The sequence below is a fragment of the Paraclostridium sp. MRS3W1 genome (assembly GCF_032465715.1).
Classification (GTDB): Bacteria; Bacillota; Clostridia; order Peptostreptococcales; family Peptostreptococcaceae; genus Paraclostridium; species Paraclostridium dentum.
Map to the genome: position 1 here is coordinate 1 of NZ_JAWDJM010000124.1, position 49,555 is coordinate 49,555.

General features: G+C 28.9%; 42 protein-coding genes and 1 pseudogene. 3 read left to right on the forward strand and 40 right to left on the reverse strand.

Going from position 1 to position 49,555, the window contains the following annotated elements; all coding sequences use genetic code 11:
• The 17 genes from RWY47_RS10010 to RWY47_RS10090 form a co-directional block, all read right to left on the reverse strand.
• Positions 1 to 202: acyl-CoA thioesterase (locus RWY47_RS10010; protein ID WP_316030314.1), on the reverse strand; the 202-nt coding region annotated here is incomplete at its 3' end.
• Positions 195 to 689 carry a hypothetical protein gene (locus RWY47_RS10015; RefSeq protein WP_150844640.1) on the reverse strand — a complete coding sequence of 165 codons (495 nt, stop codon included), beginning with the start codon at positions 687 to 689 and terminating at the stop codon, positions 195 to 197. The genes RWY47_RS10015 and RWY47_RS10010, both read right to left, overlap by 8 nt.
• 17 nt (positions 690 to 706) lie before the next feature.
• On the reverse strand, positions 707 to 1,438 hold the full coding sequence (locus RWY47_RS10020) for an enoyl-CoA hydratase/isomerase family protein (RefSeq protein WP_199874209.1): 732 nt from the start codon (positions 1,436 to 1,438) through the stop codon (positions 707 to 709).
• A gap of 19 nt (positions 1,439 to 1,457) precedes the next feature.
• The gene (locus RWY47_RS10025; protein ID WP_150886336.1) at positions 1,458 to 1,769 is read right to left on the reverse strand and encodes a phosphopantetheine-binding protein; all 312 of its coding nucleotides are present in this window, start codon (positions 1,767 to 1,769) and stop codon (positions 1,458 to 1,460) included.
• A gap of 389 nt (positions 1,770 to 2,158) precedes the next feature.
• Entirely contained in the window at positions 2,159 to 4,528 is a 2,370-nt protein-coding gene (locus RWY47_RS10030; protein ID WP_224170467.1) for a glycoside hydrolase family 31 protein, read from the reverse strand.
• Positions 4,529 to 4,585: 57 nt separating this feature from the next.
• Positions 4,586 to 7,588, reverse strand: a complete 3,003-nt coding sequence (locus tag RWY47_RS10035) for an endo-beta-N-acetylglucosaminidase (protein WP_150842181.1) — start codon at positions 7,586 to 7,588, stop codon at positions 4,586 to 4,588.
• Positions 7,589 to 7,618: 30 nt separating this feature from the next.
• Complete coding sequence (locus RWY47_RS10040; RefSeq protein ID WP_224170466.1) at positions 7,619 to 8,500, reverse strand: ROK family protein; 882 nt, start codon at positions 8,498 to 8,500, stop codon at positions 7,619 to 7,621.
• Positions 8,501 to 8,661: 161 nt separating this feature from the next.
• Complete coding sequence (locus tag RWY47_RS10045; protein WP_224170465.1) at positions 8,662 to 10,035, reverse strand: glycoside hydrolase family 1 protein; 1,374 nt, start codon at positions 10,033 to 10,035, stop codon at positions 8,662 to 8,664.
• A gap of 18 nt (positions 10,036 to 10,053) precedes the next feature.
• Entirely contained in the window at positions 10,054 to 11,328 is a 1,275-nt protein-coding gene (locus tag RWY47_RS10050) for a glycoside hydrolase family 125 protein (protein WP_224170464.1), read from the reverse strand.
• A gap of 72 nt (positions 11,329 to 11,400) precedes the next feature.
• Entirely contained in the window at positions 11,401 to 12,861 is a 1,461-nt protein-coding gene (locus RWY47_RS10055; protein ID WP_142730472.1) for an ABC transporter substrate-binding protein, read from the reverse strand.
• A gap of 32 nt (positions 12,862 to 12,893) precedes the next feature.
• Positions 12,894 to 13,844, reverse strand: a complete 951-nt coding sequence (locus tag RWY47_RS10060; protein ID WP_021429863.1) for a carbohydrate ABC transporter permease — start codon at positions 13,842 to 13,844, stop codon at positions 12,894 to 12,896.
• Between the two features lie 22 nt (positions 13,845 to 13,866).
• Positions 13,867 to 14,796: an ABC transporter permease gene (locus RWY47_RS10065; RefSeq protein ID WP_021432109.1), complete on the reverse strand. Its 930-nt coding sequence runs from the start codon at positions 14,794 to 14,796 to the stop codon at positions 13,867 to 13,869.
• A 169-nt stretch (positions 14,797 to 14,965) separates the two neighbouring features.
• Positions 14,966 to 16,447, reverse strand: a complete 1,482-nt coding sequence (locus RWY47_RS10070; protein WP_025162051.1) for a response regulator transcription factor — start codon at positions 16,445 to 16,447, stop codon at positions 14,966 to 14,968.
• Complete coding sequence (locus tag RWY47_RS10075; RefSeq protein ID WP_142730473.1) at positions 16,440 to 18,143, reverse strand: sensor histidine kinase; 1,704 nt, start codon at positions 18,141 to 18,143, stop codon at positions 16,440 to 16,442. The genes RWY47_RS10070 and RWY47_RS10075 overlap by 8 nt, the downstream gene beginning before the upstream one ends.
• A 24-nt stretch (positions 18,144 to 18,167) precedes the next feature.
• Positions 18,168 to 18,773, reverse strand: coding sequence for a YesL family protein (locus RWY47_RS10080; RefSeq protein ID WP_021429792.1), 606 nt, complete (start codon positions 18,771 to 18,773; stop codon positions 18,168 to 18,170).
• 72 nt (positions 18,774 to 18,845) lie between these two features.
• A complete protein-coding gene (locus RWY47_RS10085; RefSeq protein ID WP_142730474.1) occupies positions 18,846 to 21,551 on the reverse strand; it encodes an alpha-mannosidase in 2,706 nt (901 codons plus the stop codon).
• Positions 21,552 to 21,723: 172 nt separating this feature from the next.
• Positions 21,724 to 24,855 (reverse strand): alpha-mannosidase, encoded by a 3,132-nt coding sequence (locus RWY47_RS10090; RefSeq protein WP_316030315.1) that lies wholly within the window; start codon positions 24,853 to 24,855, stop codon positions 21,724 to 21,726.
• Between the two features lie 303 nt (positions 24,856 to 25,158).
• Here RWY47_RS10090 and RWY47_RS10095 point away from each other — a divergent pair, with 303 nt between their 5' ends.
• Positions 25,159 to 25,707, forward strand: coding sequence for a hypothetical protein (locus RWY47_RS10095; protein ID WP_224170463.1), 549 nt, complete (start codon positions 25,159 to 25,161; stop codon positions 25,705 to 25,707).
• A 32-nt stretch (positions 25,708 to 25,739) separates the two neighbouring features.
• On the opposite strand, the gene RWY47_RS10100 is transcribed toward RWY47_RS10095, so the two are convergent.
• The gene (locus RWY47_RS10100; protein WP_224170462.1) at positions 25,740 to 26,534 is read right to left on the reverse strand and encodes a MerR family DNA-binding transcriptional regulator; all 795 of its coding nucleotides are present in this window, start codon (positions 26,532 to 26,534) and stop codon (positions 25,740 to 25,742) included.
• Between the two features lie 131 nt (positions 26,535 to 26,665).
• On the opposite strand from RWY47_RS10100, the gene RWY47_RS10105 reads away from it, so the two are divergent.
• Positions 26,666 to 27,298, forward strand: coding sequence for a GNAT family N-acetyltransferase (locus RWY47_RS10105; RefSeq protein ID WP_021429818.1), 633 nt, complete (start codon positions 26,666 to 26,668; stop codon positions 27,296 to 27,298).
• A gap of 32 nt (positions 27,299 to 27,330) precedes the next feature.
• On the opposite strand, the gene RWY47_RS10110 is transcribed toward RWY47_RS10105, so the two are convergent.
• The 20 genes and pseudogenes from RWY47_RS10110 to gpr form a co-directional block, all read right to left on the reverse strand.
• Entirely contained in the window at positions 27,331 to 28,017 is a 687-nt protein-coding gene (locus tag RWY47_RS10110; RefSeq protein WP_021429871.1) for an MgtC/SapB family protein, read from the reverse strand.
• Positions 28,018 to 28,100: 83 nt separating this feature from the next.
• Positions 28,101 to 28,526: a DUF3021 domain-containing protein gene (locus tag RWY47_RS10115; RefSeq protein WP_021429920.1), complete on the reverse strand. Its 426-nt coding sequence runs from the start codon at positions 28,524 to 28,526 to the stop codon at positions 28,101 to 28,103.
• A 1-nt stretch (position 28,527) separates the two neighbouring features.
• Positions 28,528 to 28,977 (reverse strand): LytTR family DNA-binding domain-containing protein, encoded by a 450-nt coding sequence (locus RWY47_RS10120; protein WP_224170461.1) that lies wholly within the window; start codon positions 28,975 to 28,977, stop codon positions 28,528 to 28,530.
• A gap of 167 nt (positions 28,978 to 29,144) precedes the next feature.
• Positions 29,145 to 30,158, reverse strand: a complete 1,014-nt coding sequence (locus RWY47_RS10125) for a TDT family transporter (RefSeq protein WP_021429938.1) — start codon at positions 30,156 to 30,158, stop codon at positions 29,145 to 29,147.
• Between the two features lie 314 nt (positions 30,159 to 30,472).
• Positions 30,473 to 30,694: a YdbC family protein gene (locus RWY47_RS10130; RefSeq protein ID WP_021429829.1), complete on the reverse strand. Its 222-nt coding sequence runs from the start codon at positions 30,692 to 30,694 to the stop codon at positions 30,473 to 30,475.
• Positions 30,695 to 30,709: 15 nt separating this feature from the next.
• Entirely contained in the window at positions 30,710 to 30,949 is a 240-nt protein-coding gene (locus RWY47_RS10135) for a DUF1653 domain-containing protein (RefSeq protein WP_046822116.1), read from the reverse strand.
• A 56-nt stretch (positions 30,950 to 31,005) separates the two neighbouring features.
• Positions 31,006 to 31,713 carry a YjjG family noncanonical pyrimidine nucleotidase gene (locus RWY47_RS10140; protein WP_224170460.1) on the reverse strand — a complete coding sequence of 236 codons (708 nt, stop codon included), beginning with the start codon at positions 31,711 to 31,713 and terminating at the stop codon, positions 31,006 to 31,008.
• A 127-nt stretch (positions 31,714 to 31,840) separates the two neighbouring features.
• Positions 31,841 to 32,314, reverse strand: coding sequence for a hypothetical protein (locus tag RWY47_RS10145; RefSeq protein ID WP_224170459.1), 474 nt, complete (start codon positions 32,312 to 32,314; stop codon positions 31,841 to 31,843).
• 281 nt (positions 32,315 to 32,595) lie between these two features.
• Positions 32,596 to 33,864 (reverse strand): annotated as a pseudogene (locus tag RWY47_RS10150) (dicarboxylate/amino acid:cation symporter).
• 191 nt (positions 33,865 to 34,055) lie between these two features.
• Positions 34,056 to 35,246, reverse strand: a complete 1,191-nt coding sequence (locus RWY47_RS10155) for a dicarboxylate/amino acid:cation symporter (RefSeq protein ID WP_035114549.1) — start codon at positions 35,244 to 35,246, stop codon at positions 34,056 to 34,058.
• A 156-nt stretch (positions 35,247 to 35,402) separates the two neighbouring features.
• Positions 35,403 to 36,554 (reverse strand): molecular chaperone DnaJ, encoded by a 1,152-nt coding sequence (gene dnaJ, locus RWY47_RS10160; protein WP_142730484.1) that lies wholly within the window; start codon positions 36,552 to 36,554, stop codon positions 35,403 to 35,405.
• Between the two features lie 104 nt (positions 36,555 to 36,658).
• A complete protein-coding gene (dnaK, locus tag RWY47_RS10165) occupies positions 36,659 to 38,497 on the reverse strand; it encodes a molecular chaperone DnaK (protein WP_142730485.1) in 1,839 nt (612 codons plus the stop codon).
• Between the two features lie 66 nt (positions 38,498 to 38,563).
• Complete coding sequence (grpE, locus tag RWY47_RS10170) at positions 38,564 to 39,118, reverse strand: nucleotide exchange factor GrpE (protein WP_142730486.1); 555 nt, start codon at positions 39,116 to 39,118, stop codon at positions 38,564 to 38,566.
• A 15-nt stretch (positions 39,119 to 39,133) separates the two neighbouring features.
• Positions 39,134 to 40,153 carry a heat-inducible transcriptional repressor HrcA gene (hrcA, locus tag RWY47_RS10175; protein WP_021429927.1) on the reverse strand — a complete coding sequence of 340 codons (1,020 nt, stop codon included), beginning with the start codon at positions 40,151 to 40,153 and terminating at the stop codon, positions 39,134 to 39,136.
• Positions 40,154 to 40,256: 103 nt separating this feature from the next.
• Positions 40,257 to 41,387, reverse strand: a complete 1,131-nt coding sequence (gene hemW / locus RWY47_RS10180) for a radical SAM family heme chaperone HemW (protein ID WP_142730487.1) — start codon at positions 41,385 to 41,387, stop codon at positions 40,257 to 40,259.
• 194 nt (positions 41,388 to 41,581) lie between these two features.
• Entirely contained in the window at positions 41,582 to 42,913 is a 1,332-nt protein-coding gene (locus tag RWY47_RS10185) for an APC family permease (RefSeq protein ID WP_142730488.1), read from the reverse strand.
• Between the two features lie 259 nt (positions 42,914 to 43,172).
• A complete protein-coding gene (lepA, locus tag RWY47_RS10190) occupies positions 43,173 to 44,978 on the reverse strand; it encodes a translation elongation factor 4 (RefSeq protein ID WP_021429845.1) in 1,806 nt (601 codons plus the stop codon).
• Between the two features lie 133 nt (positions 44,979 to 45,111).
• Complete coding sequence (locus RWY47_RS10195; protein ID WP_021429890.1) at positions 45,112 to 45,369, reverse strand: hypothetical protein; 258 nt, start codon at positions 45,367 to 45,369, stop codon at positions 45,112 to 45,114.
• Between the two features lie 9 nt (positions 45,370 to 45,378).
• Positions 45,379 to 46,350, reverse strand: a complete 972-nt coding sequence (spoIIP, locus tag RWY47_RS10200) for a stage II sporulation protein P (protein ID WP_021429843.1) — start codon at positions 46,348 to 46,350, stop codon at positions 45,379 to 45,381.
• Between the two features lie 12 nt (positions 46,351 to 46,362).
• Positions 46,363 to 47,319 carry a GPR endopeptidase gene (gpr, locus tag RWY47_RS10205; RefSeq protein WP_021429798.1) on the reverse strand — a complete coding sequence of 319 codons (957 nt, stop codon included), beginning with the start codon at positions 47,317 to 47,319 and terminating at the stop codon, positions 46,363 to 46,365.
• 275 nt (positions 47,320 to 47,594) lie between these two features.
• On the opposite strand from gpr, the gene rpsT reads away from it, so the two are divergent.
• A complete protein-coding gene (rpsT, locus tag RWY47_RS10210; protein ID WP_224170455.1) occupies positions 47,595 to 47,861 on the forward strand; it encodes a 30S ribosomal protein S20 in 267 nt (88 codons plus the stop codon).
• A 370-nt stretch (positions 47,862 to 48,231) separates the two neighbouring features.
• Here the strand turns inward: rpsT and holA are convergent, their stop codons facing one another.
• Together holA and RWY47_RS10220 are read right to left on the reverse strand one after the other, a co-directional pair.
• Complete coding sequence (gene holA, locus RWY47_RS10215) at positions 48,232 to 49,263, reverse strand: DNA polymerase III subunit delta (protein WP_025162064.1); 1,032 nt, start codon at positions 49,261 to 49,263, stop codon at positions 48,232 to 48,234.
• A partial coding sequence (locus RWY47_RS10220; protein WP_316030316.1) for a ComEC/Rec2 family competence protein occupies positions 49,217 to 49,555 on the reverse strand: 339 nt, incomplete at its 5' end. The genes holA and RWY47_RS10220, both read right to left, overlap by 47 nt.

The window sequence follows — 49,555 nt, forward strand, 5'->3', positions numbered from 1 at the left end:
ATATGTCTCTAATATACTTTATATGTGCTTCAATAACAACAGGATATATTCTCTCACTCATCATAAACTCTAGATATCCATGATCTTTAAAAAAATTCCACCTTGCAGACTCTAAATAGTTTAAATAAACTGCATTATTCACATGATTGAAGGAGTCAAGTTCATATCCTTGAACTTCAAAATCATGTTTATGTTTAAGCATTTTCCTCCACCCCCTTCTTACTGTCAATCATTGCATTTTTTATCATTAGTTTTTCTCTAGATTTCATGTAAGGTGTATGAGGAATCGCACCTGCAAAGAGATAATATACATTAGTAAATTTATTTTTTCCTTTTATATAGATAGTGTGCTCTAGCATAATAGTCTCTTCATTCTCTATAAAATTGCTCGTAATCTTCCCTTCAAATCTTCCTATTATCTCTGCCTCAATATATTTGTTTTTTTCAACTTTCCTTGATATAAAACTATAACTAAAAGGAAAAAAACCAAATTTTAATGTGCTAATAGTCCCTACATCAAATTTGTTATTTTTATAAATAAGCTCAACAAAAGGCTTCTGTGTAATCCAATTTGAAAATTTTTGCTGATTATATATTTGTAAAAATAATGAGTCTAATAATATATCCTTTTTCCTAACTAAAATTTTTCTCTGTAAAACATAGTAGCCGTCCTTTATTCTAAAAAGCATGTTACACCTCATTAAAATTAATGATTATCAAATTTAGTTTGAACTAGCTTTGAAAAGTACTTGCTTTCATCATTTAAAGCATTTTTATCTATAAGTGCCTGTTTCTTCACTAAACTACATATATTTCTTACTTGCTCTATACTTCTATCATTAGTTAGATAATTTATAATACTAATAGCTTCATCTAATGCTTCCCCTTTAGCTACTACTTTATCAACTAGCCCAATCATATTTGCCTCTTCTGAGTCAATAATTACACTTGATAATATCAACTTTAACGCTTCCTTTTTCCCAACTATTTTAGGTAATCTTAGACATCCTCCTAAACCAGGCATGAATCCGTTTTCCGATTCAGGAAAACTAAATTTAGAATTTTTACTACATACTCTATAATCACAGCTCATTGCAATTTCAACGCCTGCCCCAAAGCATATCCCTTTTATTACCGCCACTGTGATTAATGGTAATGTTTCAATATAATTAAGAATTTCTTTCCCTCTATTTAGACTATCTTCTAATAAATTTACGTTTTTTGAATTATTTTTTATATTATTTAGATTTGCTCCAGAAGAAAAATGTCTTCCTTCACCCATTATTACTAATCCCTTTAGTTGAGGATTTTGGTTTATAAATATTTTAAATCTATCCAAGTCAAGAAAGATAGCATCATCTATTGTGTTGTATGTACCATTATTCAAAGTTAAATATGCAATATCATCAATAACCTTTGTATAGGTTATTGATGTCATAATTATAGCATCCATCACATTATACCTTAGCAATTTCTACTATTTTATCTTCTTTTAAGTACACATTTTCACATGTATCTATAACTTCTAATACTGTTTTTGCTGGATGTTTTAATAAATACTTCCCTATTGTTTGCATTTGAATATTTAAATCATATTTAGATTTCATTATTTCAATTAATTCTACAAACATAAGTGAGTCTCCATCTAAATCATCCATAACAAGTGTATTATCACTTATCTCTTCTTTCTCAACTTCACATTCTTCAGAAAGGTAATCATAAACCATATTTCGTATATTATTTTTTATTTCTGCAGTTAATTGTTTCATATAATATCCCCCTTATTATACTCTCATTATTATAAATATAGGTCTTAGAGAGTTAGATTTATTTAAATGAGATAATATCATAAAATGTATTATTTTGTATTTTTTAGGAATAACATGTCTTTATTCCAGAATATATAGTAGAAAATTATAAATACTAAATCAATATTTTCCAAATTTTTTAGCTATTGTTTAAATACTATATAACTAGTATCATTATTTAAAATATCAGCTGTCAATCCGTTGGCAATATCATAATTTCCCCTGTAAAATTTCAAAATTTAAACCCGACTAAATAGTCTATTTCTCATATCTATCTAATCGGGTTTAATTCAATAGACACTCTTTTTTAGTGTCCAATATATAATTTTTTATAGTTACCTCTTTATTTGTTATATTATTTTTATGCTAAAGTCTAAATTTTTAACCTTTATAATAGTATTTTCATTTAAAATTTTAAAATCTATACTTTTATCTCCTTGATATACATTTTCCGCTTTTACTCCATTAAATATAAGTTTTAAACTTTTATAAGTATTTTCGTACCCATTATTTAAAACTGAACTTTTAAATTCTATATTCTCACCTGAATTTATACAAAACTCATATAAGTTATATTCTCCATCTTTATATTTGAAATCTTCACCATTATCTTGATAGTGAGTATACTTGAAATTACTTTCGTATGGATATATATCTAAAGTGAGTTCATCAATTTCCTTTTCTCCTATATAGTTTATCCTTGGATAATTTGGTATTATAGAGCCTTCCTTGATATATATAGGACACACATCTAAAGGAGTTTCTTTTATTATATATTGCCCTCCTTTAAATTTATTTTTATTCCAATAATCAACCCAATTGCTTCCTTTAGGTAAGTATACCATTCTAGCTTTTTTACCTTGTTCTAAAATTGGAGCTACCATAATTTTTTCACCAAACATGAATTGGTCGTTTATTTCATATGTATCAATATCATTTTGATAATGAAGTAACAATGGTCTTATAATAGGAAGTCCCTTGTCTTCACACTCTTTAAATAAATCATAGATATATGGAATTAATTTATATCTTAATTTTATATATTTTTTATTTATCTCTTCTGTAGTCTTATCAAATGCCCAAGGCTCTTGATCTCTAGAGTATATAGTTGTGTGATTTCTAAATAATGGTGTAAATGTTCCAACTTGTACCCATCTACTTAAAAGTTCTGGAGTAGTGTCATATCCAAATCCACCTACATCTGTTCCACAAAACGCCATACCACTAATCCCTAAATTCATAAGCATAGGTACGCTCATCCTTAAATGTTCCCATGTACTTTGATTATCTCCAGTCCATGCAGTTGAGTACTTTTGTGTACCTGCATAACATGCTCTAGTAACTACAAATGGTCTTTTATTCGTACTTTTTCTGATTCCTTCATAAGTAGCTTTATCCATCATATGCCCATACACATTATGAACTTCTTTATGTTCTACAATTTCTCCATCATTGTTAAACTTTAAATCTAAAGGTAATTCAACCCCTAAATTTGCAGGCTCATTCATATCATTCCAAATTCCTGCAACCCCTATATCTGTTAAAATCTTTTGATTTTCTGCCCACCAATTTCTAACTTCTTTATTTATAAAATCTGGGAAAACAGAGTGTCCTGGCCAAACCCATCCCGTATGTACAATTCCATCTTTATTTGTTGCAAAATATCCTTTTTTAAGTCCTTCATTAAAAATGTTATAATCTTTATCAACTTTTACTCCTGGGTCTATAATTGTAACTAGCTTAAATCCATCTTCATTTAGTTTTTTTATCATTCTCTTAGGATCTGGGAATTTTTTATCATCCCATGTAAATACTCTAAATCCATTCATATACTCTATATCTAAATATATGCAATCACATGGAATTTCTTTTTCTCTAAATTTTTTTGAAATTTCCATAACATTTTCTTCTGGACAATAGGCCCATCTACATTGCTGATATCCTAACGTCCACATTTGAGGAAGCGGTGTAGTTCCAGTTAAGTAAGTATATCCTTTTAATACATTTTTTACCGATGGTCCATATATAAAGTAGTAATCTATATTTCCCTCTATAGCTGCGAAATAGTAATATTTTGAATTTTCCTTACCTAAATCAAAATGAGTTTCAAATGTATTATCAAAGAAAATACCAAAAGCATTTTCTTTTTTAAGATTTATAAAAAATGGTATAGATTTATATAGTTTTTCGTAAGTTTCTCCATGTGGGCTTGGATCATCTGTATTCCAATTTAAATAATGGCAATTCCTTTTATTTAAGTGCCCTGTTTTTTCTCCAAATCCATAAAAATACATATCATCTTCTAGCTTCTTTGGTATAAACACTTTAAAGTCCATATGCTCATTAGGCTTATGTCCTTCTTGAATTGCTATATCTAATCTTCCTGCACAGTTTTTTATAAATGGCTCTCTTTTACCTCTATAATCCTCACATAGTAACTCTCCAAGGTTATTATATATATCTATCTTAAATTCATCATATATGTTTACAGTTAGTTCACTTGTCTTGATTTGTATGTAGTCATTTATCTCAACCACTTCAAAATCACAATTTCCAAATTTTAAATTTTCTACAGCATATGAAGTTTGCTTTTTTCTAAATATCGGTGCGAAAAAATTTATTATATTAGAGTTTACTATACTTACCTTTGTTTCTATTTTTTCATATTGTATATTTATAATATTGTTTTTTATATTGTAATCTAATATTTTCCCAAACATTTTTTCTCCTTTATATTCTACAAGCTGATGTATTTTACATCAGCTTGTAGTTTCATTTTATGTATTTTTTATTTCATTAAAAGCGTCTTCTAAATCATTTTGTACATTTAATATTTCTTCTTTATCAACTTCAACTATTTCTATAATTTGTTTTGCCCTATATAGTATTTTTTCAAAATTTTCATCAGTTGTTCCTAAATCTTTATATAAAGATTCTAATTCATTGACTTTATTAATAAAGTTAGCTAAAGCTTCTTTATTATCTATAACAGTTATTTTATTAGTATCTAACCCCAAAGCTTCTATTTCATAAATCCTAGTTGCTCCACCAGACCCTTGCTCAGATTTATTTATATTAACTTTTATGTACCTAGCTAATTCATAATTTAAGTCATCATTAGATATTGAACTTGAGTTATTTGAAACATCTTTTACTTTTCTCCAAATTTGACCATCATTACTAACTTCTATATTATACTGAGATGTATTCATACTTTTAGCCTCTCCACCTGCTTCAGCATGACTAATTCTTAATTGTTTTATAATATTTTCTTTCCCTAAATCTACTTGTATATAGTTTCCGCTTTCTCCAAGTGCACACCATTTACTATTTAATTTACCATCAAAAGCAAACTTAGCATCTTCATTTTCATTAGTTTTTGCATTTGCAATTGCTTCTTTGTTTAAAGCTAAATTCTTTAATCCATCTTTAGCTTGGCTGCTTACAACTATATAATCATCTTTTTTATTTACAGTATCTCCCGCTGGATTTGATACTATCTGTGTCACAGAGTACACTCCTGGTTTATCAAACTTTATACTAACTTCATTTCCTGTTACTTCTTCATTTTTATTCAGACCTTCTATTTTCCATTTAACAGTTTCTCCTGCTAAAGATTTATCTTTAAAATTCACAGACTGCCCAGGTAAAACTATCGGTGAGCTAACTTCAAAGTCAGCTTTTGGAGCTTCTAGATCTGGCCATTTCACAGTAATTTTAGCTTCATTTTTTTCTTCACTTTTAAACAAATTACTTATAGGCTTAACTATAAAATTAGTTTTAGAGTCTAATTGAAGGTCTCTCTCAATATCTTTTACATAAAAAGCATTGGTTGGTGTAGCCCCTACCAGTTCTCTATGCCCATCACTATTCTCTAAATATATTTCATAATGGCTAATATTCTTTTCTGATTTATCCCAAGTTAGCCTTGCATTACCATAATAATTATCTATTACTTTAAAATCTTCAACTTTTAAATTTTTTATCTTGGACACTTTGTCTTTAGTATTTTTGTTATTTACAGATATCTGCCCTAAATTTAAATTGTATGAACTAGACGATTCTTTTCCTTCTATAATTAAAGAAATTTCTTTTATTTTTAACTTTTTAAATTGACTTAGAGATGCTTTTGCATCTATCCATTCCCCACTTTGTTTAGATTCTAAGTTAATTATTTTATTCTCACCATTATCTAGTTCAAATTCTAATATAATATTAGAATTTCCTCCACTTTCTTTGTACTTTATACTAACCTCACTGTTATTAGTTAGCTCTAAATCAGTTGCAAATAATTTGACCTTCGTTGTTCCTCCATTTGCTAAACTTCCATTTATACCTATCGAATTGCCTCCATAATAAGCATTTTTATAATCAATATTAGCCGTTAAATTATTTTTATTATTATCAATTATCCACCTGTATGTAGGAAGTATATCCATCATTCCTCTATGATTCCAATCCTTTTCTGATACTTGTACTCCATCTACATTGAAAAATTCACCATTCCCCATAGAGAAGTTAGTTACAAATGGTAACTGCGTTATTGGGCTTTTCTCAACTATGTTATTAGAAATACCTTTCCAGTCTTCACTACTCTGACTTCTTGGATCTCCTTTTTCATTAACCCAAAACCTACTTTCTTTTTGTAAAAATTCATCTACTGTTTTTGATGAATCATAAGTCCAAGATGGACAGTATAATCCTAAAGAGGTGTTAGCTTCTTGATTTTTAGGGAATAAGTAATTCCATTTTATAGGCGTATTATATCCATTAGCTTGAACATCAACACCTGCATACAAATCGTATTTATCTCTTCCCATTTTTTTTGCTAAATCTCCAGACTCTTTAAGCTCATTCCCTGTTACATTATATATAAGTCTATTATCATCATTATTTGGATCTACTACTGAATATCTATCCTCAGTCCACCAAAAATTTAAAAACATACTATCAGATAACTCTTTTCCCTTTTCACCTAAAAAGTTTTTATTATATTGATTTAATCTATTTTGCCAAAATACTCTACCATCATCAATCATAGAGTCATACCACACGATTTCCATATTTTTTGGCTTTATCTTTTGTAAATATTCTAAGAACTCTTTCATTAAATCTGCAAGTTCTGGATTTATATAATCTGATCCTCTATTTCCAGTTTCTTGATTTATAAACCATCCATCAAAATTATAATATTGTGCTACCTCTACTAATTTATGTGCCATTGGAAAATTTCCATCTTTATCTTTAACTAAAAATTCATGCATCCATTCGAATTTCCCTCCATAATCTTCTGGAGGAAAAAATACAGTACCTAAAACCGGAACCCCATTTGTATGTGCTGAATCTATTATATCTGCACTCGGTGGAACTATTAGTCCTTCACCTGCTGACCCTCCCCAGGCCACTAATGTATCAATATATTGCCAATAGCTAAAATTGTATCCTTCAAATTCAGTTTTACCTTGAGATGGAGTAGAGCTGGTTGTTTTATTTGCTATAGCTAATGATATAACCTTGGCTTCATCATCTTGTGAATTTTTAACAACATCTCCTTTTGTCCTTGCTTGTAGTGGAACTGTTCCAATGTTAAACTTAGCATCTTTGTCATTATTTGGACTCCATGCTAAAAGTTCTTTTGGATACCAATATGATGAAAATGGCTGCCCTGTCTCTTCTTGAATTTTCTGATCTGATTCAAGAAGCGCATGTCCTATTATAGGTGTTGCCCCAAATAAACTTAACGCTACAATAGTTGATGTAATAGTCTTTTTATATTTCATGTAGATCCCCTTCTATTTATAAAATATTTACTACCTATTTAAATATTTATAAAGTGCTCCTATTTTACCTGAGTCATTTTGAAATTTACAAACATCAATATCTACCATATCAATCACTTCTGGATTTAATAATTCTAAGTTTTTTTTAACATTTTCTATTAAATCTGACCTCACACTTACTCCTCCTCCAATTAAAATCTTCTCTGGAGCAAAACTGTAAGCAATGTTGTAAATTCCTACAGCTAAACTAAAGTAAAACTCTTCTATTTCCTTTTGAATTTCTAAATCTCCACTTTCAGCTAGCTCAAATACTTTTTTCCCATCTAAATTTAATTTTTTTAGTTTATTAACTCTATCAATCAAATTATAGGTAGATCCGACTCTACTAAATGTTTTATAGTTCAAACTTTGAAGTTCTGACTTTCTGTGTTCTAATATATTTATTCCAAACTCTCCAGCCATACCTCTATGTCCTCTATATAGTTGGTTGTTTATAAACACACCTCCACCAATTCCAGTTCCTATCGTTATGCATACAAAGTTTTTATTATCCATAGCATTACCTTTATACTTTTCAGCCATAGCAACACAATTAACATCATTGTCGTATACACATTCAAGTCCTGTATGCTTCTTTATATATTTGTTTAAATACATATCTTGTAAATCAAATACAGATCCCATGAAATGTATATATCCATCATCATCTATTCCCCCAGGTACACTCATAGCAACTCCATCAATTTCATTTTCTAATTGATAATTTTTTATAATATCAACTAAAAGTTCCAAAGTTTTTCCTTCTCCTTGATGAGGTGTAGGAACTAAATTAGAATCTAACATTTCACCATCTTTATTCATCAAACTGTATTTAATATTAGTTCCACCTATATCAAAAACAACATACTTCATCCTCAAATCCCCCTCCACAAGAAATAATGCATTTTTAAATTTTCCCATTATTAATTTTCAAAGTAGTATTATTGGCTATTGACGAAACACTCAAAGTGCGCCTTTTGCACTTCGTGTGAAGGAAATAGACAATAATACTACGATAAGTCTATATGTAAAATTTAAAATCCATTATTCTCAATTAATTTTTTAAACCAATAAGCACTCTTCTTAGGAGTTCTTTTATATTCATCATTTATATTAACTTCCACAAATCCATATCTATTTTTATATGAGTTTAACCAAGACCAGTTGTCCATAAATGTCCATAAATGATATCCTTTAACATTACATCCTTCTTCAATAGCCTTATGGACATATTTTAAGTGCTCTTTTATAAACTCAATACGATAGTCATCATTTATTTGTCCATCTATTTTAAACTTTTCTTCACCTTCTACCCCCATGCCATTTTCAGATATATAAAAAGGTATATTATTGTAATTGTCTCTTATGTTAATAGCTAAATCATAAATACCTTTTTCATAGATTTCCCATCCTCTATGAGGATTAATTTTTTTACCTGGCATATCATAGAAATCGAAAAAGCTCTCTGGTGTTAAGACATCTCCTTTTGAACTTTCCTTTGCCTTCACTCTTCTAGGCTGATAATAATTAACACCTAATAAATCCACAGTGTTATTTTTTATAATTTCTAAATCCTCATTTTTATAAACAGGAATTAAATCATGACTTTTTAAAAATTCTACTAACTCATTAGGAAACTCTCCATGTACAGATGTATCTAAAAACGATCTATTTAATATTAGATCTGCAATATTAGATGCGTTTAAATCTTCTTTTGAATTGCTTCTAGGGTATGAAGGCGTTAAATTTATTATTATCCCTATTTGACCTTCTAGGTTTAATTTTTTATACTCCATAATAGCTAAAGCACTCGATAGCATTATATTGTATCCAACTTGTACAGCTCTCTTAAAATCCACTACAGCTGGATAGTGGTATTCACCTAGGTATCCACATTCTACAGGTACTATCGGCTCATTATGAGTAAACCAATTTTTAACCCTATCTCCAAATAATTCAAAACATAGCTTTGCAAAATTTTGATATCTATTTACAACATCACGATTTTCCCATCCTCCTAGTTCTTGTAAATACATCGGCATATCAAAATGAAATAAATTTATAAAAGGTTCTATCTCATTTTCTAAAAGAGTGTTAATTACATCATTGTAAAAATCTACAGCTATTTCATTTATACTTCCATCTGATTTTATAAGTCTAGACCAGCTTATTGAAAATCTAAATGAATTGTGTCCTAACTCTTTCATTAATTTTATATCTTCTTTATATTTATAATAAAATTGGCTAGTATTGCTTGGCCCTATTTCATTATGAAATTTCTCTGGTGCTATCTCAAACCAATAGTCCCATATATTTTTTTCTTTTCCTTCAATATCAAATGCACCTTCCATCTGAGTTGCAGAAGAAGCACTCCCCCACCAAAAATCCTTTGGAAATATATAATCCATAGTAGCCCTCCATATAAATTATTTTTTTACTTTTATCCCACAGTAATCTAGAACTAACTCACAAAACATCATATTGGCCCAAGAGAACCAATTTCTAGTAAACATATTTGGGTCATTTGGATTGAACCCTTCGTGCATTAAGTAAGTCCCTGCATCAGTATTTTTCATTATTTCTATTAATTCTCTTTTTTTATTTTCATCATCTGTAGTTAATCCTTGCATTGCAAGAGATATATGCCATATATATCCTTCTGGAGTATGTGGACTTCCAACTCCACTAGCATATTTTCCTATATGAAACTCTGAATTTTCAGTGCTAAGTATAAATTTTCTTGTATTTATGTACCTTTCATCATTTAAGTCAGCATATCCTAAATAAGGTATTGCTAATAAACTTGGTAAATTTGCATCATCCATTAAATTATAATTTCCTAACCCATCAACTTCATAAGCGTAGATTTCTCCACATCTTGGGTGATTATAAACTGCATATTTTTCTATTCCTTCATTTATTTCATTTCTTAACATCTCAGCTTTTTTAGCTAATACATCATCATTTATTATATTCGTCGCTATTTCGTTTATATAGCCTAATACCACTACTGCAAACATATTAGATGGAACTAAATAACTATATGTACAAGCATCATCACTTGGTCTAAATCCGCACCAAGTCATTCCAGTTTGTTTGTGAACTGGTCCTTTTCCACTTCTTGCTAGGGTATCTAGTTGTCTACAATCTAATCTCTCAAATAAATACGGTGATTTTTCTTCGTGGTTTTGCTCAACTTTCCATAATTCTATTATTGAGTTTGCAGCCTTTACAAATGTTTCATTAAACTGAGAAGTTCTACCTGTATTTTTATATAATAAGTAACTCAACTGTATAGGAAAACATAAAGAATCTATTTCATACTTTCTTTCCCAAACTTCTGGTTTCATATCTGTTAAATCAGTTTGATGACCCGCCTTATTTGCACTTTCATTAAATGCATTTGCATATGGGTCTATTAATATATATCTAAATTGTCTTTCTACTAATCCCTCTATCATGTCTGCTATTTCTTTATCTTCATTAGCTAAAACTAAATATGGTCTAATTTGACAAACAGAATCTCTAAGCCACATAGCCGGTATATCCCCAGTTAGTACATATGTAGTATCATCTTCCATTCTCTTAACAGTAGTGTTTATAGTGTTTAAGATACACTTTTCAAACATCTCTGCTATTTTTTTATCATCTTTAAATTTTTCCTTCACTGTTATTATTAGCTTATCTATTGAACTGTACATAATTTCCTCCCATAATTTACATAAGAGGCTACCATATTGATAGCCTCTTAATATAATTTAAATATAATTTTATTATTTTTTATCTGCCATCCATTTATCATATTGAGCTTGTATGTTTTCCATAACTTTATCTATTCCCGCTGCATCTAACTTTTTATTTAACTCATTTAAATACTTATCTGTATCTACAGATCCTGTAAATAATGGCGATTTAAATTCTTGAACTATGTTTGATATATTAGCTACTTCATTGCTTATCTCTGTAGTATCTACATAGAATCCTAATGTTGGAGAAGCAACTGCTGACTTATTAAACTCTTCATATTGCTCTATTCTATCTTTTGGATCAGTATCAAATGATTTAGTTATAAGTACATTTCCTAAAGCCCAAGATGGCATATTGTATCCCTTAGCTTCTTCAGTTTTAGTTATAGTCTTATCTTCATTTGTTTTATAATGTACACCCTCTATACCTCTATCTATTAAGTTTCTTAAATACTCATCTGTATTTAATAAGTTTAAGAACTTAAGAGCCTCATCTGGATGTTGAGATGTTGCAGATATTGACATTACAGATCCAGTAACTGAGTTATTTATAGTTAAAGGATCATGCATTGGTGTATATCCAATTTCGTATCCTGCATTAGATGACCACATTTCCTTAGCTCCTGGTGCATATTGTTCTTTTCTTACGAACCAGTTTTGAACACTCATCTCATGTGGATCAGTATCTGTTGCTGCTTGAGAATGTATGTATCCTTTTTTATAGAAATCTCTTAGTGTATTTAAAGTTTTCTTTACATCTTCTTGTTCATATAGATTTACTATTTTTTTCGTATCTCCTTCTAAAGATATTGCAAATGGTAAGTTATCACCTAATAATAAGTCATACGGCATGTATGGCATGAAGTTTGCTCCTGCCGCCATTGGCATTTTTAAGTCTGAGTTCTTAGCCTTAACCTTTTCTAATACTGGACCTAAATCTTCTAGAGTTTTAACATTTGACATGTCTACTCCAGCTTTCTTAGCCATTTCAACATTATATGCCCATCCCATTTGTTGTCCAACTTCTTTATTTGCAGGTATTCCATATAGTTTTCCGTTTATAGATGCCCCTTCTAAGAATAATGGGTTTATAGCTTCTTTTAATTCTTTAGCATTTTTATCTAACATTTCATCTGTTATTTCTAAATACGCTCCCTTTTGTGCATTTATTGCATAATCACTTGCAAATGCTAAATCATATGGCTCCCCTGATGAAGTTATAACTTGCATTTTTTGGCCATAATCTCCCCAGTCTACCATTCTTAAATCTATAGTTACACCTATCTTTTCCTTTGTGTATTTATTAACTTCTTCCATAACCTTAGCTTGATCTGGTTGTGGAGTCCCTATCATATACCATACTAATTCTGTGTTTCCATTTGAATCTTTTGATGCACCCTTATCATCATTTGAACTACTACATCCCGTAAGAATTGTTGCCCCTAAAGTCGCCGCTAAAAATAGGCTCGATACCTTTTTAAATTTCATTTTACTTCCTCCCCAATTTTATTAGTAAGTTATTATTCTTTTACTCCTCCAACTGTTAATCCACTTATAAAGTATTTTTGGAAGAACGGATAGCTACATGCTATTGGCAATGTAGATATAACTACCATAGCCATTCTAACTGATTCTTGTGGTAAGTTTTGCATTACTTCTCCACTTAACATTGCATTTTGTCTTATAAACTCTAAGTTCTTTTCTATTTTCATAAGCATATGTTGAAGTGGTATTAAATTTTGATGATCTATATATAACATCGCGTTAAACCAATCGTTCCAATATGCTAATGTACTAAATAACGCAATCGTTGCGATACCTGGTAATGCCAAAGGTATAACCATTTTTATAAATATTTTAAATTCACTTGCTCCATCTATTCTTGCAGATTCTATTATAGATTCTGGAACAGACCTTTGGAAAAATGTCTTCATAACTATTATGTTAAATGCATTAAATGCTAGTGGTAATATTAATGCCCATATAGTATTTTTAAGACCTAATACCTGAGTCATTACTATGTATGAAGGAACCATCCCTCCACCAAATAACATTGTGAAAAACACTAAAAATGTGAATTGTTTTCTATATTTAAAGTTTTGTCTAGATATTGCATAAGCATAAGTTGATACCATACTTACATTTATTATTGTTCCTACAACAGTTACTACTATAGTAACTAAGTAAGAATGCATTAACTGTTTACCTGATGTAAGTAAATATTTATAAGCATCTAAGCTCCACTCTTCTGGGAATATTGAATATCCATTTTGTAATAATGATTGTTCTGATGTTAAAGATATTATTATTACAAATACAAACGGGAATACACATGCTATAGCCATTATAGCTAGTATAATATTTGAAATTATATTAGTAATTCCTGTAAACCCTTCATTATATGCTTTCTTCTTTTTCTTCCCTAAAAGATTAGGCTTTTTTTCTTGTTCTTTAGATACTACACTTTCCACGATTGCCTATCTCCTTTCTTTTTTAGAATAAACCATATTCTGGATCTACCTTCTTAACTAGCTTATTAGTTGTCATTATTAATATAAATCCAACTGCTGCTTGATATAAACCAGCTGCTGTACTCATACCAATGTTCCCCATATTCATAAGACCTTTGTATATATATGTGTCTATAACATCTGTTACTGGATATAATACAGCTGAGTTTCTCGGTATATTGTAGAATAATCCGAAATCTGAGTTAAATATTCTACCTATAGCCATTATCGTAAGTATAATCATAAGTGGTACTATTAGAGGTATTGTTATATTCTTTATTTGTTGCCATTTACTAGCTCCATCTATAGTAGCAGCTTCATAGTATGTTCTATCTATTCCTACTATTGCAGCTAAGTAAACTATACTTCCATATCCTACACCCTTCCATATATTCATAAATATTAGTATGAAAGGCCAATGTTTCGGTTCACTATACCAAGCTACTGGTTCTGCCCCAAATGTAGATAGAATAGAGTTAACCATACCTTTATCTGTACTTAAGAAACTAAATACAAAGTAACTTACAATTACCCAAGATAAGAAATGTGGGAATAACATCCCTGTTTGATATACTTTAGCTAATTTTTTATTAGCTATTTCACTTAATGTTATAGCAACAAATACAGCAAATATAAGTCCTAACACTATAAACACCAAGTTATACAAAATAGTATTTCGTGTTATACGAAATGCATCTCCACTTGTAAATAAAAATTTAAAGTTATCAAATCCAACCCATTCACTATTTATTAAACTTTGTACAAATCCGCCTGGGTGCATTTTATAATTTTTAAACGCTAATACTGTCCCAAACATAGGCAAGTATGAGAATACTAGTAACCATATAGTTCCTGGCAATACCATCAACAACCAAGCTCTATTTTTCCATAAATCTTTCATGAATTTCTTCATCAGCGTCACCCCTTTTCCTAATTATATTTTATCATTAGGAAAAGCCTTTCTAAAGTTTACTATCTTTAGATTCGCTACACTTTCCTTAGTTTGTGGATACGTTTTCCTATTTTTATCAAAATACACTTCCCGTTGCGTAAAAAAATGCCTCTTAATTAGAGGCATATCTTTATAAGTTTATTTTTCTCCATTCACTAGGTGTAATTCCAACTATATCTTTAAACTTTCTATAAAAATAATTCTTATTTGCATAACCTACTAGTTCTCCAATTTCTGCAGCTTTTAAACTTGTTTCTACTAGTAAATTTTTTGCTTTATTAACCCTAAAATTATTCAGATAATCTGAAAACAATATACCTGTTTCTTTTTGAAATAATTGTCCTAAATATATAGAATTTATATTATAAGTTTCACTTATTTCCTTTAAGTTTAAATCTTTGCTATAATTTTTTTCTATGTTTCTTAAGAGCTTTAATATTATAGGGCTTATACTATCATCCGTTTCTTCTAATTTTGACTGTCTATGCTTAATCATATTATTTAACTCAACCTGTATTTGATCTAAGTTAACTGAGTTTATAACTTTTTCAAGATATAAATCTAATCCTTTTATAATCTTAGAGTCATTGAAATAATTATATACATTTAAAAACACTTCAATAGACTTTGTTTTAATTTGCTTTACTGTAAGATTCTCATCCTTTTTTAATTTGCTAAATATCGATTCAATATAATTTAAAGATTCTTTATTATCTTTATTTAACAGAAGCTTTTTTAAATGATTGAAATCTATATAGTCTATATTCTCAAGGTTATATGACTTTTCTTTGTACTCTCTAATCCAAGATATATTTGGGTAAACCAACTTATATTCATGAATATCCTTAGCACTTTGATAACTACAATTTAAATTATCTATTGAGTCAACGTATTTGCCTCTACTTATATATATTTGTTCATTTGTTATACTACTAAAATCATCTTTTAAATTTCTTAAAGTATCTTTATTTATAGATTCTTTATCCATTATAATTAAAATTTGATTTTGAAGATTTACACAATATTCATAATTTAAATTATCAATATGATTTAATATATTATTATTTATATTACCACCTTCTGCAAACTCTAATATTACTACACATAAATTTTTATAATTTAAATTTACACCTTCTAATCTTAATCTATCCAATACTCCATCATTATTTTTATTACATATTAATTTTAATATAAGATCATTTTTAAATATCTTTGTATCTACTTTTTCTAACTTTATTTTTTCAATTTTTTTCTTAACCCCTTCTATCGTCTGTATCAATTCATCTTCATCTATAGGTTTAGTTAAGTAGTTTTCAGCCCCCATACTAATAGCCTCTTTTGCATATTGAAATTCTTGAAATGCACTTAGTACTATAAACTTAGCATTATGGTTAATTTTTTTTAAATTGCTAATTAGTTCTAGCCCAGTCATTTTAGGCATCATTATGTCAGTTATTATTAAATCTACATCCTCATTTTTTATAAAGTTAAATCCATCTTCTCCGTTACTTGAAGTTCCTACTACATCAAATCCATATTCTTCCCAATCTATAATATATTTAAGACCTTCTAAAATAAATGGTTCATCGTCTAATAAATATAACTTATACATTTTTAACTCCATCCTTTAAAATAGGTATTTTAAGTTTAACTATAGTTCCTCTATTTTCTTCGCTGTTTATATGTATCCCATATTTATCACCAAACCTAATTTTAAGCCTGCTGTTTATATTCATTAATCCTATCGAACTTTTCTTCTGTAAATTTTGATTTAAGTTTTCTTCAATCGTATTCATTCTTTCACTACTTATTCCAACTCCGTTATCCTCAACTATAAGTTCTATATCTTCTTCAATTATATTTGCCTTTATAGATATGAAATTATCATTTCTATCTTTTGCCATACCATGATTTATACTATTTTCTATTACTGGTTGCAATATAAATTTTGGAACTTTAAAATCTAATAGTTCTTCATCAATATCTACTTTATAATCAATTATTCCTTTATATCTTGTACAACATAAATTTAAATACATTTCACAGTAATTAATCATTTCTGACAATTTAACATCCGAAGCATTATTATATGTAGAGTACTTGAACATGCTAGCTAAATTATATATCATGTTCGCAACTTCTTTATTTTTACTTGCTAAAGCACACATCCTAATAACCTCTAATGTATTGTATAAAAAGTGTGGTTTTATTTGAGCTTGAAGTGCATTTAATTCCGCTTCTTTTTGTTTTACTTCAGACTTATATGTTTTCTCTATATTTTCTTGCAAACTCTCACACATTCTATCAATTTCAATTGCAATCATATCTAGTTCATCTTCTTCTTTTTCAACATTAAATCGTACACTTAAATCTCCTCTTTTTATATTTTCTATTCCTTGCATCATATTACTTAATTTATCAGAGAAATTTTTTATTACAAGGTAAGTAATAAAAAGTATTAGTGCAATACATAACAATGAAATTAAAGATATTTTAAAAATCATGCTTCCAATTCCTAGATCTTCATTTTTTATTACGCTAATATATTTATACTTGGTTTGTACATCCTGTTTTACAGTTGCCAATTTGCTATTCTTATCTAAATATTTTTCTTCAACTTTTTCTATATTCCATATGCTTTTTTCCCTATAAGAATCTAGTATTATGTCATTAGAATTATCTGCTATTAAAAGCCTACCTTTTAAATTTGATCCATCAATTAAGTTATTTATATTTGTCAAATCAAAATATATATCAACATACCCTATTACATAAGTAGAATCTATATTTTTTATAGGCTTAGTTATTTTCCTAATATATTTACTTTTTAACTTATTTTTCAACTTATACCAATCACTGTGTTTAAAAACAAGCTCGCTTACATATTCTTTATTTTTATCATTTATTATAATAGCTAACGCATCACTTCTACCTGATAATATAGTTTTTACTACATAGTCTAAGTCTGCTTCTTTTACATTTGTACTTGAAAATTTATCTAATTTGTAGCTTATATAATCTTCATATGTTGAGTTTATCAGCATCTGAATTTCATCAGTAATCTTTTTTTGTGTATTTATTCCATTTATAAGAGAGGTACTTACTATATCTTGTTCTTCGAATCTTTTTTCTATATTAAATATCATCTCTGAATGTATGTTTAACTCGTTTTGTAGTTCACTCTCTAAATAATACTTTAAAAATATATTAGATAGTAAACAAATAGATACAATGGTTATTGCGGAATATATAAGTAGCATCTTGCTAAATAGGTTTTTAGATGTGTATAAATTATATAGTTTTTTCAAGTTACCCCTCTCCCCATGTAAATTTTATGCCCTTTGAAGCTTTAAAAACTTTTTATATAAAATATTCATCACCCAATACCCTGGTACAACTACAGCAAAGTATATTAATAATCCAGGACTACTTTTTACAAAGTATGCAAGTAGTGCTATTCCAATTAATATTAAAATAGTCTCTTTTGGACTTCCCATTGATAACATAAAGGAATTTTTTATATAATCCTTAGTCGATAATTCAAAGTGTACATAAGTTGGGAAAAAGTATATAAATGCAATAACAGAAAAAAACAAAGTTGCATTTACTAATATATAAATTACAGTTGCATATATAGCATCTATTTGGTATAAAATCCATAAATCAAATGCTAAAAATAAAAATATCCCTAAAAATACCGCTCCACACTTATTTGAGTTTAAAAACTCCTTTTTATAAGCTCCTTTAAATGACTCAAAAATATTAATTTCTAAATCCCCTTGAACCCATTTTCTTAAAACATAAAAAGTTGCAACAGTTGATGGCATTATCCCTAATACAACCCCTCCAAGTAAAGTTCCTACAGACCAAAAAAGATTTAGTACTGCAAACTTCCATATCCAACTGCAAAAATTAAATATAACAGATTCCATTTTCATAACATATCACCTCAATATTAATATTTAAAAAAATAAAAAGGTCATCCAATCAGATAACCTTTTTACGTTAATTTACTTCCCTATGCTTACAGTTACTATTTCTGATTGTCTTAAGTGGATTTTATTTTCTGTAATTTTTTGGATTTTATTCTCTAATATATTCGCTCTATACTTATCCCCTAATAAACTACAACTACTTAAATTTAAAATAGTTTCTTCTTTGTTTAAATTGTATACTCTTAATATATTATTTCCATTTTTACATTCCCTTTTTAATGTTGACCACATTATACCATACCCCTCTACATTTAGTAAACCGTTTGCACAAGGTATTTCTCCACTTTGTATAGACATTTGTTTAGAAATTATAGGTATTTGGAATAAATGAGCTTCCTTATAAGAATCAAATACTTCTTTACCATGAGGTATTATTTCAAGCTCTACTTTATGATTTCCTAAACACTGAGCTTCTGGAGTTTCAAAAACGCCCCAATCACCTAATTCTCTAACACTTCTTAATAATGTAACTGCAATTGTATTTCTATCATTATTCAAAATTTCATATTCATTTAACCCTTTATTTGCAATTGTAAGTCCATAGTTATCGTCATGTATATTTACAAATGTGTGCTGATGTTGGCAGTTGCATGGATTTTCCCAAGATGTATGTGGAATATTATTTCTCTTTGCTACCTCAAATATTGATTCTGCATAATGAACATTACTTTCTATATCTGTATTAAATAACATCCTCATTCTATTGTCTTTACAGATATTGTTAAATTCAGATTCAACCTTTAATCCCTTAGCACTTTTTTCTAAAGTTAAGGTAGTTTTTATTTCCATCTGTAACGTTTCTTTAACTCTTTGTGCCTTTCTATGCTTAAATTCTAATACTTCTTCAATTTCTTTATCTAACAAGTAATCTGCACTTTTTGGAATATCCAACTTATGAATAACTTCCACAACAGCTTTATATGGTAAATCTTCTTTTATATTTATATTAGCTTTTATTTCCTTAGTAGTTAATGGTGTTTCACCCTCTGGCATTTTATAAATATATTCATTACCTATGTCACCTGTATTTTCATATACACATAAATCTTTGAAAACTTTATTAGTATTTTTATCTAATATATCAATACTTCCATTTTCATTTATTTTAACTCTTATATTTTCATTTTCTAATATATTTTCATTTATTAAGCTATTAATACTATTTTCAATGCTATTTGAATCATCCTCTACTAAAGCATATGTATCCCATCCAAAAGACTTAATATTATTAGTTTCAATCTCAACACTTACTAGCCTTGAATAATAAGGTTGTCTAAATTTATCATCTGGCAAATCATATCCAAATTTTATTCCTAAATCATTTATATTTGAATCTATTTTATTTCCATTTATATCAACTACTTTAAACTTAGGAAGCTTTATATTTCTCATTTCTTTTGCTATTTCATTTGGATGTCCTTCTTTAAAATACTTTCTTACTATATCAACCTCAACTTTAACTAAGCCTTTTCTATCATACCCTGATGTATTTAAAACTAAAAATGGATATACATTTTCTCCTAAATCTTTAAATTTCAGAGTGTTTATTTTACTAGATATATAAGTTAAACTTTCATTTACAATATACTTAGCAACATCCTTAGCTTTATCAAATCTAGCTACCATTTCTCTATGAACTTCATCTACACTACACCCACAAATACTGTCGTGAGGATGATTCTTCATTAAAGATTTCCATCCATACTCAAATAAATGATGAGGGTATTCAAAACCATATTGGCTAGCCATAGTTGCTATTGGTTCAGCTACTTTTTCAAATAAAGTCTGGCAAAGTTGGTTCCATTGCTTTAAGTAAACTCTCGATGAAGCTGTATTAGCAAGTGTGTACCATCCATCAGTTTGCTGACTTCTTAATTCTCCCTTTATAATTTGTAAATCTTTATCTATATTACTTTTTAAATCCTTTACATAATCTTCAAAGTTAGAGTGTATAAAGTCTATATCACTATATATGTTCTTAGCCATTTTGATAGCTTCTGATAAATCAGTTTGAATAGGTTGATGATCACATCCATTTAAAAATAACAAATGATTTGTTGATGCAAATTTTCCAGCATCATCTATTCTCTTACTCCAATAATTTTTAGCTTCTTTTTCATCAGTAGGTATTTCCATTCCATTACAATACCAGTTAGCAAATAGTATTCCTAATACCTTAGATCCATCTGGACTTTCCCAATACATTTCAGAATATGGAGATTCAAATTTATCATCAGCACTTACTTCATTGTTAAACCCAGTTGGTTTTACTCCTCTTCCAAAAGCTGCAGCATCTATTCCTGCTTGCTTTAATATTTGAGGGGCTTGACCCATGTTCCCGAAAGAATCTGGGAAGTACCCTATTTTACACGCTTCAACTCCATAATTCTTTGCATCTTTATGACCATATTGTAAATTTCTAACATTTGATTCGCTGCTTGTTAAAAACTCATCTTGAAGAACATACCAAGGTCCAATTTTAAGTCTTCCTTCTTTAATAACCTTTTCTAAAAGCTCTTTTCTATCAGGTCTAACTTCTAAATAATCTTCTAGTAAAACTGTTTGACCATCTAGATGATAATATTTAAACTCTGGATCTTTCTCAAATGTATCAAGTAAAGTATCCATAGTTTTTATAAGCATCATATGATGTGTTTCATATGGTAAATACCACTCTCTATCCCAATGAGTATGAGATATTATATGTGCAGTCTTTTTCATAAAAAATCCCCCAATACTAATTCTCTCCACCACACCTTAATGCAGTGAATTAATTGAAGTCAGAAAGCAAAGTGATGTAGATAATTGTTGACGAAACACTTAAAGCACATGCTCTTAGTGCTTTGTGTGAAGGAAACAAATATCTACATCACAAGCCTCTGCTAAATCTAGATTACTTCATTTTTATCATAAGTGTTTTAATTTCATATGGATTTACAACAACATTTATAGAGTTTTCATTTCTTAAATTCTCTATTGGTTTTTCCATTAAGTTTGTCTCCATCCATCCAGTAATTTCATAATCACTATCTATACTTACATTTTGTCTACTTCCTGAATAATCATGGAAACGTATTATTATCATATCTTCATCTTCAGCTTTTTTTATAGCATCAACTAATATATTTGCATCATTAAATTTAAATAATTGTTTTTTAACCTCACTCTTTAACATTCCTTTTATAGATTTTAACGGTTGATTAAGTTCATATGCATGTTTTACTGTGTTTCCATCTATAAAATCGCCACTATGAGGTAATAGTGAATAAGTAAAGTTTTGTTCTCCTTGATCTTGTACTGGATCAGGGTGTGTAGCTGATTTTAATAATGTTAATCTCATTACATTGTCTTTTATGTCATGGCCATATTTACAATTATTTAATAAACTTACACCATAATTTCTTTCAGATAAATCAACCCATTGTTGTGCAACACTTTCAAATCTAGCTCTATCCCAACTAGTATTCCAGTGAGTTGGTCTTTTTACATTTCCAAACTGAACATCGTACGTAGCCATAGTACTTCTTATATCTACTACAAATGCCACCTTAAGTAATTGCTTTTTCTCTCTCCAATCAACATTTGTTTTAAAATCTATTCTATTGCTATTAGCGTATACTATCATGTCTTGGCTTATTGTTGTGTTCATATATTTATATTTAAATCTTATAACAGCTTTTATATTTCCGTCTTCTATTAATTCAACGCTTTGTAAATCTTTTACTTCTCTCATCTTCTCTTGGTAGAATATATCAATATCCCACGCTTCATGTGCCATTGGCTTGTCTTCAAACATTTGAAGAACATTTCCTCTTTCGCCCTTAGCCAATACTTCTCTTTTGTTTTCTTTATCATATATAGATGTTAATTGTCCATATTCATTCCACTCTATATTATATTTAGGAGTTGAAATTTTACCATCACAGTATTCAAATACTGAGTTGTTATCATATTGTACATCATCTTTTTTTAATATTATTCTTTTATATCCAAGTGCTGGAATATTTTTAATTTCTACTGTATATTCATCTTTATTTCTTTGATATTTTAGTTTATTTCCATCTTCATCATAAAAACTTCCATCTTCATCACATTTTATATCTATAGATTCATTTCTATCCCAGTTAGAGTTATTTACTATTGTCCAAGTATGTTCATCTTTATTTATATATATTTCTTCAAGTTTATTTTGTATATCTAATGCGATATCTTCTGCTTCTTTATACTCTTGTTTTGCATCTTCATAAACTTCCGTTATAGATGAACCAGGTATTATGTCATGGAATTGATTTCTAAGTATAGTCTTCCATCCTTTAGTTATTTCATTATTAGCATATAATGACCAATCATTGTTAGTTAAGCAAGCTACAGTTGATAACCACTCTGTTTCTCTATATAAAAGTTCTAGTTTTCTATTCATCATTTTAGTGTATGCCTGACTTGTATATGTACCTCTATGATATTCTAAGTATAATTCTCCATCCCATGTATGAACATATTCGTCAGTTTTTTCTACCTTTTCTTTTAAACATCTAAAGTATTCACTAGCTTTTCCAGTCTTTACATTAGGTAATCCTGGCATTTTATCTAATCTTTTTCTATACTCTAACATTTCACGATTTACTCCACCGCCACCATCTCCAAAACCATAAGATACTAATAAATCATTAGTTATTCCTTTATCTGTGTATGCATCCCATACCCCTTTTACTGTTTTAGGTGTAAGTCTTCCATTGTATGTATAGAACCAAGATCCAGGTTGACTCCATGGTTCTGGAGTTGTTATAAAGTGAGTTAGTATTTCTGAACCGTCTATTCCTCTCCACTTAAATGTATCATGTGGCATCCTATTATATTGATTCCAACTTATCTTAGTTGTCATAAACATATCTATACCAGATTTTTTTAATATTTGAGGTAACGCCCATGAATATCCAAAAACATCTGGTAACCATAAATATTCAACATCTTTATTAAATTCTTCTTTTATAAACCTTGACCCTACTAAAATTTGTCTTACTAAAGATTCTCCTGATGGTATGTTACAATCTGCTTCTAGCCACATTCCACCATCAACTTCCCAGTTACCATCTTTAACCTTTTGTTTTATAGCTTCATATAATTCCGGATAATCATTTTTTACATATTCATATAGCTGAGGTTGTGTTTGTAAAAATATATACTCAGGATATCTTTCCATTAATCTTAATACTGTTGAAAACGACCTTGCACATTTCTCTCTAGTGTGTTTTAATCTCCAAAGCCAAGCAACATCTATATGAGTGTGTCCAATACAAGTTACATTAACTACTGAATGTTTATAAATTTTATCTATTTCTTTATTTAAGTAATCTGATGCTTCATGTAGTGAATTATAAAAATCTTCATTACCTGGATACGCCCAATCAATTAATTTAAATGCATTATTTAGTATTTTTGTTAAGTGAACTTTATCTGGAGAATACTCGTCTAGCTCTCCTATTGTTTCTAAAATTACACTTGCATTGTAGAATAAATCATCTACTTTTTCATCTAACCACGCTAATTGAGCTCTATTTATACGATGCTCTTGTTCTCTTGGAATTCCTCCTCCTTCAAGCCCAGTCCATAGTCTAAATATTAATTCTACCCTAGTTCCATTAATATCTTTAGGTAAAAATACTTCTTTGTGATTACTATCAACCCCTTGGTAAGGCTTATCATTTAGATAAAATAACGATTCAAATCCAGAGTTGTTCCCAGCTCCAGTTTCTCCGAAATCAAATATCCCAACAACAGTTTTATTCTCCCAGTTTGATGGTATATCAACTTCCTTTTGCATCCAAAGGTATAAATCTCTTCCTTTCCATATCTCCCCAGTTTTTATAACTCCATCATACTCAGTTGGAATATTAGGCGCTATATCTCTGTCCCCATTTAACTTCGTGTTAAAATATTCAAGTTCTACTTTATCTCTATATCTATAATCATCTAGTTCATGTATTCTATTTCTAAGCTTATCTATTGTATAAAACATATCTTTCATGCTTTTTTCTCCCCCTTCGATAATATAGTCTCATTATATTTAGAAACGTTTTCACTGTCAATTTGATATAAACATCTATATTTACTTAGTATAGCTTTTATAATATAAGTGTAGTTTTAGCTTATTTTTTGTTAATTAGTTCTTTATTTTTATCAATTGTAAAAAGTGTACAAACTTAAGTTTATATTCATTATTCTTATATAAAATTAATATACAGCACTACTTTGAAAACATTTTCTTAAATTATTCTATTTTATATAATATAATTAACTTAAATTAATTAGTTATTATGGAGGTTTAACAATGAAAAAACTTGAAGATATTAAGCTATTTAGAGATTTAGAAGAAGCTTCTTTAAAATATAGAGATTTAGAGTTTAAAAACAAAGATACAGAAATTGAATATAACACTCAATTACAAAATCTTTTAATTAGTTATAAATCACAACTACCTCAAATAAAAAATAGATACGATTTTATATCAAAACAAGTTAAAGATCAATCTAATTACTACTCTTCTAAAAATGTTTATAATACTATAATTAGTTTGAACAACTTAGTTAGCTCTAAATGTGATTATATAAAAAATTACGATTTAGATAGAGAACATACATGTGTGTATGCAGTAATAGGGTCAACTGTGGATGAGCTTTCTTTAATTAATAACTCTATAAAGAATAAAGATTTCTTAAAAGATAAGCATACTTATTTATACATATATGAAAAAATATCAATAAATAGCTTTATGAACTTTTTAGCTTTAAAAGATATGTCTATAAATAAAAACTTAATAGATGCTTTATCTCAATTAGTACTTGCTCAAATTCAGTCAGTAGCTCTTGTATCTTTATAAAACAAAAAGGTTGTAAAACTTTTACAACCTTTTTATATAAGTATCTGAATTTGGCAACTATATGTTTTAGTATTAAAAAAATCATTAAATAACTCAATTTCAATAAATTTTTTTACTTCTAAGTTATTTTCTTTTATGTATTTTACAATTTTATTTATACATTCTTCCTCATTTTCTTTTGTGTATGCTAATGTTAAATAATCACCTTTAGGCAATAAATCTATATGTTTATCTATTTTGATATTTTCATCTTTGATTACTTCATTAAATACATAAAATGGTTCTACTTCTCCCTCAGAATTAAAATCATATCCAATTCCTCTTTCTATAGAGATATTTAAATTTTTATTTTTAATAATTTTTTCTAATTCTGAATACGGAATAAGCTCTTTTAAACTTCCTACTTCTTTACACGGTGCTATTACTATATATCTATCATCAAAATGTTTAATCCTTATTTCTCCATCTTTTATTAATGCTTTTGAATATTCAACACTATTGTTTAAACTATCAATATTCGTTATTATTTCTTTCATTTTTATTATATTTTCTTCAGCTTGTAATTTTTTTATATGCAAAAACTTTAAAAGTTTTTCTGTTTCACAATCCTTAAAAATTTCCTGGAGCTCAACTATACTAGTTCCTAGTGCTCTACATCCCTTTATTACATCAATATGTATGAATTGGTCTATCGAGTAATATCTATACCCAGTGTTATCATCTATATATTTAGGAATTAAGATTCCAACTTTATGATAATACCTTAATGCTTTTACAGTTACTTTTTTTATTTTTGAAACCTCTCCTATAGAGTATAAATTTTTCATAAATTTTCATCCCCTAATTTTAAATTTTTCGCATTGACTCTCCCTTTAGGGTATACATTACTATCATTATAAGGTATTTTCAACAGAAATTTTACTTTTAATTCATTAGTTAGAAAGGATAGTGTGTCTATATGAAAAATGTAGTTTATAGAAATTTAGAGAAAAAAGATTATAATCGTATTAAAGAATTAATTAATAATGCATTTGGGTTTAGTGAATTTATAAAAGATAGTAATTTATTAGAATCGATATTAAATATTTACTTACAAGGATGTCTTTTAGATAGTTCATTTAGCAAGGTTGCTGTAAAAGATAATGTTGTTATTGGAATAATATTAGGAAATGCAAAAAATGATAAAAAACATTTAAGAAAACTTTCTAATATTTTAAGTTGGGTTTCTAGTGGTACAAAATTAGCTTTTTCTAGTAAAGAAAATAAAAACGCTATAAAGGAATTTTCTAAAGTATCACAAACTTATAAAGAAATTATCCAAGGTAAGGAAGACGACTTCCAAGGTTGTATTCAATTATTTATTGTGTCCGAAGAATCTAGAGGTCTTGGAGTAGGAAAAACATTAATTAAATATCTATCTAACTATATGATTGATATGAAAGTTAACAGTATCTATTTATATACGGATACTAGATGTAATTATGGATTTTACGATAGTCAAAACTTTAATCGTCTAAATGAAAAAGAAATTTATTTTGATACAATTCCATCTAGTTTAAATATTTTTTTATATGGATATAAGTTCAACTAAATATAGGAGGTACCTTTTGGTACACTCCTAATTTAAAAATTATCAATTTTACTTACCTTTAATATACTTTCATTTTCTGATAGTAAGCTAATCAAATCATTTATACATATAAGCTTTAAGTCTTTTAATGTATATATAACATTAAATTCATCTACAAACTCTATAGATTCAATTTGTAATTGTAAATCTTCAATTGAATTTTTTAATTCTTTTATAGCTTCGGTTTTAGATTTGTATTTTATAATAAGTTTTATCTTTGTAGATTTATTTATATACTTACCTTCTATTTTCTTTAAAACTACAAGGACTATTATTGTACTAATACCACCTAAAATACTTACTTCATAAAATCCCATTCCTGTAGCGATTCCAATACATGCAACTGTCCAAATAGAAGCTGCTGTAGTTAGTCCTTTAACAGAACCTTTAGTTTTTATTATAGTTCCAGCTCCTAAAAATCCTATTCCAGAAACTACTTGGCCAATAAATCTTCCATCATTCACCTTTACTATTCCTGAAAGGGCTGGCTCACTTGTTATTTGGCTTAGTGCTAAACTCGCTAACTGTACTTGTATTAATGCAGCTATTGTTGCACCTAAACAAACTAATGCATGAGTTCTAAATCCTGCCGATACATTTTCTCTTTCTCTATTAAAACCAATTATACCACCTATAAAAATAGATAGTAAAATTCTTATAACTATATCTTGTATTTTCATAAGATTACTCCTACTTATAAATCTTTTTTAGTAAGATATATACCCTATATAAATTAAATTTATCAAGATATAAGTTTAAATATCTACTTATTTAATTTCCCTAGTTTTTCATTAATACTTCTTACTCTATGACTGAATATATTCCATACCACAATATAAAAAACTATGAATGTCAAAATAAATGAAGCTATTCCAAAAAAGTTCTTAGGCATCCATCCTGTTAAATATGAAATTGGAAAATACACAATTGTAATAAGTATTAAATTTATAGACGTCTGTTTTAATAAACTCCATTCTTCTATGGAGTATACAACACTTAGTCCTGTACAATAAAACCCCATAACCGCTGAAGCTAAAAATTGAATAAAAAACTGTTCCCTTGTTGTTTCAAAACTACTTATATCGTTAGTTAATAAAATTATAAAAAACACTAATTGGCCTATAAATACCCCTCCCGGTATTCCATAACACACACCTCTATGTATAAATGTTTTTATATACTTACTCATTTTAAAAACCTCCATTTTTTAAATAATCTTTTATTTTTGATATGTATCTTCTAGATATACTTTCCTTTTTGCCATTTATAAAATTAATAGTTAAATTTCCACTAAAACTCATATCTATATTTTTAACTTTCTTTAAATTTACAATAGAAAATTTCGAAACTCTGATAAATGATGTATTTTTAAAATTCTCTTCTATTTCATATAGCCTTTCATCTACTTCGTATCTAAAATCTTCAGTTTCAACAAATACTTTTTGATTTTCACTGTAGAAAAAATATATATCTTTCACATCTACTATATATACCTTTTTATCTGATTTGCCTAAAATGTATTTATTTTTTGTAGTTTTTAGTTTTTCTAAAATTTCTATAGTCTCATCATTCATTTCATTTGACCTTAATATAACTTGAGTTTCTTCATACCTTTTGTCTATATCTATATCTATTTTCACATCCTTGACCCCCTATCTGAGTTTAATTATACATCATCAATTTTTTAATTCTATAAATTATATATAAAAGGTGTTTTTAGTTGTATAAGCGGTATTTTTTTGAACATAAAAAAGAAACTATATTATTTAATATAGTTTCTTTTCTTATAATAAAAATTTATTTAATTTTATTTTTCATGAGAGTAAAGAGTTCCACCTATTAACTCTTCTTCTTTTTCTAAATATTCTCCAACTCTTGGGTTTATTGCTTTAAAGAACATATTTAAGAAGTTTAATAATATAAAGAATACTACATATGTTGCTATAAATATTTCTATATTACCTAATAAATTAAATATTTCTCCTAATTTTGCATGTCCTATAGATGTAAAGTATGCAGCTAACTTATAAGCCGCTAAAGTAGCTATTGCTAATGGGAATGTAAATGATGCATATGTTGGTTTAAATCCTTCTTTAAATAATTTTAGTATATATCCATATACAACCACTAAAAGAATTAATCCTGTTACTATTAACCAAGTTAACATATATATATTAGGATTTGGATCTATTGTTAATATGCCTACTACTCCAAGTGGTGCAGGTGAACAAACTATACCAACAGTAGGTAATTTTTTATCATCTAGTATCTCACTTTTAAATACTATATAAAGAACTACTGGTAAAAGTATTGTGTAGAATACAAATCCAAACATTAACATGAACTGAGCTATTTCAGGTATTATACCTCCCATACCTTTACTAGCAACACTACCTGTTATCATACCTGTATATACGATAAAACAAGTTGGCATTATATTGCTAAATTTCTTTTCTTTAATTCTTATTACTGTATAAAAAATAATTATTGCATAATGATATATAGCTGCCCCTATCCATAATGTACTACATACAGTTGGAAACTTAGGATAGAAGTATCCACAAACTAACCAAGTTACCATCCCAAGAGTTGGGTAAAATGTTCCTACAACTGGGTCTTTTAGCTCTTTATACATTACTTTTGGAAATTTTATTAATCTTATAAGCATAAGAGTAAGCATTCCTAATGCTATAGCTATAGCAATTGGTTTTAAATATCCGATATTTTTAATTTGCCAACTATTGCTAAGTGTTATAAATGCTAAGCACGTTCCACTTATACCTATATGCATGTTCTCAAGTTTATTTATATATTTATTCATTTAACCACCCTCTATTATGATATTTTGTATTTATAAATTATTTTTTTAAGTCTGATTTAATTTTTAATTACATATATATATATACCTCTCAAGTATTGATTTTACACAGTTTTAAGCAATTTTACTAATTCAAGTTTTTCATACTTATCATTTATTTTTTTAATGGTTATCTATGTATCCATTAATTTAACTTATCTTTAGCTATTTTTAAATTTGAAAATTTTATAGTTTTTTTGCATAAAAATATCCTATATAAACAAACATTTTTATCAATGTTTTATATATAGGATACATAAAAATATAATTATTAAATTTTATAAGTCTATTTCATTAAGAATTCTTTTAAGCTCTCTTAATTCATCGGTACTTAAAGTTAATCCTTTTCCCATTTTATCATGATTCGAATCCCAATCTCTTATATCAAATTTAGGTGCTCTATCATTCCAACTTACTAAATTTAATTCTTTTCTCCATCCATTTGAAGTTTCCGAAATAACACCAAAGTTTTCTTGTATATCAAATTTTATACCTGCCATATCATCACCTCTTAATTATTTTCCTGTATATAGTTCAAATCTATAAACTTGATTAGTTATATTATCTTCTCTTCCTTCTTCTACCTTCTCTTGAAACATTTTAAGTGGTCTAACGTACATATCATAAGGAGGATAAAGCATTTGATATGATACTAATTCCTCTCCCGTTTCTGAATGTTTCACTATACTATGTACATAATATAAATTCCCTTTAAAATGTCTGTATGGTCTTTGAACCTTTATTTCATTACTCATAATTTTCACCTCTTTTTACCCTTATATACCCAGTTTTAAATTTTTTATTTATACTTTTACACAGCTAAACTAGCTTCTTTATTTAACATTGATAATAGTTCAGATATATCAGAAATTTCGTATGTAGGTTTTATATCGTTAGATTTTTTATCTAAAGGATTAAACCATACACAATCAATACCAAAATTATTAGAACCCTTTATATCAGAAGCTAAACTATCTCCTATCATAAGAGTATCTTCTTTTTTCATAAAATCGTACTTATTAAAAATTATTTCGAAAAACTTAGAGTTTGGCTTTTCAACTCCCATTTCTTCTGAAATAAATACATCATCAAATAAATACACCATTTTAGAATCTTTAAGTCTTTGTTTTTGAGTCTTTCCTATTCCATTAGTTCCTGCAAATATCTTGTATCCTCTATTTTTTAATTCCATTAAAGTTTCCATAGCTTTGGGAATTGTTTTATGTCCTTTAGTTAAGCAATTTTGATATTCTTTTTCTACTATTTCACCTTTAACATCATATCCATACAAAGCAAAAAATTCTTCGAATCTTTTAGTTAGTGCCTCTTCTTTTTCTATAGTTCCTTGTTCTATCTGACTCCAAAATCCTCTATTTATAGACTTATACTGATTAAATGATTTTTTATTAAAAGGAATATTATACTTTTTAAAAATAACTTTTAAAGAGTTTCTTTCGTTATCTTGAAAGTCTAATAAAGTATCATCTAAGTCAAATATTAAATGTTTATATTGTTTCATGTCTTCACCTCTTTTTATATAATACTCTATTTTAATTAAAAATAATATGGATTTAATTAAATTTTGAACCTAAATTAGCTTCTCCTATTTAAATTAAAAATAGAGAAGAGCTTAAAAGTACTCTTCTCTAACATCCACAATTAGGGGTAACTTCTACAGGTATAACTCTATCTAAATCAGTTCCCTTACAACACATTTTTAAAAATCCGCAACCTACCCTTTCCCCTACAAATGTTGTGCAAAAACACCCATCTCCAAAGCTAAGAGCTGGACTAAAGCTAAGATTTCCTATGCTGTAATCAGATAGTTCAAATTCAATAAGAGGATTCTTTACAGGGTGGCCGTGCTCATCTACTAATATTCCAAATATCATTTGCTTACAACCGCACATAACCTCAACCTTATACGGGAACATTAACTTAAGACAAACAGGTCTTGGTCCATGAGGCTTACATTCTGTTTTCTTTTTCTTTCTACCTCTATAGCTATCATCTAATACAAGTTCTTCCTTATCAAAATTTATTTTATCTAGTATAAACTGATGAAGTTCTTCTTCATTCGTTATATGTTTTCCATCTATCATAAAATTAAATTTACTCATAAACCCTCCCACCTCATAATAATTTTAAAGAATACTATATATTATGTTTAAGTCTTGAAAGTTGTTCATACTAAAATAGAGTCTTAGTTTTTGTATAATAAAAAATTCGCTTCGCTCATGTCGCCAACGACTCCGTCCGTTGCTCAAAATGTCATTTTTTACTTTCACCAAAACATTTGTATCACTATGTTACATAAGTTATCCACAAAATTTAATTAAGTATAATTTCCTTAAGCGTAAAAAAAGTAGTAATCTTAACCTAAGATTACTACTTTTCCCTGTTAGCTTGCCTTTTTAAAAGTTTCAACTTCTTCTTTTAACCAATTCTTACCTTCAACTAGTCTTGCAACTAGCATAGAACTTACTGTATTTCCAGTTGTGTTAAGTACAGTGTTAGGTATATCTGTTATTGTAGTTATTACTGTTAATAAAGGAATTGCTTCAACAGGGAATCCGAAGATGCTTACCACGAGCATCTCACCTATAAGTCAGCCACCTGCTACAGGAGCCATAAATACTCCAACAACAAGTACTGTAACTAATAAGTTTAATATGTTCGATGGATCTGCCATATTTCCACCTAGTATTCCAGTTAAAAATGCAACTTTTACTATAACGGATAATACCGAACCATCTTTATGTATATTAATCCCTAAAGGTATAACTGTTTCAGCTATATCATCTGGTACCCCTATTTTTTTACTTGCTTCTAAGTTAGATGGTATACAAGCAGAGCTTGAAGATGTCGCAAGAGCTGTAGCTATTGGACTTATAGAGTTTTCATAGAATTTCTTAACTCCTTTTTTACCACCTGATAAGTATGCATATAATGTATAACATACTGCAAAGTATATTGCAGCTAATACACAATAAGTTAAAAATACTCTTATGTAACCTGCTATTATTTCTTGACCTAGTTCACCTATAATCGATGCTGTATAACATCCTAAACCTATAGGCCCCAACTTCATTATAATTCCTACTACATTTAATATTACATTTGTTCCTTCATTAAGTATATTCTTTATAGTCTTTGCTTTTTCTCCTAAAACGGCAATTGAACTTCCTATTAGTACTGCAAATACTACTAATTGTAATAAGTTACCGCTTGAGAACAATTCACTAAAATCAGAAACTGTAACTGAATTTACTATTTGAGTTAGTAAATTTCCTTTTGATGTTAATTTTTCTTGGTCTGGAGCAACCATCATTTCTTTTACTGAGTGAATATCGATTCCTTTTGATGGATTGAAAATTATAGTACCTATAATACCTACGACTGCCATTACTAATGTAGTTAATGTGAAAACAATAATTACATTTTTCATTATTTTCCCGAATCTTTGCATGCTATTGACGTTTGCAACCCCCGATGCAACGCTGAAGAACACAAGTGGGACTACGATCATCATGATTAGATTGATGAATAAATCTCCAAATGGTTTAAGAACTGTAGCTTTTGGCCCTAGTATAAGTCCTACTATGGCTCCAATTATTGTACAACCTAGTAACACAAATGAAGACTTATACGTTTTTAAAAAGTCTTTCATGTGTAAACCCCTTTCCTGATATGAGTAAATTTGTCACTCCCGAAGAACATTGTATGCAAAATAGTTTTCAAAGTCAATGAGTATAGTTTTTTACAATATTTTACATATATTTTATAGTTTTTAACTATATATTGAATAACAATATAAAAATAAGGCTATGAACTTAATATCCATAGCCTTATATATTAATCTTATATTGATTTTTCTTCACTTTCTTCTTTTATATTTTTCTTATTTGCTACTCCGGTAAGCATAAGCGTTAACGCCCCATCAGCAGTTACATTGCACGCTGTTCCAAAACTATCTTGAAGGGCAAATATAGTTAAAATAAGAGCCGTTCCTGTCTCATTAAATCCTAATACACTAGTTATTAATCCAAGTGATGCCATAACTGTTCCGCCTGGAACTCCTGGAGCACCTATAGCAAATATACCAAGTAAAACTATGAATAATATCATCGATGATACATCTGGCAACTTACCATAAAGAATTTGTGAAACTACCATAACGAAAAATACTTCTGTTAAAACTGATCCACATAAATGTATATTTGAAAATAATGGTATTGAGAAATTTAAAATATCTTTTCTTAAAACTTTGGATTTTTTCGCACATTCAATTGAAACAGGCAAAGTTGCCGCTGAAGACATACTTCCTACGGCAGTTAAATATGCAGGTCCATAGTGTTTTAATACTTCCATAGGATTTTTACCCGACATAAACCCACTTAAAGCATATAAAAATGCAAGCCATATAAAATGCCCTATAAGAACTATAATGATTACTTTTATAAATACTGGCAATTGATTTGTTATAGATCCTTCATAAGCTAATGTTGCAAATGTAGTTGCAATAAAAATTGGAAGCAATGGAATTACTATTTTTTTTACTAAGCTAAGAACTATATCTTGAAATTGATCTAATAGTTTTTCAAATAAATCTGCCTTTGTCCAAGCAGTTGCAAGACCTAATATTATTGATAAAAATAAAGCACTCATAACAGGCATAATTTGAGGAATGTCTAATTGAAATATAAGAGCTGGTAATTCTCTTAAAGTGTCTGTAGTTGATTGTATTGATAATTTTGGAATTAACATATATCCGAAAATAGCAGAAAATGTAGCTGCTCCGATAGAAGATATGTAAGCAAAAGTTATAGCATACCCTAAGAGTTTAGAAGCATTACTTTTAAGTTTTGCAATAGATGGAGCTATAAATCCTATTATTATTAAAGGAACTGCAAAGAAAATTACCTGACCTAAAATATACTTTAATGTTACTATAACATTCATAAAAGATTTTGGTGAATAAAGTCCAATTAACAATCCTAAAAAGACAGCTAATATGAGTTTGAATATTAAGCTATCAAATAATTTTTTCATAAAAATCCCCCCCTCTTTAAATGTTATATAAACAAAATAGTGTAGTCAACTAACTCTTCACTTTATAGATATTTTCAATAAAATCTATTTAACTGTATAGAGTTCTTTTATACATAAAAAATGAACTCTAATTAGAGTTCATTTTATCTTATACTTTTATTTTCCTTTAAAAAAGTCTTCTATCTTTTGTCCGAAAGTCTTCTTTTTTTCATGAACTTCATCTCCACAAGACTCCGCAAATGCTTTTAGAAGTTCTTTTTGCTTATCATTTAATTTTTTAGGAATTTCAACTGTAACCTTAACATATTGATCACCTCTTGCATTCCCTCTCATTTTTGATATACCTTTTTCTCTTAATCTAAATACTGTTCCTGTTTGAGTTCCTGCTGGAACATTATACATTACTTTACCATCTAAAGTAGGAACTTCTATTTCGTCTCCAAGTGCAGCTTGAACAAATGTTATAGGTAATTCAAAGTATACATCATATCCATCTCTTGTAAATAATGTATGAGGCTTAACATTTACTATTATATATAAGTCTCCCCTAGGTCCACCTTTTGATCCTAAGTCACCTTGACCACTTAACTTAATTATTTGATCATTATCTATACCTGCTGGTATATCAACTTCTATAGTTTTAGTTTTTCTAATCTTTCCATTTCCACTACATTTAGGACATGGTGATTCTAAAACTTCTCCTTCTCCGTTACATGTAGAACAAGTTCTAGTACTCATTATATTTCCAAACGGTGTTCTTTGAGCTGTTCTAACCTCTCCAGAACCGTTACATGTTGGACAAGTTTTTTTAGATGTTCCATCTTTTGCGCCGCTTCCGTGACATTCACTACACTCTTCAGTTCTATTTATCTTTATAGATTTTTTAACTCCAAATGCAGCTTCTTCAAATGTAATAGTTACAGTTTGTTTTATGTCAGCTCCACGTTCAGGACCTCTTCTTCTAGGTCTTCCTCCGCCAAAGCCGCCTCCGAACATATCACCAAATATATCTCCGAATATATCTTCAAAGCCTCCAGCTCCACCGCCAAAGCCTCCAAATCCGCCTTGTCCTCCGAAGCCTCCATTTACACCATCATGACCAAATTGATCATAATTAGATCTCTTTGTATCATCTGATAATACTTCATATGCTTCGTTTACTTCTTTAAACTTTGCTTCTGCTTCTTTATCATCTGGGTTTCTATCTGGATGATATTTCATTGCAAGTTTTCTGTATGCTTTTTTTAACGTTTGTGCATCAGCACCTTTGTCGACACCTAATACTTCATAATAGTCTCTTTTAGCCACGCTTGCCACCACCTTCGTATTACATAACAATAGCTTGTAGACGTCTACAAGCTATTATTAATTTTATATATTTATTATATACAAGTAACGTTGATTTTCAAATACTATTTTTGATCATCTACTTCTCTGAAATCAGCATCTACTACATTGTCATCTTGTTTAGCTTCTTCTTGAGCTCCACCTTGTGCTTGTTGATCTTGAGCAGTTTGTTGATACATTTGCTCAGCTATTTTGTGGAACTTTTTGTTTAATTCTTCTAAAGCTTTATTTAATTCTTCAGCTGTAACGTCTTCTTTAGCTTTTAATTCTTTTAATTTAGCTATTTCTGCTTCAACTTCAGATTTAGCATTAGCATCAACTTTATCTCCAGCATCAGCTAAAGTTTTTTCCATTTGGTATATAGTAGCTTCAGTTTGATTTAATGCTTCTATTTTTTCTTTCTTTTGTTTATCTGCTTCAGCATTCATCTCAGCTTCTTTAACTTTTGCTTGTATTTCTTCTTCACTTAAGTTAGTTCCTGAAGTTATAGTTACCTTTTGCTCTTTTCCTGTTCCTAAATCTTTAGCTGTAACGTGTACTATACCGTTAGCATCTATATCAAAAGTAACTTCTATTTGAGGTATTCCTCTTGGAGCTGGTGGTATATCAGTTAATTGGAATCTACCTAAAGTAGTGTTGTCGAAAGACATACTTCTTTCACCTTGTAAAACATGTATATCAACAGCAGTTTGGTTATCTGCAGCAGTTGAGAATACTTGAGATTTTTTAGTTGGTATTGTTGTATTTCTTTCTATTATCTTAGTCATTACATTACCCATAGTTTCTATTCCTAAAGATAATGGAGTAACGTCTAGAAGTAATAAGTCTTTAACATCTCCAGCTAAAACTCCACCTTGTATAGCAGCACCTGCAGCAACACATTCATCTGGGTTTATACCTTTGTGAGGTTCTTTTCCTATGAATTTCTTAACAGCTTCTTGAACAGCTGGTATTCTTGTAGATCCTCCTACTAATAATACATCATCTATATCAGAAGTTGAAAGTCCAGCATCTTGTAATGCTCTTCTAGTTGGTTCCATAGTTTTTTCTACTAAGTTTGCTGTTAACTCATCAAACTTAGCTCTTGATAAATCTATGTTAAGATGTTTTGGTCCTTCAGCTGTAGCTGTTATGAAAGGTAAGTTTATGTTTGTACTCATTGTTGAAGATAATTCTTTTTTAGCTTTCTCAGCAGCTTCTTTTAATCTTTGAAGAGCCATTTTATCATTTCTTAAATCTACACCTTCAGATTTTTTGAATTCTTCAGCTAAGTAATCTATTATAACTTGGTCAAAGTCATCTCCACCTAATCTGTTGTTACCAGCAGTAGCTAAAACTTCAAAAGTTCCATCTCCTATTTCTAGTACAGATACGTCAAATGTTCCTCCACCTAAGTCAAATACTAATATTTTCTTTTCTTGATCTAATTTATCCATACCGTAAGCAAGTGCAGCTGCAGTTGGCTCATTTATTATTCTCTTAACATCAAGTCCTGCTATTCTACCTGCATCTTTAGTTGCTTGTCTTTGAGCATCTGTAAAGTATGCTGGAACTGTTATAACAGCTTCAGTTACAGGTTGCCCTAAGTAGCTTTCAGCATCTGATTTTAATTTTTGTAATGTTATAGCTGATATTTCTTGTGGACTATAATCTTTTCCATCTATATTAACTTTGTAATCAGTTCCCATGTGAGTTTTGATAGATATTATTGTTCTATCTGCATTAGTAACTGCTTGTCTTTTAGCAGGCTCTCCTACTATTCTTTCTCCATCTTTTGTAAATGCAACTACTGATGGTGTAGTTCTCATTCCTTCGCTATTTGCTATTATTTGAGGTTCTCCACCTTCTAATACTGCAACACAAGAGTTTGTTGTTCCTAAGTCAATTCCTATTATTTTTCCCATTTTAATATCCTCCTTAAAAATTTATATGTTAATTGATATTAATTCAATTTTATTTTTTATTCTATGTTAGCAAGATACTTTAACCATTGATGGTCTTAGCACCTTTGTACTTAATTTATACCCTTTTTGTAAAACCATAACCACTTGGTTTGCTGGTGTTCCATCTACTGCTTCTTGCATAACTGCTAAGTGTAGGTTTGGATCAAATTCTTGACCTTCAGCTTCTATTTCTTCTAGTCCGAATTTTTCAAATGTAGCTTTTAATTGTTTTTGCACCATATCTATGCCTTTATACATGTTATCTTCTTTATCTGTACAAGCATCCATAGCTCTTTCCATATTATCCATAACAGGTATTAATTCATTTAATATTTTCTCATTAGCAAATACACCCATAGTTTCTTTCTCTTGTTGAGTTCTTCTTCTATAGTTTGCGTACTCTGCTTGAAGTCTTTGAAGAGTATCTGTAAGTTCTTCTATCTTGCTATCTTTCTCATCAGCTTCATCTACTTCTTTAGCTTCAGTATCCTCTTCTATAGCTTCTTCGATAACTTCTTCTACTTCCTCTGATGCATTATCTTTTATATCTTCTTGTAATTCTTCTTGTATATTGTTTTCCAAAACTTACACCCCTAACTATTTTTTGTTTAGTAGTAGTCCCATGTAATTTAATATAGAGTATACTTTTGAATAATCCATTCTTGTTGGACCTATCAAGCTTATTTTACCTACTACATTTTTATCTATATTGTAAGTTGCAGTTATAATACTACAATCTTGAGCTACCTCACATTCATTATCGCTTCCGATAATTATATTTAGGTTTTCTTTTTGTATTCCTTTAGATTTAAGCATACTCGATATATTTTCTTTCTCTTCCAGCATATTTAGAAATGTTTTAGCTCTAACAACATCACTAAATTCTGGGAAATTAAATATATTAGTTGCTCCGCTTAAAGATATCGCTGTGTTGCTTTCTTCAAAATCGAAGTTTAGTGCATCAATAAGCTTATCAATAAATAAAGAGTTTTCTGTTATTTCATATTTTATATAGTTTAGAAAATCTTCATCAATTTCAGTTATATTTTTTCCTGAAAGCTTCTTAGTAAGATTATCAGAAATTAAATTAAGTTTAGATTGATCAATCTGTATATTGGTTGATATAATAGTATTTTTTATTTCACCTTTTTCTGTAACTATTATTAAAACCATACTTTTTTCATCTAATCCAACCAATTGAACATGTTTTATAACTTGAATATTTGATGTATTTTTAGTAACAGCTATAGTTGTATAATTAGTTAATCTAGATATCAACTTAGATGTTTCATGTATCAAATCTTTCATATAATTCATGTTTTGGTTTATTGATTCTTCTATTAAATGTTTTTCAATATCATTTAATTCGCATGTACTCATTAAAGAATCAACATACAACTTATATCCTTTTTCTGAAGGAATTCTCCCTGAGGAGGTATGAGGTTGAATCAAATATCCTAATTCTTCTAGGTCAGCCATTTCATTTCTTATCGTAGCTGCACTAACTCCTAGCTCATACTTTTTAGAAAGAGTTCTAGACCCTACAGCTTCTGCAGTTTCTATATAATCTTTAACAATAGCTTTAAGGATATTTAGTTTTCTTTCATTTAATTCCATATAATCCAAAGCCTCCTCTTTTGTTAGCACTCATTTAGTTGGAGTGCTAAAAGATTATATATATTTTATATCACTTTAAATTTGCTTTGTCAACACTTTTTGATTAATTTAAGAATTCTATGAACACACTATTAGAAATTTCTCTTCCTTTTTGAGTTAGAGAAATGTTTTTTCCGTCAAATCTAACAAGCTCTCTTTTTATAAGCTTATCCATAACTTCTTGATATATATCATAAAAATCTGTATCAAATCTTTCTTTAAATATATCTATATTTATGCCTTCATTCATTCTAAGCCCCATAAATATAAATTCCTCTATCTTATCTTTTTTAGTTAATTCGATTTCTTCACTAACAGGCCTTATATTTTGCATAATACACTTATTGTATTCACATATATCTTCTATATTTGAATATCTAGTATCCCCTATAAAACCTGACGCTCCTGGACCTAGACCTAAATAGTTGTCACACTTCCAATATATAATATTATGTTTACATTCTAGATCTTCTTTTGAATAATTAGATATTTCATACTGGTTATATCCATGCCTTTTTAAAGTGTCTATTGTATAGTTATACATATTTATATCTGTATCTTCATCTAATAATTCAAATTCTTTATTTTGATACATATAATATAACTTCGTTCCCTCTTCTAATATAAGTGAATACGCAGATATGTGTGACGGATTTAACTTTATAATTTTATCCAATGTATCTTTCCATTCTTGAGTTTTTTGGTTTGGAAGCGCATACATTAAATCTATATTTATATTTTCAAATCCTATATCCAATGCATCGTAATAGTTTTTCTCAAATTCTTCATATGTATGTATTCTTCCTATAGATTTTAAATGATAATTTTGAGTAGCTTGAAGCCCTATACTCAATCTATTTATACCCATTTTTTTCATAGCTTCAAGCTTTTCTCTATTTATTGTTCCTGGATTACATTCAATAGTTATTTCTGCGTCTTTTTTTATATTAAAATTTTCATTTATATTATTAACAAGTTCTTGCAGTTCATCTACAGTTAAAATGCTTGGAGTTCCTCCTCCAAAGAATACTGTATCAAAACACTTGTCCTTAAATTCGTCTTTATAAAATTTCATTTCTCTTTCTATATTTATTAGATATTCTTTCTTTTGATTACTATTAATTTTATACGAGTTAAAATCACAGTAATAACATTTTTGCGCGCAAAACGGCACATGTATATATAGTCCTAACATAATTACTCCTTAATATTTAAATATAATTATATCTATTATACCTCAAAACATAACTATTCTAATCTTATTCATCTAAAATTCACATAAAATATTCATTTATTTAACTTCTATATAAACCACGTAATAATTTCCTTAAGCACAAAAAAGAGATAGTAAAATTACTATCTCTTTTTTATCTATTTTTAAATAATTAATTAATTATTTTCTTGTTTTTTTGACATTACTGAGTAAACTGGTAACCCTATAGCCGTAACTATTAATCCACCAGCAGCTACTAAAGTATTATTCATTAATTGGTTAACTATAACGAATAATCCACCAGCTATTGCTATTAATGGTATTATTGGGTATAAAGGCACTCTGTATGGTCTTTCTAAGTTTGGTTGGTCTTTTCTTAACTTCATTACTCCTATGAAAGTTAATACATAGAATACCCATATTATGAATATTGTTAAATCTGTTAATAAGTTGAATTGTCCTGATAATGCATATAAACAAGCAAGTATTGCCATTAAGAATATTGCATTTGCTGGAACTCCACCTTTATTTAACTTACATAATGCTTTACTTCCTGGTAATGTACCTTCACAAGCTAATGCGTAAGATACTCTAGGTCCAGTTAATAAGTATCCATTTAATCCACCGAATACAGATATTAATATACCAACTGTTACTATTTTACCACCCATTGGTCCAAATATTCTTTCTGCAACTAATGATGCTGGAGCACTTACTGTTGCCATTTCACTAGCTGGTACAACCCATAAGTAAGCTAAGTTTATAACTACATAAACAGCCATAACTATTGATAAACCACCAACTATAGCTTTTGGTAAGTCTTTACCTGGGTTTTTCATTTCTCCTGCTATAGATCCAACATTTATCCATCCATCATATGCGAATAATGCTGCTATTAAAACTTGACCTAAAACAGCTCCCATAGATAAGTTTTCACCTATGAATGGAGTTGTTATTGAGTTATCTCCTGATCCATTTATAAATCCAAATACTATTATAACAGCTAATGGTATTAATTTACATATAGTTGCTACAGTTTGTATTGTTCCACCTAATTTAGATCCTACTGTGTTTAAAACTGCTAAAAATAATATAATTCCTAATGCTATTGGTAATACAACTGCCATATTAGTCTCACTTTGACCTATTAAAGTAGCTGCTTGTTGAGCAAATATTACACCTAATGCTGCTGCTGTCGCCGGGAAGAATAATACCGCTTGCATCCACCCTGTTAAAAATCCTAATCTGTCTCCATATATCTCTTTGATATATATCATCATACCACCAGTTTTTGGTATTGCTGCAGATACCTCTGCTGCTGTAAGTCCAGCTGCTATTGTTATAACCCCAGCTATAACCCATGCTAACATACCTAATCCTGGTGCTCCACCTGTTGCTGAATATATAGCTTGAGGCTTAAAGAATACCCCTCCACCTATAACCATACCAACAACTGTAGAAAGCGCTGCCGAAAAACCTAAAGTTTTTTGAAGTCCCTTGTTGCTCATCGTTTTCCTCCTTATATTTTTGCTTTATTAAAATGTCCAATATGAATATTACTACATTTTTTTATAAATAACAATACATTTCGACACTTTTATTTTTTTTTTTACAGTAGTTTAAATAAATTTATTTATTTTATAATTTAGGATAACCATTACCTCATTATTTTATTAAATTTTAGTTAGTTTTTATACTAAATTTTCTACATTTTTTGATTATTTCTACAAAAAAAATGAAGGGAAAATTCCCTTCATTTTATAATAATTAGCTATCTAATTTTAATACAGACATGAACGCTTTTTGTGGAACTTCTACAGATCCAATTTGTCTCATACGTTTCTTACCTTCTTTTTGTTTTTCAAGAAGTTTCTTTTTACGTGATATATCTCCACCGTAACACTTAGCAAGAACATCTTTTCTAAGTGCACTTATAGTTTCTCTAGCCATTACCTTATTCCCCACTGCAGCTTGTATAGGTACTGGGAATTGATGTCTAGGTATTTCACCTTTTAATTTTTCACACATTGACTTCCCTCTTGAGTAAGCTTTACTTTCATGAACTATAAAGCTAAGTGCGTCAACTTGTTCTTTGTTTATTAATATATCTAATTTTACAAGCTTAGAAGGAACATAATCCTTTAACTCGTAATCTAATGATCCATATCCTCTTGTTCTAGACTTTAGAGCATCGAAGAAATCATAAACAACTTCATTAAGTGGAAGATCATAGTGAAGCATTACTCTTTTTTCATCTATGTATTCCATATTTATCATATCTCCACGTCTCTCTTGGCAAAGTTCCATAACTGTACCTACATAGTCTTTAGGAACTATTATATCACCTTTTACCATAGGCTCTTCTATCATTTGTATCTCATCACGTTCTGGTAAGTTCGCTGGATTTTGTACCATAACTAATTCCCCATCAGTTTTTGTTACTTTATATATAACAGATGGTGCTGTAGTTATTATGTCTAAATCGAATTCTCTTTCTAATCTCTCCTGGATTATCTCCATATGTAATAGTCCTAAGAATCCACATCTAAATCCAAATCCTAATGCTGCTGAACTTTCAGCTTCAAATTCAAGCGCCGCATCATTAACTTGTAGCTTCTCTAAAGCATCTCTTACGTTTTCGTACTTTTCTCCTTCACCTGGGTATATACCACAATAAACCATTGGAGTAGCCTTTTTATATCCTGGCATTGGATTTTCAGTCGGGTTGTTAGCATCAGTTATTGTATCTCCGACACAACAACTTCTTATATCTTTTATACTAGCTGCAATGTATCCAACATCTCCAGCACTTAACTCATCTAACTCTCTTTGTCCTGGAGCCATAACACCAACTTCAGTTACTTCAAACTTTTTATTAGTGTTCATCATTTTTATAGTCATACCTTTTTTAACTGTTCCCTCATATACTCTAACGTATGCTACAACCCCTTTATATGCATCATAATATGAGTCAAATATTAATGCTTTTAAAGGAGCTTCTTTATCACCTTGTGGTGCTGGAACATTTTTAACTATAGCTTCTAATACATCTTCTATGTTTAATCCACTTTTAGCTGATATAAGTGGAGCTTCACTTGCATCAAGCCCTATTATATCTTCTATTTCTGTTTTTATTTCATCTGGTCTTGCACTTGGTAAATCTATTTTATTTATAACTGGTAATATTTCTAAATCTTGATCTATTGCTAGATAAACATTTGCTAATGTCTGAGCTTCAACACCTTGAGCTGCATCTACTACAAGTAATGCCCCTTCACAAGCTGCTAAACTTCTTGAAACCTCATAGTTGAAGTCTACATGTCCTGGAGTATCTATTAAGTTTAAGAAATACTCTTGTCCGTCCTTAGCCTTATAAACTAATCTAATATTTTGAAGCTTTATAGTGATTCCTCTTTCTCTTTCAAGATCCATGTTATCTAGTAACTGATCTTTCATCTCTCTTTCACTAACAAGTCCTGTATGTTGAATTAATCTATCTGCTAAGGTAGACTTTCCATGGTCTATATGCGCTATTATACTAAAATTTCTCGTTCTACTTTGTTTGCTGTCCACCTTTTATTCCTCCTTTTTATTATTATCATAACTTTTATTTTATAATATATCCGCAATTATGTAAATATTGATACAACAATTTAAACAAAGGTTCTTAAAATAATATTAGGGCTATCGTATCGATAACCCTAATTTATCTTAAATTATTAAGTTTGCTTATTTTTTCTTCTACATCTTTTACAGTTTTCATAAATGAACCATTTAAGTTTTCTATAAAAACTTCTATGTTGTACTTATCTATCTTCCCTATCATAAGTGTAGCCTCTTTATCCACTAAAAATATGCATACACTTATTACACAAACCATAGTTAATATAAACATTCCTCTATATATAGGCCTTCTAGATAGCTTTTTAATCTTTTCCTCTTTTTTACGTTCTATTCGGCTCATAGTTTTATCCTACATACCTTTTTCTTTTAAAAATTCATCTATTACTTCTGCAATATATTTAACTGATGCTTGAGCTTCTTCTATAGTGTTTGCATTTCCTCCTACTTCTAGTAACAATGGCTTATCTGACTTATATTGATTGAATTTTGCTTTTGGCTTTTTAACTACTGGTCTTGTTATTCCTGGGTATTTACTTTCAGCAAATGCTGTAATTTCTTTTGCTAATTGTAAATTGTTAGAATAGTTCTCACTCTTTTCACCTACAACAAATAAAAATTTAGCAACATTTTCTCCATTTATTTTAGTTGTACATGCATCATGGAAATCTTTCTTAGCTTTTTCACTTGCTATATCTCTACCATCTCTATGTAAATCTATTATTACATCAATACTTTTATATTTTGCCTGCATTGTTTCTATAGTTTTTAAACTTCTACTATATGCCCCTGTAAACTCCGGCATATCATGGTAAGTAGTATTGTGAACTACAGATCTTCCTCTTTTATCTAACTCTTGAGTTAAAAGTGCTCCAATTTCAAGGGTAGCATTTTCTTTATCATAAGAGTGGTAATTTCCTGTTGGAGAATTTACATAAGTTTCTCCTCCATGAGTATGATATATAAGAATTTGAGGCTGATCTTTTGTCGCTAATACATTATCTACATATTTGCTACTTGTAGATGACGCCTCTGTAGTTTTTTCTTTTTTCGATGAATCTTCAACTTTAGGAACATTTTCTTCTCCTACATACATCTTTACAAATTCATCTTCTTTATTTGTAGATTTTTTTTCTGATTTATTTTCCGCTTTGCTTGCTTCCTTTTCATTTTCAGATTTAGGTGTATCTACCTTAGTCTCTGGATAACTTGTATTTATAAGAAATTTTAAAAACTCATCTTCATTTAGTGCATACGATGTTTTGAAACATAACCCACATATAACACAGGTTAAAATGCTCAAACTAGCAACTTTTCTTCTCATATTATATCCTCCTTAATTTACAATTCTCCCAGGATGAAGCGATCTATTTAAGCCTTCGCTTATTATTACTGCTAGATTTTCAATCGTATCATCTATATCTTTTGGTGTAACTATTAAATTCTTATCATATGGTTCTAGTGATTCTCTTATAAAATGATATTTTTCTTCTTCTTTTAACTGTTTTAGCATGTTGTAAAAATCTTTGCTTTCTTTGGATTGTTCCATAAGATTATCAATTGCAAGGTCAAGTACATCACTAGTTAATGTTGCAGCATCAACTACTGTTGGAACTCCTATCGCTATTACATCTACCCCTAAATAGTCTTTATTTAATGCTTTTCGTTTATTACCAACCCCTCCTCCAGGTGAAATTCCAGCTGTTGAAATTTGTATCGTAGAGTTTACTCTCTCCATTTTTCTTGAAGCTAAGGCATCTATTGCTATAACTCTATCAGGCTTTATCATATCAACTATTGATTTTACAATCTCGCTTGTCTCTATACCTGTAATTCCCATTACCCCAGGACTAAGACCTGCAACTTCTGTAAAATCATCATCATATTCTTTGTTGTAGTTTTTAAATATATGTCTAGTTACTAGAGTTTTAGAAACAGCTTTCGGTCCTAATGCATCTGATGTTATATTCCAGTTACCAAGCCCTATAACTAACGTCTTTTTAGTTTTATCAGTTCCAAGTATATCTATTAGTTCATCTTTTAAATATTCAGTTACCTGCTCTCTAGATTCATCATCATCATATTTCATTAACTTACTTTCTATAGTCGTGTAAATACCTATCCCCTTGTTCATAATTTGAGATCCTTGTTCATCTAATACTTCAACTTTAGTTACAATACAATCATCTAATTCTTTTGTATCTATTTTAACTCCAGGTATATTACTTCCATCATTACCTTGTTCATATATTTCTCTAGCTTCTAGAGCTAAATCAGTTCTTAAACTTATCATAAAACTTCCTCCATTTTAAAAGTTTAAATTTAATCATACTAAACATTGTTAACAAATTTTATAATTTTATAACCAAATAAATTTAATTTAATTTTTTTTAGAATAATTAATTTGTAGGTTGTAAAATATTTTGATTTGGGTTATAATCTAAAAAGTCAAATGGAAAGATATTAAAAAAGTTAATAATAATTATCCTTGATTTTTAGATTTATTTCTGTTAAAATCTAATATGTTGACGATGAATAATATAAACTACTCACGAGGGGGTGAACCAGATGGCAAACATAAAATCAGCAAAGAAAAGAATAAAAGTTATCGAGAAGAAAACTGCTTTAAACAGAGCTAGAAAATCTCAAATAAAAACTGCAATAAGAAAGTTCGAAGAAGCTGTTATTGCAGGAAACAGAGAAGAGGCTGCTGCTAGATTCCAATACGCTCAAAAGAGAATATCTCAAGTAGCTTCTAAAGGAACTATACACAAGAACGCTGCAGCTAGAAAAGTAGCTAAGTTAGCTCAAAAGTTAAACGGAATGAACGCTTAATTCCCGTTTAAAATAGATATTGACCCTTGATTTTAATCAAGGGTCTTTTTCTGTTTAATTTAAAACTGCGCATAAAAAATTCGCTTCGCTCATGTCGCCAACGACTCCGTCCGTTGCTCAAAATGTCATTTTTTACTTTCACCAAAACATTTGTATCACTATGTTACATAAGTTACCCACAAAATTTAATTAAGTATAATTTCCTTAAGCGTAAAAAATAAGGAATTATCCAAATTCTAGATTAATAGTAAACTAGTTAAGTATTATTTAAGAATTTACCCTATACTTTAATTATCTTAAAAGTTTCATATGGATAAATTTTTAAACAATACTAAAACTAACTACATATTAAATCTTTTTGAACAATTCCTTATTGACAATACTTGCTTACAAGTATCTCTACCGCTAAATTATCTTTCATTAGTCCATTCTTTATTTTAAAATCACTTTCTAATATAAAATTTAACATATCAACTACAGCTTCATCAGCAAATAGTCTGCCCTGTTTTAAAGCCTTAGTAACTACAAATGGATGCGCTGATAATTTCTCAGCTATAACTTTAGATGAATACCCTTGGTTTTGTAATTGCCTTGCCTGCATTACTAATTTAAATTGCTTTGAAACCATAGCAAATATACCAAGAACAGATTCACCTTCTAAAATCATATCCGTTACTATTTTCATTGCATGTGATGAATTTTTATTTCCAATCTCATCAATTAGTTTAAATATATCATTTTCAACTTTCTTTTGAGATAATTTATCAATAATAGCTTTTGTTACATTATTTCCTTTGCCTACAAATGAAGCTATTTTATTTATTTCGTTTTCTAAATCAGATAATGTCTTTTCACTGTTTTTATCTCTATATCCTTCTTGCTCTATAAAATACATGATTTCAGAATCATTTATATATACTTCATTTTGCTTGAATCTATTCTTTACCCATTTGAATAAATCCATATCACTTAACTTATCGCAATGATTAACTATTCCAACTTTGTTGATTTTTTTAACTAAACTTTTTCTTTTATCTACATCTCCATAAACTAAAAAAACTATAACCGTTGTGCTAGGTACTTTTTCAATATATTCTATAAGCTCACTTTCATCACTATCTGAAAAGTTTTTTTTCTTTCCCTTTAGTAATTCAAAATCTTTTATTATTAAAATTTTCCTCTCATCCATAAATGGAAGTGTTTCTGCATTGCTTAAAATTTGATCTAATGTCAGTTCTTTTCCATCAAGGATATCTAGGTTAAAATCTATCATACTTTCATTTAAACTTTTTTTACAAGTTTTAATTACATTTTCTATTAAATAAAACTCTCTTCCATAAAAAAGATATACATTTTTAAATTCGTTGTTGTTCATGCTCTTGATGATATCCTTGTAATTCATTTCTTTGCTCCTTTATCGTTTTTATTTCTTTATATATCATAAAAATTCCTACCAAAATGTAATATACAATAACTAAAATTTTATTAGAATTTTCAAATTCAATAAAGCTTCCATTTATATTATATAAAAATTCTAATGTCATATATATAAAATCAATTATACTTGTGTTAATCCCAACCATTATTTTAGTTAAAATTAAACTAAACGGCAATACTATAGCACTTAAAATGCTAATATATATAATTATACTTAAAAGTGGTACAACTACTATATTACTAACTATACATACAAT

Excerpts from the sequence above, each read along its gene's own strand:
- RWY47_RS10020 (WP_199874209.1), bottom strand. The coding sequence starts at position 1,438 with ATGACATCAATAACCTATACAAAGGTTATTGATGATATTGCATATTTA.
- RWY47_RS10105 (WP_021429818.1), top strand. The coding sequence starts at position 26,666 with ATGAAAAATGTAGTTTATAGAAATTTAGAGAAAAAAGATTATAATCGT.
- RWY47_RS10140 (WP_224170460.1), bottom strand. The coding sequence starts at position 31,713 with ATGAAACAATATAAACATTTAATATTTGACTTAGATGATACTTTATTA.
- RWY47_RS10085 (WP_142730474.1), bottom strand. The coding sequence starts at position 21,551 with ATGAAAAAGACTGCACATATAATATCTCATACTCATTGGGATAGAGAG.
- RWY47_RS10195 (WP_021429890.1), bottom strand. The coding sequence starts at position 45,369 with ATGAGCCGAATAGAACGTAAAAAAGAGGAAAAGATTAAAAAGCTATCT.
- RWY47_RS10050 (WP_224170464.1), bottom strand. The coding sequence starts at position 11,328 with ATGTACAGTTCAATAGATAAGCTAATAATAACAGTGAAGGAAAAATTT.
- RWY47_RS10145 (WP_224170459.1), bottom strand. The coding sequence starts at position 32,314 with ATGAGTAAATTTAATTTTATGATAGATGGAAAACATATAACGAATGAA.
- hrcA (WP_021429927.1), bottom strand. The coding sequence starts at position 40,153 with ATGGAATTAAATGAAAGAAAACTAAATATCCTTAAAGCTATTGTTAAA.
- RWY47_RS10155 (WP_035114549.1), bottom strand. The coding sequence starts at position 35,246 with ATGAAAAAATTATTTGATAGCTTAATATTCAAACTCATATTAGCTGTC.
- RWY47_RS10125 (WP_021429938.1), bottom strand. The coding sequence starts at position 30,158 with ATGAATAAATATATAAATAAACTTGAGAACATGCATATAGGTATAAGT.
- RWY47_RS10030 (WP_224170467.1), bottom strand. The coding sequence starts at position 4,528 with ATGTTTGGGAAAATATTAGATTACAATATAAAAAACAATATTATAAAT.
- RWY47_RS10035 (WP_150842181.1), bottom strand. The coding sequence starts at position 7,588 with ATGAAATATAAAAAGACTATTACATCAACTATTGTAGCGTTAAGTTTA.
- RWY47_RS10100 (WP_224170462.1), bottom strand. The coding sequence starts at position 26,534 with ATGAAAAATTTATACTCTATAGGAGAGGTTTCAAAAATAAAAAAAGTA.
- RWY47_RS10065 (WP_021432109.1), bottom strand. The coding sequence starts at position 14,796 with ATGAAGAAATTCATGAAAGATTTATGGAAAAATAGAGCTTGGTTGTTG.
- RWY47_RS10040 (WP_224170466.1), bottom strand. The coding sequence starts at position 8,500 with ATGAAGTATGTTGTTTTTGATATAGGTGGAACTAATATTAAATACAGT.
- gpr (WP_021429798.1), bottom strand. The coding sequence starts at position 47,319 with ATGATAAGTTTAAGAACTGATTTAGCTCTAGAAGCTAGAGAAATATAT.
- holA (WP_025162064.1), bottom strand. The coding sequence starts at position 49,263 with ATGAATTACAAGGATATCATCAAGAGCATGAACAACAACGAATTTAAA.
- dnaK (WP_142730485.1), bottom strand. The coding sequence starts at position 38,497 with ATGGGAAAAATAATAGGAATTGACTTAGGAACAACAAACTCTTGTGTT.
- hemW (WP_142730487.1), bottom strand. The coding sequence starts at position 41,387 with ATGTTAGGACTATATATACATGTGCCGTTTTGCGCGCAAAAATGTTAT.
- RWY47_RS10095 (WP_224170463.1), top strand. The coding sequence starts at position 25,159 with ATGAAAAAACTTGAAGATATTAAGCTATTTAGAGATTTAGAAGAAGCT.
- RWY47_RS10080 (WP_021429792.1), bottom strand. The coding sequence starts at position 18,773 with ATGAAAATGGAATCTGTTATATTTAATTTTTGCAGTTGGATATGGAAG.
- spoIIP (WP_021429843.1), bottom strand. The coding sequence starts at position 46,350 with ATGAGAAGAAAAGTTGCTAGTTTGAGCATTTTAACCTGTGTTATATGT.
- RWY47_RS10025 (WP_150886336.1), bottom strand. The coding sequence starts at position 1,769 with ATGAAACAATTAACTGCAGAAATAAAAAATAATATACGAAATATGGTT.
- RWY47_RS10115 (WP_021429920.1), bottom strand. The coding sequence starts at position 28,526 with ATGAGTAAGTATATAAAAACATTTATACATAGAGGTGTGTGTTATGGA.
- RWY47_RS10110 (WP_021429871.1), bottom strand. The coding sequence starts at position 28,017 with ATGAAAATACAAGATATAGTTATAAGAATTTTACTATCTATTTTTATA.
- RWY47_RS10045 (WP_224170465.1), bottom strand. The coding sequence starts at position 10,035 with ATGGATTATATATTTCCAAAGGATTTTTGGTGGGGGAGTGCTTCTTCT.
- RWY47_RS10130 (WP_021429829.1), bottom strand. The coding sequence starts at position 30,694 with ATGGCAGGTATAAAATTTGATATACAAGAAAACTTTGGTGTTATTTCG.
- RWY47_RS10135 (WP_046822116.1), bottom strand. The coding sequence starts at position 30,949 with ATGAGTAATGAAATAAAGGTTCAAAGACCATACAGACATTTTAAAGGG.
- RWY47_RS10070 (WP_025162051.1), bottom strand. The coding sequence starts at position 16,447 with ATGTATAAGTTATATTTATTAGACGATGAACCATTTATTTTAGAAGGT.
- RWY47_RS10185 (WP_142730488.1), bottom strand. The coding sequence starts at position 42,913 with ATGAGCAACAAGGGACTTCAAAAAACTTTAGGTTTTTCGGCAGCGCTT.
- RWY47_RS10090 (WP_316030315.1), bottom strand. The coding sequence starts at position 24,855 with ATGAAAGATATGTTTTATACAATAGATAAGCTTAGAAATAGAATACAT.
- RWY47_RS10015 (WP_150844640.1), bottom strand. The coding sequence starts at position 689 with ATGCTTTTTAGAATAAAGGACGGCTACTATGTTTTACAGAGAAAAATT.
- rpsT (WP_224170455.1), top strand. The coding sequence starts at position 47,595 with ATGGCAAACATAAAATCAGCAAAGAAAAGAATAAAAGTTATCGAGAAG.
- RWY47_RS10055 (WP_142730472.1), bottom strand. The coding sequence starts at position 12,861 with ATGAAATTTAAAAAGGTATCGAGCCTATTTTTAGCGGCGACTTTAGGG.